Raw genomic sequence first — 55,977 nt, forward strand, 5'->3', positions numbered from 1 at the left:
TACGGTTTGCTGCGCTGCACCTCCTTCCGCTGTGTCTGGCTGCGCCAGACGGTCGCTGCGCTCCCACGCCCGGATCAATCCCTCCGCTCAGCCTTCCGACGTCGCCGGTGATGCAAGATCAAGAGCACGCGAGCTAACGCTCATTGTTGAGTGGTGAAGAGCGGGTATTTGGCTTGGGATTTGTGGTGGGGCTGCCCCTCATCGGAACGCCGCCCGCCCAGCCCTCTCCCGGAGGGAGAGGGAGCCGATTGGTGGGCTGTTCAAAATCTGTGTTCGACTCGAGATTTCTAGTCTGCGCATCACTCACATCCAACACGGTCAGTTCCCTCTCCCTATGGGAGAGGGCTAGGGTGAGGGGCTTTTGATTTTCAGACTGAGCATTTGCCTGTACCACCGCCATCACCAGCAGCCTGGCTCCCACAGGCTGACCGCATTCCAACTGAAACAATGCGATCAAAAATGTGGGAGCTTGCCTGCAAGCGATGGCGCCACCCCAGACACTGCAATAAAAAACGGCCTCCCACTGCGGAGGCCGTTTTTGCATTCATTTCTGCCGGCTTTTCTTGCGCCGAGCCCATTGTCGGGCGACCCACCAGCGCCAATACATCATTACAACGCAGTAGGCGAGCGCGCCGAGCGCCAGTCCGACCACCACCGACCCAAGCAAAAACGGTTGCCACAGCGTCGACAGTTCCCCGCTGATCCATTCCCAGGACAGCTCGTCCGGCAGGTGTCGCGCGGGTACGTCCATCAACCATGCGCCGGCCTGATAGGTGCAGAAGAACACCGCGGGCATGGTGATCGGGTTGGTCAGCCACACCAGGCTGACGGCGATCGGCATGTTTCCGCGTACGAAGATTGCAAGTGCGGCGGCCACCAGCATTTGCGCCGGAATGGGCAGGAATGCGGCAAACAGGCCGACCGCCATCGCTCGGGCGACCGAGTGACGGTTGAGGTGCCAGAGGTTCGGGTCATGCAGCAACTTGCCGAGAAAGCGTAAGGATTTGTGTTCCCTGATGCTCGTCGGGTCGGGCATGTAACGTTTGAATAAGCGCCGGGGCATAAGGCTTCTCGGTCGGTTAAGGCGGCAAGTATGTCTGGATTCTACGAACCGCCCATTCAGACTTTGTGACAATTATTGACGGCGCGGGTGCCCGGCACCCGCTATGCCTAGGTGTGGGACTCTCAAGGACGGGCTGATGCGCACAGGGATGATGGCGCTGGCAGTCGGTTTGCTGGCCCCGGTTTTTATGCCGGCGTTACCGCCGGTCTGGTTGATGCTGTTGATGCCGGTGGTGGCGCTGATGCTGTTGCCGTTTCGCAGTTATCCGTTGGCGTTCGTGCTGTTCGGGTTCGCCTGGTCCAGCGTCGCGGCGCAGTGGGCTCTGGACGATCGTCTGGCGTTGAAGCTTGACGGTGAAACCCGCTGGCTGGAAGGACGCGTCGTCGGGCTGCCGCAAAACAGCGATGGCGTGGTGCGCTTCGAGTTGGCTGACGCGCGGTCGCGGCACGAAAAACTGCCGGCGCGAATGCGCCTGGCCTGGTACGCCGGGCCGGCGGTCAACAGCGGCGAGCGTTGGCGTCTGGCGGTGAAACTGAAACGCCCGGGTGGCTTGCGCAATCCCGATGCCTTCGATTTCGAGGCCTGGCTGCTGGCGCAACGCATCGGCGCGACTGGCACGATCAAGGATGGCCAGCGCCTGAGCGAGGCGCGCTGGGCCTGGCGTGACAGCGTTCGGCAGCGTTTGCTGGGGGTGGATGCGCAAGGCCGCAGCGGCGCGTTGGCCGCGCTGGTGCTGGGCGATGGCTCCGGACTGAGTCGCGAGGACTGGCAGATCCTGCAGGACACCGGCACCGTGCACTTGCTGGTGATTTCCGGCCAGCACATCGGCCTGCTGGCGGCGGTGATGTACCTGCTCGTCGCCGGGCTGGCGCGGTATGGGCTGTGGCCGCTGCGCTGGCCGTGGTTGCCATGGGCCTGTGGCCTGGCCTTTGCGGCGGCGCTGGGCTATGGCCTGCTCGCCGGATTCGATGTGCCGGTGCAGCGGGCCTGCGTGATGGTCGGGCTGGTGCTTTTATGGCGTCTGCGTTTTCGCCATCTCGGGGCATGGTGGCCTCTGTTGCTGGCGTTCAATGGGGTGTTGTTGCTCGACCCGCTGGCCAGTCTGCGTCCGGGTTTCTGGTTGTCGTTCGCGGCTGTGGCAGTGTTGATCTTTACCTTCGGCGGTCGTCTCGGGGCCTGGCACTGGTGGCAGACCTGGACGCGCGCGCAATGCCTGATCGCAATCGGCCTGTGCCCGGTGCTGCTGGCCCTGAATCTGCCGATCAGCGTGAGCGGGCCGTTGGCCAATCTGCTCGCGGTCCCTTGGGTCAGTCTGGTGGTGTTGCCGCCAGCGTTGCTCGGGACGCTGCTGTTGCCAGTGCCGTATGTCGGCGAAGGCTTGCTGTGGCTGGCGGGTGGCTTGATCGATTGGCTGTTTCGCGGGCTCGCGGTGATTGCCGGGCAATGGCCTGCGTGGATTCCCGGCTCGTTACCCAACGTGGTCTGGCTGCTCGGCAGTCTCGGCGCGGTGCTGCTGTTGTTGCCGCGTGGGGTGCCGCTGCGTCCGCTGGGCTGGCCGCTGTTGTTGCTGCTGGCGCTGCCGCCGCGCGAGCGACTGGCGGACGGTATCGCCGATGTCTGGCAACTGGACGTGGGTCAAGGGCTGGCGATCGTGATCCGCACGCGGCATCACACGCTGCTGTACGACGCCGGGCCGCGCTTTGGTGAGTTCGATATCGGTGAACGTGTGGTCTTGCCTGCGTTGCGCAAGTTGCGCGTGGAAAAGCTCGACCTGATGCTGCTCAGCCACGCCGACGCCGATCACGCCGGCGGTGCGCTGGCCGTCTCCCGTGGTTTGCCGATCGAACGCGTGATCAGTGGTGATCCCGAGGGGTTACCTCAACTGCTGAACGCCGCTGCCTGTGAGTCAGAACAGCAATGGCAGTGGGACGGGGTCAGTTTTCAGCTCTGGCAATGGGCAGACGCCCGCAACAGCAATCAGCGCTCTTGCGTGTTGCAGATCGAGGCCAATGGCGAGCGGCTGCTATTGACCGGTGATATCGACAGTCACGCCGAACGGCTCCTGCTCGACGGACCGCTGGCGGTGCCGACCCAATGGCTGCAAGCGCCGCATCACGGCAGCCGCAGTTCATCGTCGATGGCGCTGCTCAAGGCATTGCAGCCGCACTCGGTACTGATCTCTCGCGGCCACGGCAATTCCTTCGGCCATCCCCATCCGACGGTGCTGGCGCGTTACCGCAAACAGCGGCTGCGTATCTACGACAGCGCCGAACACGGCGCCATTCACCTGCAACTGGGAACCTTCCAGTCCGCGCAAACCCTGCGTCACCAGCGGCGGTTCTGGCGGGATCCGCCGGCACTGGCCCGCTGATCGGCGCGTGGGCGGCGGCGGCATTACGGTCGTCGGGGCGGCGGGCCTTAATCGGCAATCGGTATGGTAAAGTGGCGCACTTTTTCGAGGGGACTGTCACTGTGTGGGAATTGGTCAAATCCGGCGGCTGGATGATGTTGCCGATCATTCTGAGTTCCATCGCGGCCATGGCGATTGTCGCCGAGCGCCTGTGGACCCTGCGCGCCAGCCGCGTCACTCCCGAGCATCTGCTGGGCCAGGTCTGGGTCTGGATCAAGGACAAACAGCTCAACAAGGAAAAACTCAAGGAGTTGCGCGCCAACTCGCCGCTGGGTGAAATCCTTGCTGCTGGCCTGGCCAATTCCAAGCATGGTCGCGAGATCATGAAAGAGTGCATCGAAGAGGCCGCCGCCCGTGTCATTCATGAGTTGGAGCGCTACATCAATGCGCTCGGCACCATCGCTGCGATGGCGCCGCTGCTCGGTCTGCTCGGCACCGTGCTGGGCATGATCGACATTTTCAGCGCGTTCACCGGTACCGGCATGACCACCAATGCCTCGGTCCTCGCCGGTGGTATTTCCAAAGCGCTGATCACCACGGCGGCGGGCTTGATGGTCGGTATCCCGGCGGTGTTCTTCCACCGTTTCCTGCAACGCCGCATCGATGAACTGGTGGTCGGCATGGAGCAGGAAGCGATCAAACTGGTGGAAGTGGTGCAGGGCGACCGTGACGTCGACCTGGCCGAGGGCAAAGCGTGAAATTCCGTCGCAAGCCCCGGGAAACCGTGGACATCAACCTCGCGTCGCTGATCGACGTGGTGTTCATCCTGTTGCTGTTTTTTGTGGTGACCACCACGTTCACCCGCGAAACCCAACTGCGCGTCGATCTGCCGGAAGCGGTCAGTGGTTCGCCGGCCGAGGACCAGCAGGTCAAGCAACTGGATATCGCGATCAGCGCCGAAGGTGTGTTTTCGGTGAACAACAAGGTCCTGCCGAAGAACGATCTGGCGACGCTGATGGACGCCATGCAGAAAGAAGCCAACGGCGACACCAGCATGCCGTTGTCGATCAGTGCTGACGGCAAGGCCCAGCACCAATCCGTGATCACCGCCATGGACGCGGCCGGCAAGCTCGGTTTCAGCCATCTGCGCATGACCACGGTCGAGGCGGCGCCCAAATCCTGATGAGCCTGTCCGATCGCTTGCTTGCTGCGTGGTATGCGGGGCACCCGGCCCTGACGCTGTTGCGGCCGCTGGAAATGCTCTACCGCCGGGTGGTGGTCAACAAGCGCCAGCGCTTTCTCGACGGTGAGGGCACGATCTACCAGCCGCCGGTGCCGTTGATCGTGGTCGGCAACATCACTGTGGGCGGTACCGGCAAGACGCCGATGATTCTCTGGCTCATCGAACATTGCCGCCAGCGTGGTTTGCGCGTCGGCGTGGTCAGTCGTGGTTACGGGGCCAAACCTGCGCAACTGCCGTGGCGCGTCGAGGCCGATCAGACGGCCGATATTGCCGGTGATGAACCGCTGCTGATCGTCCAGCGCACCGGCGTGCCGCTGATGATCGATCCTGATCGCAGCGCCGCCGTCAAAGCCCTGCTGTCCAGCGAACCGCTGGACCTGATCCTCTCCGACGACGGCATGCAGCATTACCGCTTGGGGCGGGATCTGGAACTGGTGCTGATCGACGCGGCACGCGGTCTCGGCAATCAACGCTGCCTGCCGGCGGGCCCCCTGCGCGAGCCGGTCGAGCGCCTGCAAAGCGTCGACGGCGTGCTGTACAACGGCGCCAGCGAAGATCGCAAGGACGGTTTTGCCTTTCGCCTGCAACCCACTGCACTGGTCAACCTGCGCAGCGGCGAGCGCCAGCCGCTCGAACATTTTGCGCCCGGTCAGGCGGTGCACGCCGTGGCCGGAATCGGCAATCCGCAACGTTTCTTCAATACGCTCGAAGCGCTAGACTGGCGCGCAATCCCCCATGCGTTTGCCGACCACGCCGAGTACAGCGTGCGAGCCTTGAATTTCACCCCGTCATTGCCGTTGGTGATGACCGAAAAGGACGCGGTGAAGTGCCGCGCTTTTGCTGCTGCCGATTGGTGGTATCTGGCGGTCGATGCGCTGCCGTCGCCGGCCTTCGTGGCCTGGTTCGACACGCAACTGATGCGCCTGTTGCCCGATCGGCTATTGCCTTGACTGTTTATTTATCTGGGAATGCTCATGGACACCAAATTGCTCGACATCCTCGCCTGCCCTGTGTGCAAAGGTCCGCTCAAGCTCAGCGCTGACAAGACCGAACTGATCAGCAAGGGCGCTGGCCTCGCGTACCCGATCCGCGACGGCATCCCGGTGATGCTGGAAAGCGAAGCCCGCACCCTGACCACCGACGAGCGTCTGGATAAATGAGCACTGCCTTCACCGTTGTGATTCCCTCGCGTTTTGCCTCGACACGCCTGCCGGGCAAACCGCTGCTGGATATTGCCGGCAAGCCGATGATCCAGCACGTCTGGGAGCAGGCGAGCAAAAGCAGCGCCACCCGTGTGGTGGTGGCGACTGACGATGCGCGCATCGTCGAGGCCTGCAAGGGCTTTGGCGCCGAAGTGGTGCTGACCCGTGAGGATCACAATTCCGGCACTGATCGTCTGGCCGAAGTCGCCGCGAAGCTGGGCCTCGAGCCCGATGCGATCGTGGTCAACGTGCAGGGCGACGAGCCGCTGATTCCACCCAGTGTGATCGATCAGGTCGCGGCCAATCTTGCCGCCCACACCGAAGCGCGCATGGCCACACTGGCCGAGCCGATCGAAGACGTGGAAACCTTGTTCAACCCGAATGTGGTCAAGGTCGCCAGCGACATCAATGGCCTCGCGCTGACCTTCAGTCGCGCCACCTTGCCATGGGCCCGCGATGCGTTCGCCAAAAGTCGCGAGCAACTGCCGGAAGGCGTGCCTTACCGCCGCCACATCGGTATCTACGCCTACCGCGCCGGGTTCCTCCAGGACTTCGTGAGCTGGGGTCCCTGCTGGCTGGAAAACACCGAATCCCTCGAGCAACTGCGTGCCCTGTGGAATGGCGTGCGCATTCACGTCGCTGACGCGTTGATCGCGCCGCCGACCGGTGTCGACACCGTCGAAGACCTCGAACGCGTTCGTCGCCTGCTGGGGGCCTGATGCGCGTTCTGTTCGTGTGCCTGGGCAACATTTGCCGTTCGCCCACCGCTGAAGGTGTGTTGCGTCACAAGCTGCGAGCAGCGGGGCTGGCGGATCAGGTCGAAGTGGCCTCCGCCGGCACCGGTGACTGGCATGTTGGCAACCCGCCAGACAAGCGCAGCCAGGCTGCAGCCAAAGTGCGCGGCTACGACTTGTCGCTGCAACGTGCGCAGCAGGTCAGCCGCGCCGATTTCGCCAGTTACGACCTGATTCTGGCCATGGACAACAGTAACCTGCGCAACCTCAAGGCGTTGCAGCCGGCCACCGGCAAGGCCGAACTGGATCTGTTCCTGCGCCGCTATGCCGGGCTTGTCGACGAAGTGCCCGATCCGTATTACGACGGCGATCAGGGCTTCGAGCAGGTGCTGGATCTGATCGAAGCAGCCTGTGACCAACTGTTGATCGAAGTGAAGGGGCGCTTATGAGTCTGCCGGTGCAAGCGCAGGTTTCCCTGAAACCGTTCAACAGTTTTGGCGTCGACGTGCGTGCACAACTGTTCGCCGAAGCCCACAGCGACGACGATGTCCGTGAAGCGCTGGCCTATGCCACGGCGCACGACGTGCCGCTGCTGGTGATCGGCGGCGGCAGCAATCTGCTGCTGACCGCTGATATTGCGGCGCTGGTCTTGCGCATGGCGACGCGTGGGATCCGCGTACTCAGCGATGACGGCAGCCGCGTGGTCATCGAAGCTGAGGCCGGCGAACCATGGCATCCGTTTGTTCTGCATACGCTGGCGCTGGGTTTTTCCGGTCTGGAAAACCTCAGCCTGATTCCGGGTACGGTCGGCGCGGCGCCGATGCAAAACATCGGTGCTTACGGCGTTGAGATCAAGGAGGTATTTGCCGGCCTCACTGCGCTGGATCGGCACACCGGCGAGTTGCGCGATTTCAGCCTCGAAGAAAGCAACTTCGCTTACCGTGACAGCCTGTTCAAGCAGCAGCCGGGACGCTGGCTGATTCTACGCGTGCGCTTCAAGCTTGATCGCGGCGCGCAGTTGCATCTGGAATACGGCCCGGTGCGCCAGCGCCTGACCGAACAGGGCATCGAGCAGCCAACGCCGAGCGATGTCAGCCGCGCGATCTGCAGCATCCGCAGCGAAAAACTGCCCGACCCTGCGGTGCTCGGCAATGCCGGCAGCTTCTTCAAGAATCCACTGGTATCCGCGGCGCAAGTCGCGCAGATCAAGCAGCAACATCCGGACGTCGTGGCGTATGCGCAGGCAGACGGGCAAATGAAGCTCGCCGCTGGCTGGCTGATCGAACGCGCCGGCTGGAAAGGTTTTCGCGACGGTGATGCCGGCGTGCACAAGTTGCAGGCGCTGGTGCTGGTCAACTACGGCAACGCTACCGGTCTGCAACTGCTGAGTCTGGCGCAGCGTATCCAGAAAGACATTGCCGAGCGGTTCAATGTCGAGCTGGAAATGGAGCCCAATCGGTATTGAGGCAGCTTCAAGCTGCGAGCTTCAAGCGGCAAGCTACAATCTGTTCAGTGAATCAGCTACTGCTTTTACTTGCAGCTCGTAGCTAAAAGCTCGCAGCTAAATAGCCCTGTTTCAGCAGGGCTTTTTTGTTAATGCTGGGTTAACTTAGTCAGCTAACGATACCAACCATTTGCTCCACCAAAGGCCCGGTGCAGACGTTCTGCTCAGCACAAGAGAGCCTGATTAGCCTGAGTCGATCTGCGCGAACCCACCGCTGATTTTCCGGCGGCAGATTGCTCGACCCGATAACCACGAAAAATATGCGGGCGTGCCCATGATTACCCTGAAACTCAACGGTCAAGACCATTCCCTCGATGTCACCGAAGACATGCCGCTGCTCTGGGCGATTCGCGATGTCGCCGGTTACAACGGTACCAAGTTCGGCTGCGGCATGGGCCTGTGCGGCGCGTGCACCATTCATATCGACGGCGCCCCCGCGCGCAGTTGCATCACCCCGATCGGTTCGGTGATCGGGCAGAACGTCACCACCATCGATAACCTGCACGCCGACCCGATCGGCAAAGTCGTCCAGCAGGCCTGGCTCGACAGCGCGGTGGCGCAATGTGGTTACTGCCAGGGCGGGCAGATCATGTCAGCCACGGCATTGCTCAAGACCAACCCAAACCCGAGCGACGCACAAATCGAAGAAGCCATGGTCGGCAACATTTGTCGCTGCGGTACATATAACCGGATCAAGACTGCGATTCGCCAGGCCTCCACTCACCTGAAGGAGGCCAAGGCATGAGCCGCCTGCCGAACGATTTCGCCCTGAGCAACCTCAGCCGCCGCGGTTTCCTCAAAGGCGTCGGCGCCACCGGTGCGCTGGTGTTGGCCGCGAGTTGGGGCTGGCAGGACGCGCTGGCCGAAGACAAGCCCAAGCAGTTTGGCGCCGACGGCATGCCCAATGGCTGGATCGACGATCCGAAAGTCTATGTGAGCATTGCCGCCGACGGCACTGTCACCGTGGTCTGCAACCGTTCGGAAATGGGCCAGGGCGTGCGCACCAGTCTCACGATGGTCGTCGCCGATGAACTGGAAGCCGACTGGGCGCGAGTCAAGGTGCAGCAGGCGCCGGGTGATGAAGTGCGCTTCGGCAACCAGGACACCGACGGCTCACGCAGCATGCGCCACTGGTACGAGCCGATGCGCCGTTGCGGCGCGGCCGCGCGAACCATGCTCGAGCAGGCTGCGGCGGCGCAGTGGAAAGTGCCGGTCGGTGAATGCCACGCGCAGTTGCATAAAGTCGTGCACAAACCTTCCGGCCGTGAGCAGGGCTATGGCGAACTTGCCGCGGCTGCCAGTGCCTTGGCCGTACCGGCGCGTGACACCCTGCGCCTCAAGCAGCCGGCGGAATTTCGCTACATCGGCAAGGAAGGCAACAAGGCCATCGACGGTGACGACATCGTCAACGGGCGTGCGGTCTACGGTGCCGACGTGCACTTCGACGGCATGCTGTACGCCACCATTGCGCGCCCGGCGGTGTACGGCGGCAAGGTCAAGTCGCTGGATGACAGCGCCGCGCTGAAGGTGCCGGGCGTACTCAAAGTGGTCCGGATCGAACCTCGTCCGTTGCCATCGGAATTCCAGCCATTGGGTGGCGTGGCAGTCGTTGCCAGCAATACCTGGGCGGCAATCAAAGGCCGTGAAGCGCTGAAGATCGAGTGGGACGACGGCCCGAACGCCAGTTATGACTCGATCGCCTATCGCAAGGAGCTGGAAGCGGCGTCGTTGAAGCCCGGCAAAATGGTGCGCAACACCGGCGATATCGACAAGGCGTTGAGCGGCGCGGCCAGCACCCTGGAGGCGTCTTACTACCTGCCGCATCTGGCGCAGGCACCGATGGAACCGATGGTCGCCATTGCGCGTTTCGACAAGGGCGTCTGCGAAGCCTGGGCGCCGAGTCAGGCCCCGCAAGTGACCCGCGAGCGCATCGCCGAACGTCTTGGCGTGCCGTTCGACAACGTCACCTTCAATGTCACCTTGCTTGGCGGCGGTTTCGGTCGCAAGTCGAAGCCGGACTTCGTCGTTGAAGCGGCAATCCTCGCCAAGGAGTTTCCGGGCAAGGCTGTGCGTGTGCAGTGGACGCGCGAAGACGACATCCACAACTCGTATTTCCATACCGTGTCGGCCGAGTACCTCAAGGCCGGCGTCGGCAAGGACGGCATGCCCTCTGGCTGGTTGCACCGCACCGTGGCGCCGAGCATCACCGCATTGTTCGCCCCGGACATGAACCATGAAGCGGCGTTCGAGCTGGGCATGGGCTTCACCAACATGGCCTACGCGATTCCCAACGTGCGTCTGGAAAACCCCGAAGCCAAGGTGCACACGCGGGTGGGCTGGTATCGCTCGGTGTCGAACATTCCCCATGGTTTCGCGATCCAGAGTTTCGTCGACGAACTGGCGCACAAGGCCGGCGAAGACCCGCTGAAGTATCAGATCAAACTGCTCGGCGCCGATCGCCAGATCGACCCGCGCACCTTGAGCGAAGAGTGGAACTACGGCGAGTCCCCCGAGCGCTATCCGATTGACACCGGACGCATGCGCACCGTGCTGGAAACCGCAGCGAAGGCAGCCGGTTGGGGGCGCAAATTGCCCAAGGGCCGCGGTCTTGGTCTGGCGGTGCACTACAGCTTCGTCACTTACGTGGCGGCGGTGATCGAAGTCGAGGTCAAGGACGACGGCACGCTGATCGTGCACAAGGCCGACATTGCCGTGGATTGCGGACCGCAGATCAACCCCGAGCGCATCCGCTCGCAGTTCGAAGGCGCCTGTGTAATGGGCCTGGGCAACGCGGTACTGGGTGAAATCAGCTTCAAGGACGGCAAGGTCCAGCAGGACAATTTCCATATGTATGAAGTGGCGCGCATGTCGTTGGCGCCGAAAGAAGTCGCCGTGCATCTGGTCACGCCGCCGGGCGATGTGCCGTTGGGCGGCGTTGGCGAGCCAGGCGTGCCGCCGATTGCGCCGGCCTTGTGCAACGCGATCTTCGCTGCCACCGGTAAACGCATCCGTAACCTGCCCGTGCGCTATCAGTTGCAGGACTGGCAGAAGGCGCAAGCGTAATGGACAGCGTCGATCTGAATGTCCTGCGCAGCTTGCTTGAATGGCGCCGCGCTGGCCAGCGGGTGGTGCTGTTCAGCGTGGTGCAAACTTGGGGCACCGCCCCGCGGTCGCCGGGTGCCATGCTCGCCTTGCGCGAGGATGGCGTGGTGATCGGTTCGGTGTCGGGCGGTTGCGTCGAGGATGACCTGATCGCCCGCCTGCACGATGGTCGCATCGCCATCGATGGCCCGCCGGTGCAGTTGATTACCTACGGCGTGACGCGTGAGGAGGCGGCGCGTTTCGGTTTGCCGTGCGGCGGTACCTTGCGCCTGACCGAGGAGCGCGTTGGCGATCCGGCGTGGGTCGAAGAGCTGCTCGCCCGTTGCGAAGATCACCAGATCGTCGCCCGCGAACTGAACATCGAAACCGGCGAAGTGACGCTGGCGCCCGCCAGTAAAAGCGATTCGCTGGTATTCGATGGCAAGACGTTGCGAGCCATCTATGGCCCGCGCTGGCGTCTGCTGCTGATCGGCGCCGGGCAGTTGTCGCGCTACGTGGCGGACATGGCACGGTTGCTGGATTTCGAAGTGCTGATCTGCGATCCGCGCACCGAGTTCGTCTATGGTTGGGAAGAACAGCATGGGCGGTTTGTACCGGGCATGCCGGATGACGCGGTGCTGAGCATTCAGACCGATGAGCGCACCGCAATTGTTGCGCTGACCCACGATCCGCGTCTGGATGACATGGCCCTGCTGACGGCGCTGGATTCGCCGGCGTTTTACGTCGGCGCGCTGGGCTCGCGAGTCAACAGTCAGAAACGCCGAGAGAATCTGGCTCAGCTAGGCTTGTCCCAAGCGGCTATTGATCGTTTGCACGGGCCGATCGGTCTGCACATCGGCAGCCATTCGCCGGCCGAGATAGCGTTGTCGCTGCTGGCGGAGATCGTCGCGATCAAGAACGGCGTGGAGTTGAAGCAGAAGAAACCGCTGGAGGGTGCATGAGCCGATCCATCGCAGTGATCGTGTTGGCAGCAGGCGAGGGCAGCCGCTTTCGCCAGGTGGCGGGTGCCGAAAAGGATAAATTGCTGGCTGACTGCACCGGGCGCGATGGTGCGGTGCGCTCGGTGATCGAACAGGTGCTGGTGAACTTGCCGGCAGAACTCGATAAGCGTGTATTGGTCACGACCGAAGCGCGGCCGCAGGCGATGCGCATGGCTCAGGCTTATGGTTGTGACGTTGTTTCGATCGAGTCGACCGGCATGGGCGACAGTATTGCCGCAGGTGTCGCTGCGTGTGCCGATGCGGATGGCTGGTTGATCGTGCTGGGAGATATGCCGTTTATCCTGTCGTCGAGTATCGAGCGGGTGGTTGCGGCGATGGCTGATGATGCGGTGAGTGTGCCCGTGCTGGGTGGTGAGTTTGGCCATCCGGTGGGGTTTGGGCGTTCGTTTGGTGCACAGTTGCAGGCGCTGACCGGTGATCATGGCGCTCGACCGTTGTTTGCGCAGGGACAGGTGGTGGAAGTCGCGGTGGATGATCCAGGCGTGCTTTGGGATGTCGACGTGCCTGAGCCGCTGGGCTTCAAAAGCCCCTCACCCTAACCCTCTCCCAGAGGGAGAGGGGACTGACCGAGGTGTATTTTCGAGATACGCCGACCCGCAATTTCTGAATCGAACTCGAATTTGAAAAGCATGGAGATCGGCTCCCTTTCCCCCTCGCCCCCTTCGGGGGAGAGGGCTGGGGTGAGGGGGTACGATTCAGAGCCCACCACAAATGCCACAGGCATAAAAAAGCCCCGCCAGGCTTACACCGGGCGGGGCTTTTTAACGGCTTGGGAAATTACACGAAAGGTTTAGGCTCGTGCTCTTTTTCCTCGGCCTCTTCGCGTTGCTCGACCGCGTCCTGTACGGAACGCGGTGCCTCGGCGATTGCTGCTTCAACCGATGCTTCCTCGGCAACCGGGGCAGGTGCTGCCTCGATCACTTCGGTAGCAGCGGCGGGTTCGGCAACCACTGGCGCCGCAGTGGCGGCCAGTTCGGCTTCCTTCTGCAGACGCTCGGCTTCACGCTTGCGACGACGCACTTCACGCGGATCGTTCGGTGCACGACCGTTTGGCGTCAGAGCGCTGACCGGAGCCGGTGCTTCAACCACCGTGGCTGGCGCTTCGACGACGGCAGGGGCCTCGACAACCGGCGCTTCAACCACTGGCGCCGGGGCCGGCTCGGCGGCCGCGACGACTGGCTCGGAAACCATCGCCTCTGCAACTTCTGCTTCAGCGACTGGCGCTGGCGCTTCGGTCTTCGCAGGCTCGGCAGTCCAGTTGAAAGCAGTCTGCTCTTCGCGAACTTCACGCACGCTTTCGGTTACGGTTTCAGCGACGGTTTCAGTTGCTGGTTCACTGATTGCAACTGGCGCTTCAACAGCAGCTTCTGGTTCAGCGGGTACTTCAACCTGAGGCTGAGCTTCGCGGACCGGGGCCACTTCGATTTCCGGCGAGGCAGTCACCTCCACCGGGGTGTTGGCTTCGACAACCGGCGCTTCGACTGGAACAGTTTCCAGTGTGGCAGCGGTGGCGCGTTCGGCTTGCTCGTGCGCCTGTGCTTCGGCCGGAGCGCTGATCGCGCTGCTGGCAACGGCGGCGGTGACGGCCAGGCCGGCAGCCAGATCGGCAGTGCTTGGCTCGCCAGCGTTTTCGCCGGATTCGGATTCTTCCGAACCTTCGATCACGTTGCCGTTGGCATCACGCTGACGCTCACGACGGTTGCTGCGACGACGCTGACCGCGCGAGCGACGACGTGGACGGTCGCCTTCGGCGCTGTCCTGACCGTCTTCCGGCAGTTGCTCTTCGTTGCTGATCACTTCTTCTTCGGCGACGGCAGCAGCGGCCTGTTCGGCACGTGGCTGGCGCTCTTCACGCGGCGGACGCGGTGCGCGTTCTTCGCGTGGCTGGCGGGCCGGACGCTCTTCAGTAGTGACGGCGGCGGCAGCGGCTACCGCTGGAATGGCGTCCAGTGGCTCACGCAGTTCACGTACGCGTTCTTCACGCTCGCCGCGAGGCTTGCGGTCTTCACGCGGCGCACGCGGGGCACGTTCTTCACGCGGTGCACGTGGCGCGCGTTCTTCACGGGCGGCCGGCGCTTCGCTGCGAGCTTCGCGAGGCTCGCGTACTTCACGGGCTTCACGTGGCTGACGCTCTTCACGCGGTTCACGTGGGGCGCGTTCTTCACGCGGTGCACGCTCTTCGCGCGGCTTGCGTTCTTCATCGCGGCGACCGTTACGGTTGCGGCTCTGCTGACGACCGTTGCGACGCTCTTCATTGCGCGCCGGACGTTCGGCAGCCGGTTTTTCCACGGCGACCGGAGCGGCAGGCTCTTCCTTGGTGGCGAACAGGCTGACCAGCGATTTCACCAGGCCCTTGAACAGGCTTGGCTCTGGCGCGGCCACCGGGGCCGGAGCAGGGGCGGCTGGAGCGACTTCGGTTGGCACCGGCGCGTTGGCGCGGGCCGGGGCCGTCTTGACCGCGGCTTCCTGGCGAACCAGAGTGCGGGTCGCAGCGGCTGGCTGGACTTCTTCGACTTCGGCAGCGGCGGCAGCGATTTCGTAGCTGGACTGGTTGGTCGCGGCTTCGGGGTTGTCGTCACGCAGACGCTGGACTTCGAAGTGCGGCGTTTCCAGGTGATCGTTCGGCAGAATGACGATACGGGCACGGGTACGCAGTTCGATCTTGGTGATCGAGTTGCGTTTTTCGTTGAGCAGGAACGCAGCGACCGGGATCGGCACCTGGGCACGGACTTCGGCGGTGCGGTCTTTCAGGGCTTCTTCTTCGATCAGGCGCAGGATCGCCAGCGACAGCGATTCAACGTCACGGATGATGCCGGTACCGTTGCAACGCGGGCAGACAATGCCGCTGCTTTCGCCCAGCGATGGACGCAGGCGCTGACGGGACATTTCCAGCAGGCCGAAGCGCGAGATGCGGCCGATCTGCACGCGGGCACGGTCGGCTTCCAGGCATTCGCGGACTTTCTCTTCCACGGCGCGCTGGTTCTTGGCCGGGGTCATGTCGATGAAGTCGATGACGATCAGGCCGCCGATATCGCGCAGGCGCAACTGACGGGCGATTTCTTCGGCGGCTTCAAGGTTGGTCTGCAGGGCGGTTTCTTCGATGTCGCTGCCTTTGGTGGCGCGCGCCGAGTTGATGTCGATGGACACCAGAGCTTCGGTCGGATCGATGACGATGGAGCCGCCGGAAGGCAGTTCGACGACGCGCTGGAAGGCGGTCTCGATCTGGCTTTCGATCTGGAAACGGTTGAACAGCGGGACGCTGTCTTCGTACAGCTTGATCTTGCTGGCGTACTGCGGCATCACCTGGCGGATGAAGGTCAGGGCTTCGTCCTGGGCTTCAACGCTGTCGATCAGCACTTCGCCGATGTCCTGGCGCAGGTAGTCGCGGATGGCGCGGATGATCACGTTGCTTTCCTGATAGATCAGGAACGGCGCGGAGCGATCCAGCGAGGCTTCTTTGATGGCGGTCCACAGTTGCAGCAGGTAATCGAGGTCCCACTGCATTTCTTCGCTGCTGCGGCCAAGGCCGGCAGTGCGCACGATCAGACCCATGTCGGCCGGTGCAACCAGGCCGTTCAGCGCTTCACGCAGTTCGTTGCGCTCTTCGCCTTCGATGCGACGGGAGATGCCGCCGGCACGCGGGTTGTTCGGCATCAGTACGAGGTAACGACCGGCCAGGCTGATGAAGGTGGTCAGGGCTGCGCCCTTGTTGCCACGTTCTTCTTTTTCGACCTGAACGATGACTTCCTGGCCTTCGCTCAGGACGTCCTTGATGTTGACGCGGCCTTCGGGGGCTTTCTTGAAGTATTCGCGGGAGATTTCTTTGAGGGGCAGGAAGCCGTGGCGCTCGGAGCCGAAATCGACAAAGGCAGCCTCAAGGCTTGGTTCGATGCGAGTAATCCGGCCTTTATAGATATTGGCCTTCTTCTGCTCGCGTGCACCGGATTCGATGTCCAGGTCGTAGAGGCGCTGGCCATCTACCAGTGCAACACGCAACTCTTCGGGTTGAGTTGCGTTAATCAGCATTCTTTTCATGTAGTACCGTCGGTTTCCGGGCTGCCGGAAACGGCGTTCGGCACACACGACTTCTCACGGTCGGTGTCAGGTGCGTCGGGAGTGGTTGGCCATTCCCGTGTCCAGCGATGTCAGGCCAATTGGGCCGATACCGCGACGTACGCGTCCTGCTTGCTGTGGCTACTTAAGCACTCAGTCAGGAGGAGGAATCAACCAGCGGCTGTGGACGAGATGAAGCGTCTTGATAAAGCTTGTTGCTACACAGTCCGGCGGTTGTGCATCTCCACCCTACACGTATCCCTGATAATTCGGGTGCTGCCGCGCGCAGAATCCGCAGCGGGTTGGCATTTACCGTGAGCTCCGAAAGGGGAGGTCACGCATCATGGCTAATTCAGGCGATGTTTCCGAAGCGCTCGCTCGGGGTCATTCGCAGCTGACTGCACTTTGTGAACTGGCCTCGAATATTTGCCTGCCGGGCGATTGGAAACGCTGCTCGGCGGTGTGATTCAGGCCTCATGTCACCTGCGCTCGTTACAACTGCAAACTCCACCGTTACGTAGCGAAAGCCCCGTAGGACGGCCTCGCGCCCTGGTGAATTGCGTTGGTCAGGGCCGGTCTTTGACCGTGATTCCTCTGTCCAGGCCGCTTTTGGCGGCGTTCGCGACTATAGCAGCAATGATTAAGTGCTTCAATTCCATAAAAATTGTTATCATCCGCGGCATGACAACTACTGCCCCTTCGACTCCAGGCGTTCAACTGCTTGAAGTCTCGCCGGAGTATGCCGGCCAACGAATCGACAATTTCCTCCTCGCCCGGCTCAAAGGCGTGCCCAAGACCTTGATTTACCGCATTTTGCGCAAAGGCGAAGTGCGTGTGAACAAAGGCCGGATCAAGCCCGAATACAAGCTGCAGGCCGGCGATATCGTGCGCGTGCCGCCGGTGCGCGTGCCTGAGCGCGATGAGCCGGTGCCGCTGGCCCAGGGGCTGCTGCAGCGTCTCGAGGCCTCGATCGTCTACGAAGACAAGGCGCTGATCGTGATCAACAAGCCCGCGGGCATTGCTGTTCACGGTGGCAGCGGCTTGAATTTTGGCGTGATCGAAGCCTTTCGTCAGTTGCGTCCCGACGTGAAAGAGCTGGAGCTGGTTCACCGTCTCGACCGTGACACGTCTGGCCTGCTGATGATTGCCAAGAAGCGCAGCATGCTGCGTCACCTGCACGAAAAACTGCGTGGCGACGGCGTCGACAAGCGCTACATGGCGCTGGTTCGCGGTAACTGGGCCACTTCAATCAAGCAGGTCAGTGCGCCGTTGCTCAAGAGCAATCTGCGCTCCGGCGAGCGCATGGTCGAAGTCAACGATGAAGGCAAGGAAGCCCTGACCGTGTTCAAGGTGCTGCGCCGCTTCGGTGATTTCGCCACCATGGTCGAGGCCAAGCCGGTCACCGGTCGTACGCACCAGATTCGCGTGCATACCTTGCACGCCGGGCATTGCATTGCCGGCGACAGCAAGTACGGCGACGACGATTTCACCAGGGAAATTCGCGATCTGGGCGGCAAGCGCCTGTTCCTGCACGCCTACATGCTGACCGTGCCGCTGCCCGATGGCGGCAAGCTGACCTTGCAGGCCCCGGTCGATGAGATGTGGGCCAAGACTGTGGAGCGCCTGAGTGCAGCACCCTGATTACAAACTGTTGATTTTCGACTGGGACGGCACGCTGGCCGATTCCATTCACCGGATTGTGGAGGCCATGCACTCTGCATCCGGGCGTTCCGGCTTCGAGCTGCGCGATGATTTCGCAGTCAAGGGCATCATCGGTCTGGGTTTGCCAGAGGCGATTCGCACCTTGTACCCGGAGATCAGCGATGCCGAAATGACCGCGTTTCGCGAGTACTACGCCGATCACTACATTGCTGCCGAAGCCGTGCCTTCGCCGTTGTTCGAGGGTGTCATCGAATCGATGGCGTCGTTTCGCGAGCAGGGTTATCACCTGGCGGTAGCGACCGGCAAGAACCGCCGCGGGCTCGATCGCGTGCTCAAGGCCAATGGCTGGGAAGATTATTTCGATATCACCCGCGCCGCCGATGAAACCGCCAGCAAACCGCACCCTCTGATGTTGGAGCAGATCCTCGCACATTGCGGTGTGCGGGCTGAGCAGGCGCTGATGGTGGGGGATTCGTCCTTCGATCTGCTGATGGCGCGCAACGCGGGAATGGGCTCGGTAGCCGTCAGTTATGGCGCGCAGTCGATCGAATCGTTGCAACAGTTCGAGCCGCTGCTGTCGATCGACCGGTTTTCTGAATTGCATGCCTGGCTGGGACAGCAGGCTTAATACGTTTTTGGGGTGATGGCATGACCGACGAATGGAAAGCACCGGCCAAGGCAAGTGCCGACGACGGTGACGCGAAAAGCTGGAAGCTGCTGGAAAAAACCTTGCTCGCGGGCGTGCAGGAACAACGTCGCTCGCGGCGCTGGGGGATTTTCTTCAAGCTGCTGACGTTTGTTTATCTGTTTGTTGCATTGCTGCTGTTCACGCCGCTGATGGATATGGAAAAGAGCGCCACGCGCGGCCCGAACTACACGGCACTGATCGAAATTGACGGCGTGATCGCGGATAAAGAACCCGCGAGTGCCGACAATATCGTCGGTAGCCTGCGCGCGGCATTCGAGGACAAGAAGGTCAAGGGCGTGATCCTGCGCATCAACAGTCCTGGCGGCAGTCCGGTGCAGTCGGGTTATGTCTATGACGAAATCAAGCGGCTGCGCGGTCTGCATCCAGAGATCAAGTTGTATGCGGTGATTTCCGATCTCGGTGCTTCCGGGGCCTACTACATCGCCAGCGCGGCCGATCAGATCTACGCCGACAAGGCCAGTCTGGTCGGTTCGATTGGTGTAACGGCAGCCGGTTACGGCTTTGTCGGTACCATGGAAAAGCTCGGCGTCGAGCGTCGCACCTACACGTCGGGCGAGCACAAGGCGTTTCTTGATCCGTTCCAGCCGCAGAAGCCTGAAGAAACGGCGTTCTGGCAGAGTGTGCTGGACACCACGCACAAGCAGTTCATCAACAGCGTCAAGCAGGGTCGTGGCGATCGCCTGAAGGACAAAGAGCATCCGGAACTGTTCTCCGGTCTGGTCTGGTCAGGCGAGCAAGCGCTGCCGCTGGGTCTGATCGACGGTCTGGGCAGTGCCAGTTCGGTGGCGCGTGACGTGATTGGCGAGAAGGAGTTGGTGGACTTCACCGTCCAGGAATCGCCGTTCGATCGCTTCTCGAAAAAGCTCGGCGCCAGTGTGGCCGAGCAGTTGGCGATGTGGATGGGATTCCACGGACCATCGTTGCGATAAGCCTTCGCTGTAGAAAAAAAACCGGCCTTCAATGGCCGGTTTTTTTCTGGGTCAGGGAATCTGCACGCCTTCGGCCAGCAGCATGTCGATCAGGCGAATCAGCGGCAGGCCGATCAGGCTGGTGGCGTCCGGGCCTTCGGTGGACTGGAACAGGCTCACGCCGAGGCCTTCGGCCTTGAAGCTGCCGGCGCAGTCGTAAGGCTGTTCGAGGCGCAGATAGCGCTCGATGCGCGCTGGTTCGAGTTGGCGCATGTGCACGGTGAACGGCACGCAGTCGACCTGGCAATGGCCGGTCTGGCTGTTGAGCAGGGCCAGGCCGGTCAGAAAGGTCACGCGACTGCCGCTCGCGGCGAGCAGTTGCTCGCGAGCCTTCTCGAAGGTGTGCGGCTTGCCGATGATCTGCTCGCCGAGTACGGCAACCTGGTCCGAGCCGATAATCAGATGGTCCGGATGGCTGTCGGCCAATGCCCGGGCTTTTTCCTCGGCGAGGCGTTTGACCAGGTCGATGGCTCGCTCGCCGGGACGGTGGCTTTCGTCGATGTCCGGCGAGCTGCAGACGAACGGCAGGTGCAGGCGAGCGAGCAATTCGCGTCGATAGGTCGAGCTTGAAGCAAGTAATAAAGGCAGCATGGGCGTCTCCTCAGGCAGGTGCGGATTCTAGCGGAGGCACGCAAGTGACGGACAGGGCACAATTTCCTTTGACATGGGTGGGTGCATCCCTATAATGCTGCGCCTATGTTGAATGACCCGATTCCACCTCACGTTGACCCGCGCAAATTGGCTGACCGTGGCACCACCCTTCAAGGTGAACTGCTGCTGGCCGATTTGAAGAGACTCTGCGACCCGCTTTCCGACGATGTCGGTACGGTGCAGGCCAAATTCGTTTTTGAACGAGATGAACGTAAATCTGTGGTGATCCACAGCTTTATCGACACCGAAGTCAAAATGGTTTGCCAGCGTTGTCTTGAGCTGGTCACCCTGCCGATCCACAGCGAGTGCAGTTACGCCGTGGTGAAGGAGGGTGCGAATACCCAGTCGTTGCCGAAAGGTTATGACGTGCTGGAACTGGGCGAAGATCCATTGGATCTGCAGTCACTGATCGAGGAGGAGCTTTTGCTCGCCTTGCCCATTGTGCCTGCTCATCATCCGGAAGAATGCCAGCAGCCGGCGGGAGCAGATGAGCCCGAACCGAGCGAGGACGAGGTAACGCGGTCCAACCCGTTCAGTGTATTGGCGCAGTTAAAGCGTGACCCAAACGTTTAGGAGTTAATCAATTATGGCTGTTCAGCAGAACAAAAAATCCCGCTCTGCCCGTGACATGCGCCGTTCGCACGACGCTCTCGAGGCTAGCACCCTGTCTGTAGAAAAAACCACCGGTGAAGTTCACCTGCGTCACCACGTATCGCCAGAAGGCGTGTACCGTGGCCGTAAAGTGATCGACAAGGGCGCTGACGAGTAATCACTTGTCTGCTCAAGTCATCGCGATTGACGCAATGGGCGGGGACTTCGGTCCCCGCAGCATTGTTCAGGCCAGCCTTGCTTGCCTGTCTGCTACGCCCTCGCTGCACCTGACCCTCGTCGGTCAACCTTCCCTTCTTGAAGAACTGATCAACGGCCAATCGGCTGCCGATCGCGCGCGCCTGACGATTGTACCGGCCAGCGAAGTCATCACCATGGACGAAAAGCCGACCCAGGCGCTGCGTGGCAAACCGGACTCGTCGATGCGTGTCGCCCTCGAATTGTTGCGTGACGGCAAGGTTCAGGCCTGTGTCAGCGCCGGCAATACAGGTGCGTTGATGGCGTTGTCGCGGTTCGTGCTGAAGACCTTGCCGGGCATTGATCGTCCGGCAATGGTCGCCGCGATCCCGACGCAGACTGGCTATTGTCAGTTGCTTGATCTGGGCGCCAACGTCGATTGCAGCGCCGAACATCTGTTGCAGTTCGCCGTAATGGGCTCGGTGGCGGCGCAGACGCTGGGCATTCATCGCCCGCGCGTGGCCTTGCTGAACATCGGTACCGAAGACATCAAGGGCAATCAGCAGGTCAAGCTGGCGGCGACGCTGTTACAGGCGGCGCGTGGCATCAACTACACCGGTTTCATCGAAGGCGACGGTTTGTACCGTGGCGAGGCGGATGTGGTGGTGTGCGACGGTTTCGTCGGCAACATTCTGCTCAAATCCAGCGAAGGCCTGGCGACGATGATCGCTGCGCGCATCGAAGCGTTGTTCAAGAAGAATCTTGCCTCGCGGGCGGTAGGAGCGCTGGCGCTGCCGCTGATGAAGCGCTTGCAGGCCGATCTGGCGCCGGCGCGACATAATGGCGCAAGCTTTCTCGGCTTGCAGGGCATCGTGGTGAAAAGTCACGGATCGGCCGGCGTTCAGGGCTTTCAGAGCGCGATTTCCCGTGCACTGATCGAGATCCAGGAGAACTTGCCCCAGCGTCTCCACGGTCGTCTGGAGGACCTGTTGTCTTAGGCGTTTTCGTCGGACAATGCTTAAATGTGACCGCCCGGTTCAAAGGGCCATCCAAACTGTCAGTTTCTGGCGTCCCGAGCGGGGCGTTATTTTCCGACGACAAGATCATTAGGGGCTTGTTACATGTCTGCTTCCCTCGCATTCGTCTTTCCAGGACAGGGTTCGCAGTCCCTCGGCATGCTGGCCGAGCTGGGCGCGCAACATCCGCTGATCCTCGAAACCTTTCAAGAAGCCTCTGCTGCGCTGGGCTATGACCTGTGGGCGTTGACCCAGCAGGGCCCGGAAGAGCTGCTCAATCAAACCGACAAGACCCAACCGGCCATTCTGACCGCCTCGATCGCCTTGTGGCGCCTGTGGCTGGCGGAAGGTGGTGCGCGTCCGGCATTCGTTGCCGGTCACAGCCTGGGTGAATACAGCGCGCTGGTCGCTGCCGGCAGCCTGACTCTGGCTGATGCGGTCAAGCTCGTTGAGCGCCGCGGTCAGCTGATGCAGGAAGCGGTTCCGGCCGGGCAGGGCGGCATGGCCGCCATTCTCGGTCTGGAAGATGCTGACGTGCTGGCCGCCTGCGCCGAAGCGGCGCAAGGTGAGGTCGTCAGCGCAGTCAACTTCAACTCGCCTGGCCAAGTGGTGATTGCCGGTGCCAAGGCTGCCGTCGAACGTGCCATTGAAGGCTGCAAGGCCCGTGGTGCCAAGCGCGCCATGCCGCTGCCGGTGAGCGTGCCGTCGCACTGCGAACTGATGCGCCCGGCCGCCGAGCGCTTTGCCGAGTCCATCGCCGCCATCGACTGGCAGGCGCCGCAGATCCCGGTCGTACAGAACGTCAGTGCACAAGTGCCGGCCGACCTGGAAACCCTCAAACGCGATCTGCTCGAACAGCTCTACAAGCCAGTGCGCTGGGTCGAGTCGGTGCAGACGCTGGCCGCCAAAGGCGCGACCGATCTGGTCGAATGCGGTCCGGGCAAGGTCCTGGCCGGTCTGAACAAGCGTTGCGCCGAAGGCGTTGCGACTTCTAACCTCAATACCCCAGATGCCTTCGCTGCCGCTCGCGCAGCGCAGGCCTGAATCAGGAGAAACTTGCATGAGTCTGCAAGGTAAAGTTGCACTGGTCACCGGTGCAAGCCGCGGTATCGGCCAGGCCATCGCGCTGGAACTGGGTCGTCAGGGCGCTATCGTTGTCGGTACCGCGACCTCCGCGTCGGGCGCCGAGCGCATTGCCGCGACCCTGAAGGAAAACGGTATCCAGGGCACCGGTTTCGAACTCAACGTCACCAGCGACGAATCAGTCAGCGCGGTACTGGCGGGCATTCAGGAGCAGTTCGGTGCGCCGGTGGCGATTCTGGTCAATAATGCCGGCATCACCCGCGATAACCTGATGATGCGCATGAAAGACGATGAATGGTACGACGTGATCGATACCAACCTGAACAGTCTGTATCGCCTGTCCAAAGGCGTTCTGCGCGGCATGACCAAGGCGCGTTGGGGTCGAATTATCAGTATTGGCTCGGTGGTGGGTGCCATGGGCAACGCCGGCCAAGTAAACTATGCAGCCGCCAAGGCCGGTCTGGAAGGTTTCAGCCGGGCGATGGCGCGTGAAGTCGGTTCGCGTTCCATTACGGTCAACTCGGTGACCCCAGGGTTCATCGACACCGATATGACCCGCGAGCTGCCTGAAGCACAGCGTGAAGCCTTGCAGACGCAGATTCCGCTGGGTCGTTTGGGGCAAGCTCAAGAGATCGCGTCCGTGGTCGCTTTTCTTGCATCCGACGGTGCGGCATACGTCACTGGGGCTACAATCCCGGTGAACGGTGGGATGTACATGTGAGTAAAATGTGACGGATTGCTTCAAAAAAATGTCATACGAGCTGTCTAAAATCCGTTATAAAGCTGCAATCTATTTATAGGCAGAGGGCTGCAGGGTTTGAGGAGTGAAGCTTTCAGTTGAAAAACTGAAAAGTCTTTCTATACACTTACCCACTGGCCAGCTGCCTGAATTTGTCCATTAGGAGTGAAAACAAGGTATGAGCACCATCGAAGAGCGCGTCAAGAAAATCGTTGCCGAGCAACTGGGTGTTAAAGAAGACGAAGTGGTCAACACCGCTTCCTTCGTAGAAGACCTGGGTGCCGACTCCCTTGACACCGTTGAGCTGGTGATGGCTCTGGAAGAGGAATTCGAGACCGAAATCCCTGACGAAGAAGCTGAGAAGATCACTACTGTACAAGCTGCAATCGACTACGTTACCAGCCACCAGGCGTAATAGTTTGTAATCGTTGCTTGCTGTCATGGAAAAACCGCACTGCCATCATGGCGTGCGGTTTTTTCTTTAGGCCTGATGCAAAATCGTCATTTGAAAAAGGAGAGTGCTGTGTCGCGTAGACGCGTCGTAGTCACCGGTATGGGTATGTTGTCGCCACTGGGCACGGATGTGCCGAGCAGTTGGCAGGGCATTCTGGCTGGCCGCAGTGGCATTGGTCTGATCGAACACACCGACCTTTCTGCCTATTCGACCCGCTTTGGCGGTTCGGTCAAAGGCTTCAATGTCGAGGAATACCTGTCGGTCAAGGAAGCGCGCAAGCTCGACCTGTTCATTCAGTACGGCCTCGCCGCAGGCTTTCAAGCTGTGCGCAACGCCGGGCTGGAAGTCACCGACGCGAACCGTGAGCGCATCGGCGTTGCCATGGGTTCGGGGATCGGCGGTCTGACCAACATCGAAGAAACCAGTCGTACCCTGCATGAGACCGGCCCACGACGAATTTCGCCGTTCTTCGTGCCAGGCTCGATCATCAATATGATTTCCGGTTTCCTGTCCATCCATCTCGGAGCACAGGGACCTAACTACGCCATCGCCACCGCATGCACCACCGGTACGCACTGCATCGGCATGGCGGCGCGCAACATCATGTACGACGAAGCCGATGTGATGATTGCCGGCGGGGCCGAAATGGCCGCGTGCGGTCTGGGCATGGGCGGCTTCGGCGCGTCCCGTGCGCTGTCGACCCGCAACGACGAACCGACCCGTGCCAGCCGTCCGTGGGACAAGGGCCGTGATGGTTTCGTGCTGTCTGACGGTGCCGGTGCGCTGGTGCTCGAAGAACTCGAGCACGCCAAGGCGCGCGGTGCGACCATCTATGCCGAGCTGATCGGTTTCGGCACCAGCGGCGATGCCTTCCACATGACTTCGCCACCGGCCGATGGCGCCGGCGCTGCACGCTGCATCACCAATGCACTGCGCGACGCGAAGATCAATGTCGATCAGGTGCAATACATCAACGCCCACGGCACCTCGACCCCGGCCGGCGACCTTGCCGAAGCCAATGCGATCAAGTCGGTGTTCGGCGATCACGCCTACAAACTGTCGGTCAGCTCGACCAAGTCGATGACCGGTCACTTGTTGGGTGCAGCGGGCGCGGTCGAGGCGATCTTCAGCGTGCTGGCAATCAACAGCCAGGTGGCGCCGCCGACCATCAACCTCGATGAGCCGGACGAAGGCTGCGACCTCGATTTCGTGCCACACACTGCGCGCACCATGGACATCGATGTCGTGCTGTCGAACTCCTTCGGTTTTGGCGGCACCAACGGCACCCTGGCGTTCCGCCGGTTCGCAGGCTGATGGACTGCTGGGTCGACGGTCAACCGGCTGACAGTCTGTCGCTGAAAGATCGCGGCCTGGCTTACGGCGATGGCCTGTTCGAGACCATCGCGGTACGTGGCGGCCGGCCGATTCTGCTGGCGCGGCACCTGACGCGTCTGGCCGAAGGCTGTGCGCGTCTTGCCATCGTCGCTGATATCGAACTGATCGGCGACGAGCTGCTGCGCTATGCGGCAGCTATGGGTGAGGGCGTGCTCAAACTCATCCTCACCCGTGGCGACGGTCAGCGCGGTTATGCGCCCGATCCGACGGCATCAGGCCGCCGCATTCTGCAAGGCAATCCTCCCGCTGCTTATCCCGCTGCCAACGCTGAGCACGGCATACGCCTGTTTCCCTGCAATACGCGCTTGTCCAGGCAGCCGCTGCTGGCCGGGCTCAAACACCTCAATCGACTCGAACAGGTACTCGCCCGCGCCGAATGGCAGGACAGCGAGCACGCCGAAGGCTTGATGCTCGACCGTACCGGGCGCGTTATTGAAGGTGTGTTCAGCAACCTGTTCATCGTGCGCGACGGCGTGTTGATAACTCCGGATTTGAAACGCTGTGGCGTGGCCGGTGTGATGCGTGCGGAAATTTTGTTTCAGGCCGAGTCATTGGCCATCCCCAGCCAAATCACTGATATCAGCCTGGAACAGCTGCAATGGGCCGATGAAGTGTTTGTCTGCAACAGCGTGTATGGCGTGTGGCCGGTACGCGCCTACGCTGCACTGAGCTGGCCGGCTGGCCCGCTCACCCGTAAACTGCAAACCCTTGCCCGCGCCCTATTGGATGCCTGATTTGTGAGACGTAAACTTTTGCTGCTGCTGGAAACCGGACTGGTTCTGGCAGGGCTGCTGTTGGGCGCCAGCGCCTGGAAGATTCACAGTGCGCTGGAGCAGCCACTGAACATCACCCAGGAAGAATTGCTGGATGTGCCGAAAGGCTCGACGCCGACCCGTACATTCCTTTCTCTCGAAACCGATGGTGTCATCAAGGACGCGTTCTGGCTTCGCGTGTACTGGCGCTTCAACCTCGCCGGCACGCCCATCCACAGCGGCGAATACCGCATGCAGCCGGGCATGACCGTCAACGGTCTGATCGACTCGTGGAAGCGCGGCGATGTAGTGCAATACAGCCTGACGCTGGTCGAGGGCTGGAATTTCCATCAAGTGCGCGCTGCATTGGCCAAGGACGAGAAGCTCGAACAGACCCTGAGCGGTCTGAGCGACAGCGACGTCATGGCGAAGATTGGCCATAAAGGCTTGTTCCCGGAAGGACGCTTCTTCCCTGACACCTACCGCTTCGTGCGCGGCATGTCCGATGCCGAGCTGCTGAAAAAGGCCTTTGCTCGTCTAGACGAAGTGCTGGCTAGCGAGTGGGAAAAACGTTCGACCGATGTGCCTTACAAAGAGCCGTATCAGGCGCTGATCATGGCTTCGCTGGTCGAGAAGGAAACCGGCGTACCGCAGGAGCGCGGGCAGATTGCCGGGGTCTTCGTGCGCCGCCTGGCGCTGGGCATGCAACTGCAGACCGACCCGACGGTGATTTACGGCCTGGGTGAGCGCTACACCGGCAAGCTGACACGCGCGCACCTGAAAGAACCGACGCCGTACAACACCTATGTGATTCCTGGCCTGCCGCCAACACCGATTGCGATGGTCGGACGTGAAGCCATTCATGCCGCGCTGAATCCGGTGGAAGGCACCAGCCTGTATTTCGTCGCCCGTGGTGACGGCAGCCACGTGTTCTCCGATGATCTGGATGCGCACAACAATGCGGTGCGCGAGTATCAGCTCAAGCGCCGTGCCGATTACCGCTCCAGCCCGGCGCCGGCAACAGCGCCGGAAACCCCGGCAAGCGAGGAAGCGATTCCGCCAGCCTCGCCCAATCCTGCCCCGGAGACACTGCCACAGGTTGCGCCGCAGGAGCCTGCGCCGGCACCGGATGCCGCTACCCCCGAAAACGCGCAATGACTTTGATTAAGGACTGCCTGTGACTGGCTTGTTTATTACCCTCGAAGGCCCGGAAGGTGCCGGCAAAAGCACCAACCGCGAATACCTCGCCGAGCGCCTGCGCGCCGCCGGTATCGAGGTTGTGCTGACCCGTGAGCCGGGTGGCACGCCACTGGCGGAGCGGATTCGCGACGTGCTGCTGGCCCCGGCCGACGAAGTCATGAACCCCGATACCGAACTGTTGCTGGTCTTCGCCGCGCGTGCGCAGCATCTGGCCGAGGTGATCCGCCCCGCGTTGGCTCGTGGCGCGGTGGTCCTTTGCGATCGTTTCACCGACTCGACATACGCCTATCAGGGCGGTGGTCGCGGCTTGTCGCTGGAACGCATCGCCACGCTGGAAAGCTTCGTGCAGGGCGATCTGCGTCCGGACCTGACGCTGATCTTCGACCTGCCGGTGGAAATCGGCCTGGCGCGCGCCAGCGCTCGTGGCCGGCTGGATCGTTTCGAGCTCGAAGGGCGGGCCTTTTTCGAGGCGGTGCGCAGTGCGTTCCTCAAGCGTGCCGAAGCCGATCCTGCGCGCTATGTACGGATCGACGCCGGTCAGCCACTGAGCAAGGTGCAACAATCGCTGGATACCCTGATTCCGAATCTGGTGGAGCTGAGCCGTGGCTGAGGCCTATCCGTGGCAGGACAGCCTCTGGCAGCAATTGGCCGGGCGTAGCCAGCACGCTCACGCGTATCTGCTGCACGGCCCGGCCGGGATCGGCAAGCGGGCTTTGGCTGAGCGTCTGATGGCCAGCCTGCTGTGTCAGCGTCCGACGCCGGAAGCTTGCGGCGAATGCAAATCCTGTCTTTTGCTCAAGGCCGGCAGCCACCCGGACAACTACATTCTCGAACCGGAAGAAGCCGACAAGGCCATCAAGGTCGACCAGGTACGCGATCTGGTCAGTTTCGTCGTGCAGACCGCGCAACTGGGCGGGCGCAAAGTGGTGCTGATCGAACCGGTCGAGTCGATGAACATCAACGCCGCCAACGCCTTGCTCAAGAGTCTTGAAGAGCCGTCCGGCGATACCGTGCTGCTGCTGGTCAGCCACCAGACCAGCCGTTTGCTGCCAACGATCAAGAGCCGCTGCGTGCAGCAGGCCTGTCCGTTGCCGGGTGAGGCGATGAGTCTGAAGTGGCTGGCGCAAGCGTTGCCGGAGTGTTCCGAAGACGAGCGTGTCGAACTGTTGACGCTGGCTGCCGGTTCGCCGCTGATGGCGGTCAGCCTGCAAGCCCAAGGCGTTCGTGAGCAGCGCGCGCAAGTGGTTGAAGGCGTAAAAAAGTTGCTCAAGGGCCAGCAGTCGCCGACGCAATTGGCCGAAGAATGGAAAAACATTCCGATGCTGCGTCTGTTCGACTGGTTCTGCGACTGGTCGAGCCTGATTCTGCGCTATCAACTGACTCAGGACGAGGCCGGCCTCGGTCTGCCTGACATGCGCAAGGTCGTGCAGTACCTGGCGCAGAAAAGTGCGCAGGGTAAAGTCCTCGATATTCAGGACTGGATTCTCGCCCAACGGCAGAAGGTGCTGAGCAAGGCCAATCTCAATCCGGCGTTGCTGCTCGAAGCATTGTTGGTGCAATGGGCGGGATTGCCTGGTCAAAGATAGAGATGTGTACCTAGACTCTGAAGATCAGCAGTGGAGGTGAACATGCTTGAACCGATCAGCCCCGGCCCGCGCAACGGCATCCTGTCCCTGACGATCAAGGACAAATCCGTGCTGTATGCCGCCTACATGCCATTCATCAAGAACGGTGGCTTGTTCATCCCGACCAACAAGAGCTACCGGTTGGGCGACGAGGTGTTCATGCTGCTCAACCTGATGGACGAGGCGGAGAAGATCCCGGTTGCCGGCAAGGTCGCCTGGATCACTCCCAAAGGTGCGCAAGGCAATCGTGCCGCCGGTGTCGGCGTGCAGTTTAACGATGGCGACGACACCGCGCGCAGTCGCATCGAAACCCATCTGGCCGGAGCGTTGAAGTCCGACCGTCCCACCCACACGATGTAAGTTGCCGTTTTTATGCTCGTAGATTCTCATTGTCACCTTGATCGCCTTGACCTCGCCGCCCATGACGGCTCGCTGGATGCTGCGCTCGATGCAGCTCGCGGGCGCGGCGTCGGACACTTTCTGTGCATCGGCGTCAGCGCCGACAACGCCGCCGACGTCAAAGCCCTCGCCGAACGCTACAGCGATGTCGATTGCTCGGTCGGCGTGCACCCGCTCGACGTCCAGCCCGGCGCGGCGCCGGCGCTCGACTGGCTGCTGCACGAGCTCGATCACCCGAAAGTGGTGGCAATCGGCGAAACCGGTCTCGACTACCATTACGAACCGGAAGCTGCCGAGCTGCAGCAGGCGTCGTTCCGCCTGCACTTGCAAGCCGCGCAACAGACCGGCAAACCGGTGATCATTCACACCCGCGGTGCCCGAGCCGATACGCTTGAGCTGCTGCGCGAAGCGGCATTGCCCCAGGCCGGTGTGCTGCACTGTTTCACCGAAGACTGGGACATGGCTAAAGCCGCGCTGGACATGGGTTATTACATTTCCCTGTCGGGCATCGTCACCTTCCGCAATGCCGACGCCTTGCGCGATGTCGCCAGCAAAGTGCCGGCGGATCGCTTGCTGGTGGAGACCGATTCGCCGTATCTGGCGCCGATCCCTTATCGCGGCAAGCCCAACCTGCCGCAGTATGTGCGCGAGGTGGCGGAATTTCTGGCGATGCTGCGCGGCGAGAACTATGAGCGCTTTGCCGAGCAGACCACCGAGAACTTCAAGCGTCTGTTCCCTTTGGCGAGTGTTAGATCTGCCCCGTAGCGGCTGGCCAAATCGCAGGCAAAAAAAACCCGGGTTCTGGGGGGTGAATCCGGGTTAAGACCATTAGGAGTAAAACAAAGGCACGCGGTCCGTTGGTACCTTTACCGGCGCGACACTTGGGGGAGATGTCGCCCGACAGTTCAAGTATTGATCAGTCTGGCGTGCAGTCCAGTAAGCCGGTCGGGGTTTTTAAACAAATTTGGAATACGTTTGCTTCAGTTGAGTTCTCATTGCCCCTGAAACGTTCGCAAAATGAACGGTAAACACAGAGATGGTCGATGATCCGTGCATTTTTGCGCAATTTAGGCATAATACGCGGCTTCGTATTTTGACCCTTCAGACCTTTTCTTATGCACAAAGAACCTCGTAAGGTCCGTGAGTTTCGTCGCCGCGAGCAGGAAATTCTCGATACCGCGCTCAAGCTGTTCCTCGAACAAGGTGAAGACAGTGTCACCGTCGAGATGATTGCGGATGCCGTGGGTATCGGCAAAGGCACGATCTACAAGCACTTCAAATCCAAGGCCGAGATCTATCTGCGCCTGATGCTCGATTACGAGCGCGATTTGAACGAGCTGCTGCATTCGGCTGATGTCGACAAGGACAAGGAAGCGCTGTCGCGCGCCTACTTCGAATTCCGCATGCGTGACCCGCAGCGCTATCGCCTGTTCGACCGTCTCGAAGAGAAGGTCGTCAAAGGCAATCAGGTCCCGGAAATGGTCGAGGAGCTGCACAAGATCCGTGCCTCGAACTTCGAACGCCTGACCCTGCTGATCAAGGGTCGCATCAGCGAAGGCAAGCTTGAAGACGTGCCGCCGTACTTCCATTACTGCGCGGCCTGGGCGCTGGTGCACGGCGCTGTTGCGCTGTACCACTCGCCGTTCTGGAGCAATGTGCTGGAAGATCAGGAAGGCTTCTTCCAGTTCCTGATGGACATCGGCGTGCGCATGGGCAACAAGCGCAAGCGCGACCCGGAAACGCCAAGCAGCTGAGCCATTCAGCAGCCTTATTGCGCCGTGAATTCGTTACATGTCGCAATACCGCAGGAATATACTCAGGCATAGGGCTTGCTAAAACTTGAATTCTAAGTCAAGTTTTAGCCGCTCGATTTTCCATCGCCGGAGTGATCATGATCGTTGACCGTCAAGGCAGGCGTTTTCGCAATTTGCGTATCAGCCTGACTTCCGCCTGCAATTACGCCTGTACCTACTGCGTGCCCAACGGCAAGCGGCTGGTGGCGGCGCAGGATGAACTGTCGGCCGAAGCCATGGCCCGCGGCGTGGCGTATCTGATCGAAGCGGCGGGCATTGAGCGCTTGCGCATCACCGGCGGCGAGCCGCTGGTCAGTCCCAAACTCGAATCGTTCATGAGCGCCGTCGGCAAGATGGGCCTGGACGACATCAGCCTGACCACCAACGGTCAGCTCCTGGCGAAAAAACTCCCCTTGCTCATTGATGCCGGCCTGCGCCGCATTAACGTCTCCCTCGATACCCTCAACCCGGCAGCGTTTCGCAGTATCGCCCGTGGCGGTGATCTGGCCAGCGTACTCGATGGCATGCAACAAGCTGCCGCGGCGGGCATGAAGATCAAGGTCAACATGGTGCCGTTGCGCGGGCAAAACCTCGATCAGGTGATGCCGCTGCTCGATTACTGCCTGGAACGTGGATTCGAGTTGCGTTTCATCGAGCTGATGCGCATGGGCCATCTGGCCAAGGACTCCAATGCGTTCCTGCAGCAGTTTGTCAGTCTCGAGCAACTGCTTAGCCTGATCGGCGAGCGCTACGAATATGCGCAGACCGACGCGCCGATCGATGCCACGGCGGTTCGTTATGCGATTCCCGGTCTGGGTAACTTTGGCGTGATCGCCAACGAAAGCGTGCCGTTCTGCCGGACCTGCTCGCGCCTGCGCCTGTCCTCGACGGGTTGGCTGCATGGCTGCCTGTCGTCGAGCAACCGCCACTATGTCGGTGATCTGCTCGACAAGCCGCGCCATGAGGCACTGCCGGCATTGCAACGCTTGCTGATCAAGGCGTTGGGGGACAAGCAGGAGGTGGCATTTTCCGGTGGTGCGACGGTCATGAAGATTATCGGCGGCTGACTGTCCTCATCGCCAGCGGGCTGGTTCCCACAGTGTTTTGCGCAATCCTGCAAGAGCCAGCCCGCTGGCGATGCGATCTACAAGTCAGCAATTTCCAGAGCTGGCGCAAAAGCTGCATTCAACGGCCATTCGCCGGTTTTCCGTCACCGGCCTTTGGAGGAATAGGATGCGTAGCCTGGTTTTGCTGCTGGCCGTTTTGGCGCTTGGCGGCTGTATGACTGTCAGCGATATGGCCGAAGGCACTCGCTACCAGATGAGTGATGCCGGTTTGCTGGACCACAGCGACAGCCGTCGCGTGAACAATTTCCGCATTCAGCCGGACTCGTTCATCTACATCGCTCAGGGCGCTTTTGCACCGCCGGGCGGTTCCTATCCGCGGCCTAACGTGGTCGCCGAAGAAGCCTTCAAGGGGTTCGTCGAATACTTCCCGATGGTCCGCCGCGCCCGCGCTCCCGAAGGCCTTGACCAAGCCATGGGCGAAGCTCGCGATGCCGGCGCGCATTACTTGCTGTACACGCGTTTCGCCAAGGCTGACGACCGTATCGGCAACTCCGATGAATGGCTCGATCAGGAAGCGGTCGACCGACTCGGTATCGACGGCGGGGTGATTCAGATCATGTTGATCGAGACCAGCACCCAGTATTTGATTGATACTGCACGGATCAAGAGTCGTGGCGGTTTACTGACGTTCCACGACAACAAGCCTGAAGACCTGATCGGCCCGCCACTGGCGCAATACGCACGCAGTCTGCTGGGGATCGGCAACCAATAACCGAAGGAGGACGCCATGAGTGGACCGCAAAAAGCCAATGACCTGTTGGGACAGATCCCAAAAACCAAAGGCCTGCCGCCGGTGCACTTGTGGAACCCGGACTTCTGCGGCGACATCGACATGCGCATCGCCCGCGACGGCACCTGGTATTACCTGGGCACGCCGATCGGGCGCAAGCCGATGGTCAAGCTGTTCTCGACGATCATCCGCCGCGACGGCGACGATTATTTCCTGATCACACCGGTCGAGAAGGTCGGCATCAAGGTCGACGACGCGCCGTTCGTGGCAATCGCCGTTGAGGTGGCAGGCGAGGGTGAAGCGCAAGTGCTGCGCTTCACCACCAACGTCGATGAAACCACCGAGGCCGGGCCCGAGCATCCGCTGCGTGTCGAGATTGATCCGACGACACAGGAACCCGCGCCTTATGTGCATGTGCGCACTAATCTTGAAGCGCTGATCCACCGCAACGTGTTCTACGAGTTGGTGGAATTGGCTGTCAGCCGTGAAATCGATGGCGAGCGCTGGCTGGGCGTGTGGAGCGGCGGCGAGTTCTTCCGAATCGGTCCCGAACCTTAAAACCCGTACCCCCTGTAGGAGTGAGCCTGCTCGCGATAGCGGTGAGACCGTCGACAGTGCGTTGACTGATACACCGCTATCGCGAGCAGGCTCACTCCTACATGGGTTTTGTATTCCAGCTGAAAATCTCGTTGACTGTTATTCGTATGATGATTAGCGTAAGCACCCATCGCGAACCGCTTTGAGGTGTTCATGTCCAGCAGCTTTCATGCGTCGACCGTTGACTGGCTGGGTAGCTGGATCGCCGCGGGCCAGGTGCGGCCGGGGCAGACCATCAAGGTCGAGGCGGATCTGGGCGAACAGCTCGGGGTCAGCCGCACGGTGATTCGCGAAGCGATCAAAACCCTCGTCGCCAAAGGCATGCTCGAAGTCGGGCCGAAAGTCGGCACGCGAGTCTTGCCGGTGCGGCGCTGGAACCTGTTCGACCCGCAAGTGGTCGGCTGGCTGTCGCGCAACGGTTTGCCGGAAAACTTCGTCGACGACCTGCTCGATCTGCGCCGCACCATCGAACCGATGGCGGTGCGCTGGGCCTGTGAACGCGCAACCCCGGAACAGATCGAAGCAGTGAAACTGGCCTATCACGCACTTGAACGCGCAGTCGACAGCGGCATCGATTACAACCGCGCCGATCAGGCCTTCCACGAATGCATTCTTGCCGCCAGCCACAATCAATTTATCGAACAGATGGTCCCGGCCCTCGGCGCGTTGCTCGCGGTATCGTTCGAAGTGTCTGCTGCCGACCCGGATGAACTGCGTCGCACGTTACCGATTCACAAGGACATGGCCGATGCCATCGCCGCCCGCGATTCAACGCGCGGGGTGTGGGCCTGCATGACCCTGATCGACAACGCCGATCTGGCGATAAAGCGGTTTTACCCGAAAGTCATGGCCGATAAAAAAGCCAGCTGACCACACAGATCCCTGTAGGAGTGAGCCTGCTCGCGATGAGGCCCGTCAGTTGATATCAACGTCACTGATGCACCGCGATCGCGAGCAGGCTCACTCCTACAGAAAACAACAATAATGGAGCCCTCAAATGCAGTGGACCGCCCTGACCGAACACCGCGCCCAGCTCGGTGAAGGTCCTTTCTGGGACGCGCCGACCCAGGCGCTGTACTGGGTAGATATCGCCGGCAAACAGGTGCTGCGTCTGATTGGCCAGAACGTGCAGATCTGGCAGATGCCCGAGCATGTGTCCGCGTTCATTCCGTGCAACAACGGCGATGCGCTGGTGACCCTGAGCAGTGGCGTCTATCGCCTCGACCTCGATTCGCCGGGCCTCGAACCGAAGCTGACGCTGTTCTGTGTCGCCGACCCGCAACCCGGCAACCGGCCCAACGAGGCGCGCTGCGATGCACGGGGCCGGTTATGGCTTGGCACCATGCAGAACAACATCGGCGAGCAGGGTGAAGACCTGCCGATTGTGCGCCGCTCCGGGGGGTTGTTCCGGGTCGATCCGGATCAACGCGTGACGCCGTTGCTGCTCAATCTGGGCATACCCAATACCCTGCTGTGGAGCGACGACGGCACGAAACTGCTGTTCGGCGACAGCCTCGACAGCGCGCTCAATCAATATTTCATCCGCACCGACGGCAGTCTCGACGATGCGCAGGTTTTTTATATATCCGATCAGCACGGCGGCCCGGACGGCTCGGCGATGGACGCTGAAGGTTACATATGGAATGCGCGCTGGGACGGCAGCTGTCTTCTGCGTCTGACGCCCGAAGGTGCGGTCGATCGCAAGATCGATTTGCCGATCAGCCGTCCGACCAGTTGCGTATTCGGCGGTGCGGACCTGAAAACTCTGTACATCACCAGTGCCAAGAGCCCGCAAAACCATCCGCTGGACGGCGCGGTGCTGTCGATGCGTGTCGATGTTGCAGGAAAGCTCTGTACGCGTTTTGCCGGTTAGATCTCATAATATGGGATGCGAAATTATATATTGAGATTATTTGGCGGTCGGGTTTATAGTCGGCTCCAGCAGTAACACGCACTCACACTTAAAAAGAACAAAACAGGTGAAGTGATGCAGCGAATATCCATCGCACTCCAGCGCGGAGTCCGTTTCTCGCCACGGCTTGAAGTCGTGGCGCGTACTTGCCTGTTCAATTCTTCAGGTCTTGCAAACCGGACATCGGTCGATGCCCGGTTTTTTTGCGCTTGCGAAAAAGGGGTCTGACCGTGGCTGAAGCGCTTACTCTGCCGCCGGTGCCCGCGCCACCTCAAGGAGAACGTCTGCGCGGCAAAGTCGTGTTGCTGACCGGCGCCGCCCAAGGCATCGGCGAAGCCATCGTCGCTGCGTTCGCCTGCCAACAGGCAAAACTGCTGATCAGCGACATCCAGGCGGAAAAAGTCGAAAACGTCGCCGCGCACTGGCGCGCCCGGGGTTATGACGTGCAAGCCATGCAGGCCGATGTTTCGCGTCAGACAGATCTGAATGCCATGGCCAAACGCGCCGTTGAGCTGCACGGGCGTATCGACGTGCTGGTCAACTGTGCCGGGGTCAATGTGTTCCGCGATCCGTTGCAGATGACCGAAGAGGACTGGCGCCGTTGCTTCGCCATTGATCTGGACGGCGCCTGGTACGGCTGCAAAGCGGTACTGCCGCAGATGCTTGAACAGGGCGTGGGCAGCATCATCAATATCGCCTCGACTCATTCCAGCCACATCATTCCCGGCTGCTTCCCGTATCCCGTAGCCAAACACGGTTTGCTCGGCCTGACTCGCGCGCTGGGCATCGAATACGCGCCCAAAGGCATTCGGGTCAACGCCATCGCCCCGGGCTACATCGAAACGCAACTGAACGTCGACTACTGGAACGGTTTCGCCGACCCGCACGCCGAGCGCCAACGCGCGTTCGACCTGCACCCGCCGAAACGCATCGGCCAGCCGTTGGAAGTGGCGATGACGGCGGTGTTTCTCGCCAGCGACGAAGCGCCGTTTATCAACGCTTCGTGTATCACCATCGATGGTGGGCGCTCGGTGATGTACCACGACTGAACAAACGGATTCGCAGCGCTGAACTACGCTTGCAATCCAATCATCATACGATATGACTATTTTCAACACGCTCCACTGAGAACACGCTTCAACGCTTTTCAACCTTGCTCAAAAAAAATAACAAGGAGTCATCTGATGAAACGTCGATTCGGGATTCGTACCCTGTGCAGCACTGCCCTGGCGGTCACTGCGTTCAGCCTGAGCGGTGCGCTGCTCGCTGCCGACGCGGTGAAGATCGGTTTTCTGGTCAAGCAGGCCGAAGAACCGTGGTTCCAGACCGAGTGGGCCTTCGCCGAGAAAGCCGCCAAGGACAAAGGCTTTGAACTGATCAAGATCGCCGTACCCGATGGCGAGAAAACCCTCTCGGCCATCGACAGCCTCGCCGCCAATGGCGCCAAGGGCTTCGTGATCTGCCCGCCGGACGTGTCCCTCGGCCCGGCGATCATGGCTAAAGCCAAAATCAATGATCTGAAGGTCATTGCTGTCGACGACCGTTTCGTCGACGCCAACGGCAAATTCATGGAAGACGTGCCGTACCTCGGCATGGCTGCGTTCGAAGTCGGCCAGAAGCAGGGTGCCGCCATGGCCGCCGAAGCGAAGAAGCGTAACTGGGACTGGAAAGACACCTACGCGGTGGTCAACACCTACAACGAACTCGATACCGGCAAGAAGCGCACCGATGGTTCGGTCGATGCCCTGAAGAAGGCTGGCATGCCGGAAGATCACATCCTCTTCGCCGCCCTGAAAACCCTCGACGTACCGGGCAGCATGGACGCCACCAACTCGGCGCTGGTCAAGCTGCCAAGCGCGGCGAAAAACCTGATCATCGGCGGCATGAACGACAACACCGTGCTGGGCGGCGTGCGCGCCACTGAAGCGGCCGGTTTCGCCGCAACCAATGTAATCGGCATCGGCATCAACGGCACCGACGCCATCGGCGAACTGAAAAAGCCTAACAGCGGCTTCTTCGGTTCGATGCTGCCAAGCCCGCACATCGAAGGCTACAAGACCGCCGAGATGATGTACGAGTGGATCACCGCCGGCAAAGAACCACCGAAGTACACCGCCATGGATGACGTCACCCTGATCACCCGCGAAAACTTCAAGCAAGAGCTGGAAAAAATCGGCCTGTGGAACTGACGCAGCGACGGCCCGGGCAGCCGGGCCGTTTATCGGTGTGAAGAGGTGGCTTTATGCACGCGCAAGTACAGACACAAGAACAACACAGCGCCAGCGGCAGCCTGCGTTTCAACGGGATTGGCAAAACCTTTCCCGGCGTGAAGGCGCTGGACGGCATCAGTTTCGTCGCTCATCCCGGCCAGGTTCATGCGCTGATGGGCGAGAACGGCGCTGGCAAATCGACCCTGCTGAAAATCCTCGGTGGCGCTTACATCCCGAGCAGCGGCGAGCTGCAGATCGGCGAGCAGACCATGGCGTTCAAATCGACCGCCGACAGCATTGGCAGCGGTGTCGCGGTGATTCACCAGGAACTGCATCTGGTCCCGGAAATGACCGTCGCCGAAAACCTGTTTCTCGGGCATTTACCGGCCAGTTTCGGTTTGATCAATCGCGGCGAGCTGCGCCAGAAAGCCTTGAATTGCCTCAAAGGCCTGGCCGATGAAATCGACCCGCAGACCAAGGTCGGGCGCCTGTCGCTCGGCCAGCGCCAGTTGGTGGAAATCGCCAAAGCCTTGTCGCGCGGTGCGCATGTGATTGCCTTCGACGAACCGACCAGCAGCCTTTCGGCGCGGGAAATCGACCGTTTGATGGCGATCATCGGCCGCCTGCGCGACGAGGGCAAAGTGGTGCTCTACGTGTCCCATCGCATGGAAGAAGTGTTCCGTATCTGCGACGCCGTCACGGTGTTCAAGGACGGTCGCTACGTACGCACCTTCGACGACATGAGCCAGCTGACCCACGATCAACTGGTGACCTGCATGGTCGGGCGTGACATTCAGGACATCTACGATTATCGCCACCGCCCGCGCGGCGCCGTGGCGTTGAAAGTCGACGGCCTGCTCGGCCCGGGCCTGCGCGAGCCGATCAGTTTCGAAGCGCACAAAGGCGAAATCCTCGGCCTGTTCGGGCTGGTCGGGGCAGGGCGCACCGAGCTGTTTCGGCTGCTCAGCGGCCTGGAGCGCAACACCGCTGGACGTCTGGAATTGCGCGGGCACGAACTGAAGCTGCGCTCGCCGCGCGACGCGATTGCCGCCGGCATTCTGCTGTGCCCGGAGGACCGCAAGAAGGAAGGCATTATTCCGCTGGCGAGCGTCGCCGAGAACATCAACATCAGTGCCCGTGGCGCGCATTCGAGCCTCGGCTGCCTGATTCGCGGGCTGTGGGAGAAGGGCAACGCCGACAAGCAGATCAAGGCGTTGAAAGTGAAAACGCCGCATGCCGGCCAGCAGATCAAATTCCTCTCTGGCGGCAATCAGCAGAAGGCCATTCTCGGTCGCTGGCTGTCGATGCCGATGAAAGTCCTGCTGCTCGACGAACCGACCCGCGGCATCGATATCGGTGCCAAAGCGGAGATTTACCAGATCATCCATAACCTCGCCGCCGACGGTATTTCGGTGATCGTGGTGTCCAGCGACCTGATGGAAGTGATGGGGATTTCCGACCGCATTCTGGTGCTGTGCGAAGGCGCCCTGCGCGGTGAAGTCAACCGCGACCAGGCCAATGAATCCAACCTGCTGCAACTGGCTTTGCCGCGCCACCGCGCTGACGGCGTGGCGAACTGAGAGGTGACTATGATGACAACCCAAAACGAAACCCTGCCGACCGAGCGCAAACCGCTGGACATGCGTCGCTTCCTCGACGACTGGGTCATGCTGCTGGCGGCGATCGGCATTTTCATTGCCTGTACGCTGCTGATCGACAACTTCCTCTCGCCGCTGAACATGCGCGGTCTCGGGCTGGCGATTTCCACCACCGGCATTGCCGCGTGCACCATGTTGTATTGCCTGGCGTCAGGGCATTTCGACCTGTCGGTCGGCTCGGTGATTGCCTGCGCCGGTGTGGTCGCGGCGGTGGTGATGCGTGACACCAACAGTGTGTTTCTCGGTGTCAGCGCGGCGCTGGCGATGGGCCTGATCGTTGGCCTGATCAACGGCATCGTGATCGCCAAATTGCGCGTCAACGCGTTGATCACCACGCTGGCGACCATGCAGATCGTCCGTGGCCTGGCCTACATTTTTGCCAACGGCAAAGCGGTCGGCGTATCGCAGGAATCGTTCTTCGTCTTCGGTAACGGCCAGTTGTTCGGTGTGCCGGTGCCAATCCTGATCACCATCGTCTGCTTCCTGTTTTTCGGCTGGCTGCTGAACTACACCACCTACGGGCGCAACACCATGGCCATCGGTGGCAACCAGGAAGCGGCGCTGCTGGCGGGCGTCAACGTTGACCGGACCAAGATCATCATCTTCGCCGTGCACGGTTTGATCGGTGCGCTGGCCGGGGTGATTCTGGCGTCGCGGATGACCTCCGGGCAGCCAATGATCGGCCAGGGTTTCGAGCTGACAGTGATCTCGGCCTGCGTGCTGGGCGGCGTGTCGCTGAGCGGCGGCATCGGCATGATCCGCCATGTGATTGCCGGGGTGTTGATTCTGGCGATCATCGAGAATGCGATGAACCTGAAGAACATCGACACGTTTTATCAGTATGTGATTCGTGGTTCGATTCTGTTGCTGGCCGTGGTGATTGACCGCCTGAAGCAACGCTAAGGTCAAAAGCCCCTCACCCCAGCCCTCTCCCAAGGGGAGAGGGAGCCGACCGAGGTGTCTCGCGTTCTGCATCGACCTGAAAAGACCGGGTCGACTATGGATTCACTTAAGCGCTTTCGGGTCGGCAAAGCGCTCCAATATCCCCCATTCAGTCCCCTCTCCCTCAGGGAGAGGGCTAGGGTGAGGGGCTGTTGATTTTGCTTTTGATTTTGCTCACGCCACCGGTCACCTCCCACAAATATCCCTTGCCCGCCACGCTCCGTTTCGGTTATCAATTTGTACATGATTAGACAGGTACGATTCGACAAGAAACAACGGGTGGTCGACGAGCTCGTCCGGCGCATCGAAAGCGGCCTCATGGAGGACGGCTTTCTGTTGCCCGGCGAGCATCAGTTGGCTCAGGAATTCCAGGTCAGCCGCGGCACGCTGCGCGAGGCGCTAGCCGAGCTGAAACGGCGCAATTACATCGCCACGCAAAGCGGCGTCGGCTCGATCGTCACGTTTGACGGCGTTGCGCTCGACCAGCGCAGTGGCTGGGCGCAGGCGCTGGCCGACAGCGGGGCGCTGATCAACACTGAGGTGCTGCGCCTTGAAGCTGTGACCCGGCCCGATCTGCTGGTGCGTTTCGGCACCGACCAGTTCATCACCCTTGACCGTCGTCGGCGCGCTACCGACGGTACCCTGGTGTCCCTCGAACGCTCATTGATGCCGGCCAATGGCGGCCTGGAAAGCCTGCCGCGCGTAGGCCTGATCGACAACTCGCTGACCATCACCCTGGCCGCGTATGGCTATATCGGCGAGCGCGGCGATCAATGGATCGGCGCCGAACCGCTGAATGCCGAAGATGCCGAACTGCTCGGTCGACCGGTCGGTACGGTTTTCCTCAAAGCCCTGCGCACCACCTACGATCGCCAGAACCGTTTCATGGAGCAGGTCGAAAGCCTGCTCGACCCGGTGCATTTTCGTCTGCACCTGCAATTCGGAGAATCGAAATGACCCCGCTCAACCGTGCCCTTGGCGCTTTTTATGGTCTGGCCCTCGGTGATGCGCTGGGCATGCCGACGCAATCGCTCGATCGCGAAACGATCAAGGCGCGTTTCGGCCAGATCACCGATCTGCAGGATGCCGGGCCGCTGCAACCGATCGCCGCGAACATGCCCAAAGGCTCGATTACCGATGACACCGAACAGGCGATTCTGGTCGGTCAGTTGCTGGTCGAAGGCAAGGGCCACATCGAGCCGGCGATCCTCGCGCAGCGCCTGATCGAGTGGGAAGCCGAGATGCAGGCCAAGGGCTCGCAGGATCTGCTCGGACCGTCGACCAAGCGTGCGATTGAAATGATTCTCGCCGGCCATTCGCCGGAAGAGGCCGGGCGCTACGGCACCACCAACGGCGCGGCGATGCGCATCACCCCAGTCGGGATCGCCGCCGATGTGGCGGATCGCGAACGGTTTATCGCGGCCGTGGTGCAGGCCTGCCAGGTCACCCACAACACCACGCTGGGAATTTCCAGCGCGGCGGCGGTGGCGGCGGTGGTGTCTGCCGGGGTCAATGGCCTGGATCTGGGCGAGGCGTTGAACCTTGGTCAGCAGATCGCCCAGCAGGCAGAAACCCACGGGCATTGGGTGGCTGGTGGTCGTATCGGCTCGCGCATCAGTTGGGCGCGCAGCATCAGCGTCGACAGCGACAAGGCATTGCTGGCGGATCTGCTCTACGACGTGATTGGGACTTCGGTGGCTTCGCAGGAATCGGTGGTGGTCTCCTTCGCTTTGGCGCAGCAGGTGGCCATCGGCGAGATGAACCCGTTCGAGGCGCTGTGCATGGCGGCCAGCCTCGGTGGCGATACCGACACCATCGCGGCGATTCTCGGCGCGATGCTCGGGGCCTGCCTGGGGCTTGAGTGCTGGCCTGATCCAATGATCGAAACAGTGAAAACTGTTAATCAGTTGCAGCTTGAGCCGTTGGTGCAGGGGCTGTTGGGCTTGCGCTGAATGGGCTGGCGCCATCGCTGGCAAGCCAGCTCCCACAGGGAAAGTGCACATCTTAAGGTTCACTCTCCCACAGGGAAAGTGCACATCTCAAGGTTCACTCCGTACCTGTGGGAGCTGGCTTGCCAGCGATAGGCGCACCAGAATTTTTGCATCATTCACCCGCAATGGATCGCTCAGACAGGCCTCGGAAGGCCGATTGTCTTGTCGTTTTGCATCATTGCCACAACCACAAAAAAGGCAAACAGGAGCACGTTCATGAGTTCATCGACCGCCGGGCAGAGCGCCGGGCAACTGGAAACCCGCGGCATCGAGCCGGTGCCCGAAGCCGAGTGCAACGGCCATCCGCTGCAGTTGTTCTGGGTGTGGTTCGCCGCCAACATTTCCATTCTCGGCCTGCCCTTGGGCGCCACGCTGGTGGCGTTTCGGGGGCTGGCGATCTGGCAGGCGATCATCGTCGCGATCCTCGGCGCCGCCGGTTCGTTTGCGGTGGTCGGGATCATTTCGATTGCCGGTCGACGTGGCCGCGCGCCCAGTCTGACCCTGTCACGAGCGATCTTCGGCGTACGCGGCAATATCGGCCCGACGCTGGTGTCGCTGATGTCGCGACTGGGCTGGGAAACGGTCAACACCACCACTGCTGCGTTCGTGCTGTTGTCGCTGTGTTCGATCCTGTTCGGCTCGCCGGTCGAGGCAAAAAGTGCGCCGCTGCTGACGCTGATCTTCATCGCGATTTTCGTCCTCCTGACCCTGGCGGTGTCCGGCCTGGGTCATGCGACGTTGCTGGTCATTCAGAAGTGGGCGACTTACGTGTTCGGCGCGCTGAACATCCTGGTCGGCGGCTTCCTCTGCGCGACCATCGACTGGAGCGCCGTGTTCAACGCCACGCCGGCACCGCTGAGCGCGATGATCATCGGCATCGGCACCATGGCCGCTGGCACCGGGATTGGTTGGGCCAACGCTGGCGCCGATATGTCGCGCTATCAACACCGCAGCGTCAAAGCCGTGCGACTGGTCGCTTCCGCAGCGTTCGGCGCGGGTATTCCACTGGTTCTGCTGATCACCCTCGGCGGCTTGCTGTCGGTGGGCAACAACGATCTGGCGTCGGCCACTGACCCGATCGTGGCGATCCGCGACATGCTGCCGACCTGGATGGCCGTGCCGTACCTGATCACCGCGTTCGGCGGTCTGCTGCTGTCGAACAATCTGTCGGTGTACTCCGCCGGCCTGACCACGCTGACCCTCGGCCTCAAGGTCAAACGTGTTTACGCGGTGGTAGTCGATATCGTCGCGATCTTCGCCGGTTCGATTTATTTCATGCTGATCGCCGACAGCTTCTACGGCCCATTCATTACCTTCATTTCCCTGCTGGCGGTGCCGATCACGGCCTGGGTCGGGATCTTCGTGGTCGATCTGATTCATCGTCATTACTACAGCCCCAAAGATCTGCTCGACGTCAGCCCGAGCAGCGCCTACTGGTACCACGGCGGTATCGAATGGCGCGCGTTTGGTGCCTGGGCGATTGCCATCGTGCTGGGTTTCAGCTTCACCACCATCGGCACCACCGCTGAAAACGTCTGGTTCAAAGGTTTCCTGTCCGACTCGTGGCTGGGCCATAACGGCCTCGGCTGGATCGTGACCTTCGTCGTTGCCGGCGGCCTTTACCTTGTACTGGGCGGGGCCAAAGATCGCCGCGCCGCGCAACCCGAGAATGCTCATGCCTAAGATGTTGCACACCGGCCAGGTCATCATCGACCTGGTCATGGCCGTGGAAAAACTCCCGCAGGTTGGCGGCGATGTGTTGGCGCAGTCGGCGGGATTCGAAGCGGGCGGCGGGTTCAACGTGATGGCGGCCGCGGTGCGCAACGGCCTGCCGGTGGTTTATCTGGGGCGTCACGGCACGGGGCGTTTCGGTGATCTGGCGCGGCAGGCGATGCAGGCTGAAGGCATCTGCATCGGTATTGCTGAACCTGCTGAACGCGACACCGGTTTGTGCGTGGCCCTCACCGATGCCTCGGCCGAGCGCAGTTTCATTTCCTATATCGGTGCCGAAGGCGAGGTGACCGCCGAGGACCTGAACAGCGTTGCCGCCGATGCGGGTGACTATGTGTACCTCAGCGGTTACAGCCTGCTTCACCCAGGCAAGGCGCACGCGTTGCTCGACTGGACGCTGGCCTTGCCGAAGGGCATCAACGTGGTGTTCGATCCGGGGCCGTTGGTCGAATCGCCGGATTCGCCGTTGATGCAGGCGTTGCTGCCGCGCATCGATGTGTGGACCAGCAACAGTGTCGAGGCATTGCGATTCACTGGAGTCGATGAGATTGGTATCGCGATGGATCGCCTTGCGGAACTGCTGCCGGAAACTGTGCTGATGGTGGTGCGCGACGGGCCGCAGGGTTGCTGGATTCAGCAGCGTGGCGAGCGTCGACAGGTGCCAGGGTTTGCTGTCAAAGCAGTGGACAGCAATGGCGCTGGTGATGCGCATGCGGGGGTGTTTGTTGCTGGGTTGGCAAAAGGGTTGGAGGCACCGGAAGCGGCGCGGCGGGCGAATGCGGCGGCGGCACTGGCGGTGACTTGCTGGGGGCCGGCGACATCGCCGGGGGCGGTTGAGGTGGATGCTTTCATCCGCGAGTCCTGAGGCGACTGATACATCGCAATCGCTGGCAAGCCAGCTCCCACAGGGTCTTCGGGGGTAAGTGCAATAGTGCAACCACCCGACAAATCTGTGGGAGCTGGCTTGCCAGCGATGAGGCCATTAGACTCAACCAGCCTTGCGCAACGCCTCAATCAATTCTTGCTTGCGCATCGACGAGCGTCCCGGAATATTCTTCGCCCGGGCCTCTTTCATCAAACTGTCGACGGTCTGCGCATCCTTCGAAGTCTCGCTATTACGCGAATGCCCCTTGCGACTGGCCACTGCTCGGCGCGATGACTCTTTGCGGTCTACCGACTTGGCGCTCGCCGGTTTTTTGCGCCCGGAGCCGCCGGACTTTTCCCCGCCACCCGATTGCTTGTTCACGGTCGCCCAGGCGCGGGCTTCGGCTTCATCTGTCGACACGCCCTTTTTCTCATAGCTGTCTTCGATGTGCTCGGCCTTGCGCTTCTGTTCACTGGTGTATTTGTCTTTGCTTCCACGAGGCATGGGATTTCTCCTCCAGTGTGCAGTTTCAGCCGCTCGCCGCACCGGCCGCGAGCGACTTCGCAATTACTGCTGATCAAGTTTGCGTGCAGCTTCAACGCCCGCAGCGCTGAGCTTGATCGGCAGGTTCAACTCATGCTCGCCCGCTTCGCTGCAGGTCACATGACCGTGATGAATCAAGCCGCGCTCCTGCAGGGCGGCGAGGGCGCTGGCCACGACTTTCTCGCCCCGGTAATTGTCCAGCACTTCCTTGCCCAAGCCGTTGGGATGCGCGTGCAACAGGCGGGTGAGGACTTCTTTTTCCAGGTCTTTGTCGACGTTCATGGTTACCTCTTCATGGGAGTGAATAGGGCGCTCGCGTCGGCGAACTGCTACTGACCGGCACCTTCGGAACCCGAACCACCGGTGGTGGTTTTCGAGCCGACGCCGGGGCCGGCGTTATCGGGCGCGGCGGGGGAATCAGGCGTGTTCATGCCGCCCTGACGGCCCGGATCGCTGCCCTGCGTGCGCGGGTCGGTGCCGGTGGCCGGTGGCTGATTGATCAACGGCACGCCGGAGCCATCGGTATTCATGCCGGGAGCACTGTTGATGGCGGGGGCGCGAGGCGGGGTCGGATCGGTAGGGCCAGTGCCCGCTGCCGTGGACGAGGCGGCGAATACCGCAGGGCAAAGCAGGGCGCTGAAGACGAAAGCGGTCAACCTTGACGGGATCATAGGGCTTCTCCAGTGATTGGAATCCTTACCCTTGGTTGGTCCGCCGCACGTCGGGATTGGTGCCTGAGGATCGACGAACGGTTTGTTTCGTCATGGTGTGTTTACCAATGGGTCGATGCCGATTTCTTCCTTGAACTGCTCCATGAAACCCTTCAAGCGCTGATGGCGAATCTGTGCCAGGCGCTGGCCGGTGGCGGTCTGGAAACCCTCGGCGAGGTGCAGCAGTTTGGTCTGGAAATGGTCGAGGCAAAAGCGTGTGTCGTCGTAGTCACGGTGTTGCGCCTCGGGGTCTTGCGAATCGTAAAGCGCCGCGCCCATGCGCCCGGCGACATAGAAAGTGCGCGCGACACCGAGCATGCCCAGCGAGTCGAGACGGTCGGCGTCCTGGACGATTTTCGCTTCGAGGGTCAACGGGGTGATGTCGGCGGAGAAGCTGTGGGCTTCGATGGCGTGGGCGACCTGAGTGATTTTTTCGCTGGGCCAGTTCATCGCTTCCAGGACGGATGAAGCCTTGTCCGCTGCCAGACGCGAAGCCTGAGCGCGCAGCGGCGAGTTTTTCTCGACGGATACGCAATCGTGCAGCAGCACTGCGGCGAGCAAGACATCGAGCTCACCGCCTTCCGTTTCATGCAGTGTGCGTGCGTTGTGCCAGACCCGCTGCAGGTGGGCGAGGTCGTGCGCGCCGTCGTCTGAGGGCTGTAGAGCATGAGGAAGCAACGCTGAGGCCAGTGCCTGCATGGGCGTGAAATATTCAACGGTCATAAACATCCTTTCAGATTGTCGCAAAACCTGTGGGAGAGCCTGCTCGCGAAGGCATTCTGTCAGTTGACCCAAGGACTGACTGAAAGGACGCCTTCGCGAGCAGGCTCGTTCCTACAGGTGACACAGTGTTCGGCAAATCAGGCAAGTTAACCCGTTTTGCCATGTGACGAGCGCCGCCGCGCGCCTTAGTATGGCGCTTTAATTTGCACACAAGGCCCGTCCATGACGATCGAAATCCGCCCGGCGACCCCCAGCGATGCACCGCAGATCCTTACCTTCATCACCGAGCTCGCCGATTTCGAAAAGGCCCGCCACGAAGTCATTGCCAGCGTTGCCGACATCGAACGCAGCCTGTTCGGCGAAGGCGCCACCGCCCACGGCCTGATCTGTCTGCGCGATGGCTTGCCAATCGGTTTCGCGGTGTTCTTCTTCAGCTATTCGACCTGGCTGGGCAGCAACTGCCTGTACCTCGAAGACCTCTACATCACCCCTGAACAACGCGGCGGCGGCGCCGGTAAAACCCTGCTGCGCCACCTCGCCAAAATCGCCTGCGCCAACGACTGCGGCCGTTTCGAATGGAGCGTGCTGGAATGGAATACCCCGGCCATCGAGTTCTACAAATCCCTCGGCGCGCAGCCGCAGGAAGAGTGGGTGCGGTATCGCATGGATGGCAAAGTCCTGCGCGAGTTCGCCGAGGGTCATTGATCCGTTACTGAAGATCGCAACATCGATCAGCGATGTTGCGATCTTTTTTTGTTTTCGTCTCACTATATGGGATTGATATTTATATATTGAGATTTCCCCGCGCCCGGGTTTATAGTCCATCGCACTCACTGCCAAAAAACAGAACAGGTGAAGCGATGCAGGCGCAATTGATCGCGCTCGATTGGGGGACGACCTCATTACGTGCTTACAAACTCGCGGCAGACGGTGTGGTGTTGGAACAGCGTGCGCTGTCGTCCGGGATCATGCAGTTGCCCAAGACGCCGCGGATCATCCACGGACATGAATGTGCCGATGGTTTTGAACTGGCGTTTGATCAGGCCTGTGGCGACTGGCTCGATGCGCAGCCGGATCTGCCGGTGATCGCTTGCGGCATGGTCGGCAGCGCACAGGGCTGGCGCGAAGCGGCCTACTGCGAAACGCCGGCGGACGTCGCCAATCTCGGAAAATCCCTACAAACAGTCGTCAGTCTGCGCGGCACCCCAGTGCATATCGTGCCGGGGGTGATTCAGCGTTCGCGTCTCCCGAATGTGATGCGTGGCGAGGAAACCCAAGTGCTGGGTGTCCTCCAGCAGCTGCCGGCCGAGGCGGGCGCTGATCTGCTGATCGGCTTGCCGGGCAGTCATTCCAAGTGGGTCGAAGTGGTCGATGGTTGCATCACGCATTTCGACACGTTCATGACTGGCGAGGTGTTCGCGGTGCTCAGCGAGCACAGCATTCTCGGCCGCACCCAACAACCCAGCGCCACCTTCGAGGCGCAGGCGTTCGACCGCGGCGTGCAGGTCGCGTTGTCGGCGGACGGTGAACTCGGCGTGCTTTCGACCTTGTTCAGTGCGCGCACGCTGGGCCTGACCGGTGTACTCAGCCCGACCCTGCAAGCGGATTACCTGTCCGGGCTGATGATCGGTCATGAGTTGGCCGCGCTCGCCGCGGTGCAGCGTCAACGCCGCAACAATCCGAATCTTCCTTCGATCGTGCTGATCGGCAACGGCCAACTCTGCGCGCGTTACAGCCGTGCACTGGACGCCTGCGGGTTCGCCCGGGTGACGCTGGCCGAGCAGGCCACCGAACGTGGCCTTTGGCAACTGGCGCGTGCCGCCGGACTGATCGATTCCTCATCCCGTTAACCTGACTGGAGGCCTGACATGCTCAAGCAAGCACTGGCGCAAAACGGTCTGATCGCAATCCTGCGTGGCCTGCAACCGCAGGACGCCGCGGCTGTGGGAGAAGTCCTGTATGCCGCCGGATTTCGCGTCATCGAAGTACCGCTCAATTCCCCTTCGCCGTACGAAAGTATCGCCACCCTGCGCAAGACCTTGCCCGCCGATTGCCTGATCGGTGCTGGCACGGTGTTGACTGCGCAACAAGTGCAACAAGTGAAGGATGCCGGCGGCCAGGTGATCGTCATGCCGCACAGCGATGCCAAGGTCCTGCGCGCGGCGAAAGCGGCCGGGCTGTATCTGTCACCGGGCGTCGCCACGCCGACCGAAGCCTTCGCGGCGCTGGAGGAGGGCGCGGACATTCTCAAGCTGTTCCCGGCCGAGCAGATGAGCCCGGCAGTCGTCAAAGCCTGGCTCGCGGTATTGCCGGCGGGCACGGTGCTGGCGCCAGTCGGCGGCATCACGCCGGACAACATGCAGGCGTTCCTCGATGCCGGCGTGAAAGGCTTCGGCCTCGGTTCCGGGCTGTTCAAACCGGGCATGACACCAGAGCAAGTGGCGGTCAATGCCAAGGCCTATGTGGCCGCATGGAAAGCGCTTCGTTAAGACTTTTCCGGCGCTGCGTGCGCTGCATCTAATAAAAGCTGCATTTACAAAAGAGAGCAGAGATGAAAATCACCAAACTCACGACCTTCATCGTCCCGCCGCGCTGGTGCTTCCTCAAGGTCGAAACCGATGAGGGCGTGACCGGTTGGGGCGAACCCGTGGTCGAAGGCCGGGCGCACACGGTTGCCGCTGCCGTAGAAGAATTGTCCGACTACCTGATCGGCAAAGACCCACGCAACATCGAAGACATCTGGACGGTGCTGTATCGCGGTGGCTTCTACCGCGGCGGTGCGATTCACATGAGCGCGCTGGCCGGCATCGACCAGGCACTGTGGGACATCAAGGGCAAGGCCCTCGGCGTGTCGGTCAGTGATCTGCTCGGTGGCCAGGTGCGCGACAAGATTCGTGTGTATTCGTGGATCGGTGGCGACCGCCCGGCCGACACGGCGCGTGCGGCGAAAGAGGCGGTGAGCCGTGGTTTCACCGCGGTGAAAATGAACGGCACCGAGGAGCTGCAATTTCTCGACACCTTCGAAAAAGTCGATCTGGCCCTGGCCAACGTCGCCGCCGTGCGTGATGCGGTCGGGCCGAACGTCGGCATTGGCGTCGACTTCCATGGCCGCGTACACAAGCCGATGGCCAAGGTCCTGATGAAGGAACTCGACCCGTACAAACTGATGTTTATCGAAGAGCCGGTGCTCAGCGAAAACTACGAAGCGTTGAAAGAACTGGCGCCGCTGACCAGTACGCCGATCGCCCTCGGCGAGCGGCTGTTTTCGCGCTGGGACTTTAAACGCGTGTTGAGCGAAGGCTACGTCGACATCATCCAGCCGGATGCTTCCCACGCGGGCGGCATCACCGAAACCCGCAAGATCGCCAACATGGCCGAAGCCTACGACGTGGCGCTGGCGCTGCATTGCCCGCTGGGGCCGATTGCACTGGCGGCGTGTTTGCAACTCGACGCGGCTTGTTACAACGCGTTTATCCAGGAGCAGAGCCTGGGCATCCATTACAACGAGAGCAACGACTTGCTCGACTACGTGAAGGACCCACGCGTGTTCGACTACGACAAAGGCTTCGTGAAGATTCCGAACGGCCCGGGGCTGGGCATCGAGATCAACGAAGAGTACGTGATCGAGCGCGCGGCGGTCGGCCACCGCTGGCGCAACCCGATCTGGCGCCATGCCGATGGCAGCTTTGCCGAGTGGTGAGTCATTCCTGACACACCACAAAACCCTGTGGGAGCTGGCTTGCCAGCGATGACGTCAGCACATCCAACATTGATGTGACAGACACACCGCTATCGCTGGCAAGCCAGCTCCCACAGGGTGCAGTGCAAGGGCCTCAGGCCGACCTCAATAAACATAAAAAGAGGCTCTCCTCATGCAATCGCACACCCTCACCGGGCAGGCGTCTTTAGTCACGCCCAGCCGCAAGCGATTTTTCATCATGGTGTTGCTGTTCATCACCGTGGTCATCAACTACCTCGACCGCAGCAACCTGTCGATTGCCGCGCCAGCGCTGACCAGCGAGCTGGGCATCGATCCGGTGCATGTCGGGCTGATCTTTTCCGCGTTCGGCTGGACCTACGCCGCCATGCAGATCCCCGGCGGCTGGCTGGTCGATCGCGTACCCCCGCGGATTCTCTACAGTGTCGCGCTGCTGCTGTGGTCGGTGGCCACGGTGATGCTCGGTTTCGTCAGCAGTTTCATCGCCCTGTTCGTCCTGCGCATGGCGGTTGGCGCGCTGGAAGCGCCGGCGTATCCGATCAACAGCCGCGTGGTCACCACCTGGTTTCCCGAGCGCGAGCGCGCCACGGCGATCGGTTTCTACACGTCCGGGCAGTTCGTCGGTCTGGCCTTCCTGACGCCGGTGCTGGCGTGGCTGCAACACGCGTTCGGCTGGCACATGGTGTTCGTGGCGACCGGTGCGGTCGGCATTCTCTGGGCGCTGATCTGGTACGCGGTGTATCGCGAGCCGCGCGATTTCAAAGGCACCAATGAAGCAGAAATCGAGCTGATTCGCGAGGGCGGCGGGCTGGTCGATATCCAGGCGGAAACGGCCAAAGTCAAAGCCAGGTTCAGCTGGACCGATCTGGGCATTGTCCTGAGCAAGCGCAAGTTGTGGGGCATTTACCTCGGCCAGTTCTGCCTGAACTCGACGTTGTGGTTCTTCCTGACCTGGTTCCCGACTTACCTGGTGAAGTATCGCGGCATGGACTTCATCAAGTCCGGCCTGCTGGCGTCGCTGCCGTTTCTGGCCGCGTTCGTTGGTGTGCTGTGCTCGGGGTTCTTTTCCGACTGGCTGATCCGCCGCGGTTACACCGTCGGATTCGCGCGCAAGTTGCCGATCATCAGCGGGCTGCTGATCTCCACAGCGATCATCGGCGCGAACTTCGTTGAGTCGACGCCTTTGGTAATTGCCTTTCTCGCTCTGGCGTTTTTCGGCAACGGGCTGGCATCGATCACCTGGTCGCTGGTCTCGACGCTGGCCCCGGCACGCCTGCTCGGCCTGACGGGCGGGGTGTTCAACTTCATCGGCAACCTGTCGGCGATTGCCACGCCGATCGTGATCGGCTTCCTCGCCAGCGGCGATTCGTTTGCTCCGGCGATCACCTACATCGCCGTGCTCGCGCTGATCGGTGCGTTGTCCTACGTGCTGCTGGTGGGCAAGGTCGAACGTATCGAGTTGTAGTGGTCTGCGTCGGGCGACCATAATGCCGCCCGTTCCCTCGCTCAACGGTAAAAAAGGCTGGATATGCAGGAAGACGCCCCGGAAAAAACCAAGGACGCCGCGCCCACCGGCACCCAGACGCTGTTGCGCGGCCTCGGTGTGGTGCAAGCGGTGGCCAGTGGCGCCCGCGATCTCAAGGAGATCGCCCGGCTGATCGGCACCACGCGCAGCACCACCCATCGTCTGGCCAGTTGCCTGGTCGACGAGCGCTACCTGCGCGTGGTGCCGCAAATCGGTTATCTGCTCGGGCCGAAGCTGATCGAACTGGGTTTTCAGGCTCGCGAAGAACTGCCACTGGTGACCCTGGCTGGGCCGTATCTGGACGAGTTGTCGTCGTTGACCGGTGATACCGTGCACTTGGGGATTCGTGAAGGCGATGAGGTGCTGTACCTGCTGAAGAATCCGGGGCGCAACGGCCCGGAAATGCGCTCGCGGGTCGGCCATCGCATGCCGCTGGCGCGCACCGGCATCGGCAAGGCGTTGATGCTCGATGATTCGCCGAAAGATTGGCAACGTCTGTACGACATCAGTCTGCCGGCAGGTGGGAAAAGTCAGTTCTGGCCGCAGCATCCCCAGCAGTCGTGGGAACAGCTCGAACAGCGCATGAGCGAGTACGTGGCCGGTGGCTACGCCTTCGATCTGGAAGACAACGAACCGTCGATCCGCTGTGTGGCGGCGCCGATTCGCGATGCGAGCAAAGGCATTGTTGCGGCGATCAGCATCGCCAGCACCGTGCCCTATATGCCGCTGGAGAAAATGGCCGAGCTGATTCCCCTGATCAAAGGGGTCACAGCCCGGCTGTCGGCCGAACTAGGGCTTAAGGTTTAAGCCTTGAGCGTCGCCATGTCGATGACGAATCGGTACTTCACGTCGCCGGCAATCATCCGCGCGTAAGCCTCGTTGATCTGGCGGATGTCGAGCATTTCGATGTCGCAGGTGATGTTGTGTTCGGCGCAGAAATCCAGCACCTCCTGGGTTTCCGCGACACCACCGATCAACGAGCCGGCCAACACGCGACGCCCCAGCACCAGTTTGGCCGCGTGCACCGGCGGATCAATCGGTTCGATCAGGCCGACCAGAATGTGCACGCCGTCAAAGCGCAGGGTGTCGAGGTACGGGTTGAGATCATGTTGCACCGGAATGGTGTCGAGCAGGAAATCGAAGTAACCGGCCGCGGCTTTCATTTGCTCGGCGTCGGTGGAAACGATCACGTGATCGGCGCCCTGACGCCGACCTTCTTCGGCCTTGCTCGCCGAGCGGGTGAACAGCGTCACTTCCGCGCCCATGGCCTTGGCGAACTTGATGCCCATGTGGCCGAGGCCGCCCATGCCGAGAATCCCGACCTTGTCGCCGGCCTTCACGCCGTAGTGCTTGAGTGGCGAGTAAGTGGTGATGCCGGCGCAGAGAATCGGCGCGGCGCTGGCCAAGGCCAGTTTTTCCGGAATGCGCACGACGAAGTGCTCGCTGACCACGATGCTGTCGGAATAACCGCCCATGGTATTGCTGCCATCGACCCGGTCCGGGGTGGCGTAAGTCATGGTCGGGCCTTCGAGGCAATATTGCTCGAGGTTCGACTGGCAGGCTTCGCAGGTGCGGCAAGAGTCGACCATGCAGCCGACGCCGACCAGATCGCCGACTTTGTGCCGGGTGACATTCGCACCGATCGCGGTGACTTTTCCGACGATCTCGTGGCCGGGCATCAACGGGTAAACCGCGATGCCCCACTCGTTGCGTGCCTGGTGAATGTCGGAGTGGCAGACGCCGCAATACAGAATCTCGATGGCAACGTCGTCAGCACGCGGGCTGCGGCGTTCGAATTTCATCGGGGCGAGGGGAGTGGTGGCTGATTGGGCGGCATAACCGATCGCGGTGTACATGGCAAACCTCGCAGAAGCAGGAACAAGTGAGGCGGCGAATTCTGGGCGCCGAATGCTCGTGCGGCCATGACGAATTCTCCGGGTCTCATGCCTAATTCTCCGGCATGCGGGTTTGGGCGATCGCATTGGCAAACGGATCTGCGATGATGCTTTCATCCCTTATTGCGTGTTTTTTTGTGAAGAACGATTCGATGCAACTGACCCGTCATCTTGATGCCAACGCGCGGCTGGTTTCGCTGATCGAACCGCTGGCGCTGCGCGATGGTTACAGCCAGACCGGCTTGCCTGGCGTACAAATATTGCGCGCCAGTTGCGATGTCGCCCGTGGCCCACACATTTATGAGCCGAGCCTGATGATCATCGCCCAGGGCAGCAAACTGGCGTTTCTCGGGCCACGAACCATGGAATATGGTGCCGGGCATTACCTGATCCAGGCGCTGCCGGTGCCGTTCGAGTGCGAGACGTTCGCCTTGCCGGATGCGCCGCTGCTTGGCGTCTCGGTGGCGATCGATCGGGTGCTGCTCGGCGAGCTGGTGCTGGCGATGGGCCTGGCACCAGGGCGGCACATTCCGGCGCAGACGCCGGAGTCGATGACCTCAGTGGTGCTCGACGATGGCATGCGCGGTTGCGTCGAGCGCTTGCTCAGTTGTTTGCACGATCCGCTGGATTGCCAGATTCTCGGCCCGGCGCGGGTGCGTGAGTTGCTGTTCGTCGCCTTGCGCGGGCCGCAGGCGGATGTGCTGCGGGCATTGGTCGAACAACAGGGGCAATTTGCGCGAGTGGCGGCGTCGATCAGTCATCTGCATGCGCATTACACCGAGCCGCTGAACGTCGAGACCCTGGCCAGTTGCGCGAACATGAGCGTGTCGACCTTTCATGAGCATTTCAAACGCAGCACGCTGCTGTCGCCGGTGCAGTATCTGAAGCGTTTACGCTTGTTGAAGGCGCAGACGTTACTGGTGGCCGAAGGGCTGGGCGTGGCGCAGGTGGCGCATCGGGTCGGGTATCAGAGCACGTCGCAGTTCAGTCGTGAGTACAAGCGCTATTTCGAGCGTAGTCCGGGGGATGAGCGCGCTGCCTGAGCCTGCGCTGTTCCTTGTAGGAGTGAGCCTGCTCGCGATAGCGGTCTGTCAGTCGACATTGTCGGCACAGACATACCGCTATCGCGAGCAGGCTCACTCCTACAGGGGGCGGTATTGTTGCGTGAATTGCGGGCAACAAAAAGGCCCCCGTTCAGGGAGCCTTGTTGTTCAGCGATACGACTTACATATTCGGGTAAGTCGGGCCGCCGGCGCCTTCCGGCGCGACCCAGGTGATGTTCTGCGCAGGGTCCTTGATGTCACAGGTCTTGCAGTGCACGCAGTTCTGGGCGTTGATCTGGAAGCGCTTCTCGCCGTCCTCTTTGGTCACCACTTCGTATACGCCGGCCGGGCAGTAGCGCTGCGCCGGTTCGTCGTAGAGCGGCAGGTTCTTGCTGATCGGAATGCTCGGATCAGTCAGCTTCAAGTGGCACGGCTGTTCTTCTTCGTGGTTGGTACCAGAGATGAACACCGAGCTGAGTTTGTCGAAGCTGAGTTTGCCGTCGGGTTTCGGGTAATCGATCTTCTTGCAGTCGGCGGCGAGCTTGAGGCAGGCGTAATCCGGCTTGGTGTCAC

58 protein-coding genes (1 of these 58 only partly in view) are annotated in these 55,977 nt (G+C 61.2%); 49 read left to right on the forward strand and 9 right to left on the reverse strand.

The window, feature by feature from the left end; translation table 11 throughout:
* Positions 1-544: 544 nt before the first annotated feature.
* Positions 545-1,063 carry a DUF2062 domain-containing protein gene (locus ACYYKW_RS05915; RefSeq protein WP_093099384.1) on the reverse strand — a complete coding sequence of 173 codons (519 nt, stop codon included), beginning with the start codon at positions 1,061-1,063 and terminating at the stop codon, positions 545-547.
* Between the two features lie 136 nt (positions 1,064-1,199).
* Between ACYYKW_RS05915 and ACYYKW_RS05920 the strand changes: the two genes are divergently transcribed.
* From ACYYKW_RS05920 to ACYYKW_RS05975, 12 genes are all read left to right on the forward strand, one after another.
* A complete protein-coding gene (locus ACYYKW_RS05920; RefSeq protein WP_464989652.1) occupies positions 1,200-3,434 on the forward strand; it encodes a DNA internalization-related competence protein ComEC/Rec2 in 2,235 nt (744 codons plus the stop codon).
* A gap of 101 nt (positions 3,435-3,535) precedes the next feature.
* Positions 3,536-4,171 (forward strand): MotA/TolQ/ExbB proton channel family protein, encoded by a 636-nt coding sequence (locus tag ACYYKW_RS05925; RefSeq protein ID WP_167359904.1) that lies wholly within the window; start codon positions 3,536-3,538, stop codon positions 4,169-4,171.
* Positions 4,168-4,596 carry an ExbD/TolR family protein gene (locus ACYYKW_RS05930; RefSeq protein WP_090285229.1) on the forward strand — a complete coding sequence of 143 codons (429 nt, stop codon included), beginning with the start codon at positions 4,168-4,170 and terminating at the stop codon, positions 4,594-4,596. The genes ACYYKW_RS05925 and ACYYKW_RS05930 overlap by 4 nt, the downstream gene beginning before the upstream one ends.
* Positions 4,596-5,606: a tetraacyldisaccharide 4'-kinase gene (gene lpxK, locus ACYYKW_RS05935; protein ID WP_464989653.1), complete on the forward strand. Its 1,011-nt coding sequence runs from the start codon at positions 4,596-4,598 to the stop codon at positions 5,604-5,606. The genes ACYYKW_RS05930 and lpxK overlap by 1 nt, the downstream gene beginning before the upstream one ends.
* Positions 5,607-5,630: 24 nt before the next feature.
* Positions 5,631-5,816, forward strand: a complete 186-nt coding sequence (locus ACYYKW_RS05940; protein ID WP_003179363.1) for a Trm112 family protein — start codon at positions 5,631-5,633, stop codon at positions 5,814-5,816.
* Positions 5,813-6,577, forward strand: coding sequence for a 3-deoxy-manno-octulosonate cytidylyltransferase (gene kdsB, locus ACYYKW_RS05945; RefSeq protein WP_464989654.1), 765 nt, complete (start codon positions 5,813-5,815; stop codon positions 6,575-6,577). The genes ACYYKW_RS05940 and kdsB overlap by 4 nt, the downstream gene beginning before the upstream one ends.
* Positions 6,577-7,041 carry a low molecular weight protein-tyrosine-phosphatase gene (locus ACYYKW_RS05950; RefSeq protein ID WP_093099392.1) on the forward strand — a complete coding sequence of 155 codons (465 nt, stop codon included), beginning with the start codon at positions 6,577-6,579 and terminating at the stop codon, positions 7,039-7,041. The genes kdsB and ACYYKW_RS05950 overlap by 1 nt, the downstream gene beginning before the upstream one ends.
* On the forward strand, positions 7,038-8,057 hold the full coding sequence (gene murB, locus ACYYKW_RS05955; RefSeq protein ID WP_464989655.1) for a UDP-N-acetylmuramate dehydrogenase: 1,020 nt from the start codon (positions 7,038-7,040) through the stop codon (positions 8,055-8,057). The genes ACYYKW_RS05950 and murB overlap by 4 nt, the downstream gene beginning before the upstream one ends.
* A 313-nt stretch (positions 8,058-8,370) precedes the next feature.
* Positions 8,371-8,841: a (2Fe-2S)-binding protein gene (locus ACYYKW_RS05960; protein WP_208940195.1), complete on the forward strand. Its 471-nt coding sequence runs from the start codon at positions 8,371-8,373 to the stop codon at positions 8,839-8,841.
* Complete coding sequence (locus ACYYKW_RS05965) at positions 8,838-11,159, forward strand: xanthine dehydrogenase family protein molybdopterin-binding subunit (RefSeq protein ID WP_464989656.1); 2,322 nt, start codon at positions 8,838-8,840, stop codon at positions 11,157-11,159. Before ACYYKW_RS05960 ends, ACYYKW_RS05965 begins: the two co-directional genes overlap by 4 nt.
* Complete coding sequence (locus tag ACYYKW_RS05970) at positions 11,159-12,139, forward strand: XdhC family protein (RefSeq protein ID WP_464989657.1); 981 nt, start codon at positions 11,159-11,161, stop codon at positions 12,137-12,139. The genes ACYYKW_RS05965 and ACYYKW_RS05970 overlap by 1 nt, the downstream gene beginning before the upstream one ends.
* Complete coding sequence (locus ACYYKW_RS05975; protein WP_464989658.1) at positions 12,136-12,738, forward strand: nucleotidyltransferase family protein; 603 nt, start codon at positions 12,136-12,138, stop codon at positions 12,736-12,738. Before ACYYKW_RS05970 ends, ACYYKW_RS05975 begins: the two co-directional genes overlap by 4 nt.
* Positions 12,739-12,976: 238 nt before the next feature.
* Here the strand turns inward: ACYYKW_RS05975 and rne are convergent, their stop codons facing one another.
* Positions 12,977-16,234 carry a ribonuclease E gene (gene rne, locus ACYYKW_RS05980; protein WP_464989659.1) on the reverse strand — a complete coding sequence of 1,086 codons (3,258 nt, stop codon included), beginning with the start codon at positions 16,232-16,234 and terminating at the stop codon, positions 12,977-12,979.
* A gap of 699 nt (positions 16,235-16,933) precedes the next feature.
* Between rne and rluC the strand changes: the two genes are divergently transcribed.
* From rluC to sppA, 3 genes are read left to right on the forward strand one after another with little or no spacing between them, the layout of a single operon-like run.
* Positions 16,934-17,893 (forward strand): 23S rRNA pseudouridine(955/2504/2580) synthase RluC, encoded by a 960-nt coding sequence (gene rluC / locus ACYYKW_RS05985; RefSeq protein ID WP_336356345.1) that lies wholly within the window; start codon positions 16,934-16,936, stop codon positions 17,891-17,893.
* Positions 17,880-18,542: an HAD-IA family hydrolase gene (locus ACYYKW_RS05990; RefSeq protein ID WP_093099409.1), complete on the forward strand. Its 663-nt coding sequence runs from the start codon at positions 17,880-17,882 to the stop codon at positions 18,540-18,542. The genes rluC and ACYYKW_RS05990 overlap by 14 nt, the downstream gene beginning before the upstream one ends.
* A 20-nt stretch (positions 18,543-18,562) precedes the next feature.
* Complete coding sequence (gene sppA / locus ACYYKW_RS05995; RefSeq protein WP_093099410.1) at positions 18,563-19,552, forward strand: signal peptide peptidase SppA; 990 nt, start codon at positions 18,563-18,565, stop codon at positions 19,550-19,552.
* A gap of 51 nt (positions 19,553-19,603) precedes the next feature.
* Here sppA and ACYYKW_RS06000 read toward each other — a convergent pair whose 3' ends face one another.
* Positions 19,604-20,182 (reverse strand): Maf family protein, encoded by a 579-nt coding sequence (locus tag ACYYKW_RS06000; protein WP_336356346.1) that lies wholly within the window; start codon positions 20,180-20,182, stop codon positions 19,604-19,606.
* Between the two features lie 105 nt (positions 20,183-20,287).
* Here ACYYKW_RS06000 and ACYYKW_RS06005 point away from each other — a divergent pair, with 105 nt between their 5' ends.
* The 27 genes from ACYYKW_RS06005 (at position 20,288) to ACYYKW_RS06135 (ending at position 45,247) form a co-directional block, all read left to right on the forward strand.
* Positions 20,288-20,815, forward strand: coding sequence for a YceD family protein (locus tag ACYYKW_RS06005; protein ID WP_003204262.1), 528 nt, complete (start codon positions 20,288-20,290; stop codon positions 20,813-20,815).
* Between the two features lie 13 nt (positions 20,816-20,828).
* Complete coding sequence (gene rpmF, locus ACYYKW_RS06010) at positions 20,829-21,011, forward strand: 50S ribosomal protein L32 (protein ID WP_003179396.1); 183 nt, start codon at positions 20,829-20,831, stop codon at positions 21,009-21,011.
* Positions 21,012-21,015: 4 nt separating this feature from the next.
* Entirely contained in the window at positions 21,016-22,026 is a 1,011-nt protein-coding gene (gene plsX, locus ACYYKW_RS06015; protein WP_093099412.1) for a phosphate acyltransferase PlsX, read from the forward strand.
* A 123-nt stretch (positions 22,027-22,149) separates the two neighbouring features.
* Positions 22,150-23,088, forward strand: coding sequence for an ACP S-malonyltransferase (fabD, locus tag ACYYKW_RS06020; protein WP_090285200.1), 939 nt, complete (start codon positions 22,150-22,152; stop codon positions 23,086-23,088).
* Between the two features lie 16 nt (positions 23,089-23,104).
* On the forward strand, positions 23,105-23,848 hold the full coding sequence (gene fabG / locus ACYYKW_RS06025; protein ID WP_090285198.1) for a 3-oxoacyl-ACP reductase FabG: 744 nt from the start codon (positions 23,105-23,107) through the stop codon (positions 23,846-23,848).
* A gap of 196 nt (positions 23,849-24,044) precedes the next feature.
* Entirely contained in the window at positions 24,045-24,281 is a 237-nt protein-coding gene (acpP, locus tag ACYYKW_RS06030) for an acyl carrier protein (protein WP_005892238.1), read from the forward strand.
* A 108-nt stretch (positions 24,282-24,389) separates the two neighbouring features.
* Positions 24,390-25,634, forward strand: coding sequence for a beta-ketoacyl-ACP synthase II (fabF, locus tag ACYYKW_RS06035; RefSeq protein WP_093099413.1), 1,245 nt, complete (start codon positions 24,390-24,392; stop codon positions 25,632-25,634).
* A complete protein-coding gene (gene pabC, locus ACYYKW_RS06040) occupies positions 25,634-26,449 on the forward strand; it encodes an aminodeoxychorismate lyase (RefSeq protein ID WP_093099415.1) in 816 nt (271 codons plus the stop codon). The genes fabF and pabC overlap by 1 nt, the downstream gene beginning before the upstream one ends.
* Positions 26,450-26,452: 3 nt before the next feature.
* Positions 26,453-27,625 (forward strand): endolytic transglycosylase MltG, encoded by a 1,173-nt coding sequence (gene mltG / locus ACYYKW_RS06045; protein ID WP_093099418.1) that lies wholly within the window; start codon positions 26,453-26,455, stop codon positions 27,623-27,625.
* A gap of 19 nt (positions 27,626-27,644) precedes the next feature.
* Complete coding sequence (tmk, locus tag ACYYKW_RS06050) at positions 27,645-28,277, forward strand: dTMP kinase (RefSeq protein ID WP_090285190.1); 633 nt, start codon at positions 27,645-27,647, stop codon at positions 28,275-28,277.
* The gene (locus ACYYKW_RS06055) at positions 28,270-29,253 is read left to right on the forward strand and encodes a DNA polymerase III subunit delta' (protein ID WP_090285188.1); all 984 of its coding nucleotides are present in this window, start codon (positions 28,270-28,272) and stop codon (positions 29,251-29,253) included. The genes tmk and ACYYKW_RS06055 overlap by 8 nt, the downstream gene beginning before the upstream one ends.
* A 42-nt stretch (positions 29,254-29,295) precedes the next feature.
* Positions 29,296-29,652 carry a PilZ domain-containing protein gene (locus ACYYKW_RS06060; protein WP_090285187.1) on the forward strand — a complete coding sequence of 119 codons (357 nt, stop codon included), beginning with the start codon at positions 29,296-29,298 and terminating at the stop codon, positions 29,650-29,652.
* Positions 29,653-29,664: 12 nt separating this feature from the next.
* Positions 29,665-30,456, forward strand: a complete 792-nt coding sequence (locus ACYYKW_RS06065) for a TatD family hydrolase (RefSeq protein WP_336356352.1) — start codon at positions 29,665-29,667, stop codon at positions 30,454-30,456.
* A gap of 350 nt (positions 30,457-30,806) precedes the next feature.
* Positions 30,807-31,445, forward strand: coding sequence for a TetR/AcrR family transcriptional regulator (locus ACYYKW_RS06070; protein ID WP_090285183.1), 639 nt, complete (start codon positions 30,807-30,809; stop codon positions 31,443-31,445).
* Positions 31,446-31,582: 137 nt separating this feature from the next.
* A complete protein-coding gene (locus ACYYKW_RS06075) occupies positions 31,583-32,551 on the forward strand; it encodes a GTP 3',8-cyclase MoaA (protein ID WP_093099427.1) in 969 nt (322 codons plus the stop codon).
* Positions 32,552-32,717: 166 nt separating this feature from the next.
* Complete coding sequence (locus ACYYKW_RS06080; RefSeq protein WP_090285180.1) at positions 32,718-33,323, forward strand: DUF4823 domain-containing protein; 606 nt, start codon at positions 32,718-32,720, stop codon at positions 33,321-33,323.
* A gap of 15 nt (positions 33,324-33,338) precedes the next feature.
* Positions 33,339-33,899 (forward strand): DUF1285 domain-containing protein, encoded by a 561-nt coding sequence (locus ACYYKW_RS06085; protein WP_464989660.1) that lies wholly within the window; start codon positions 33,339-33,341, stop codon positions 33,897-33,899.
* 192 nt (positions 33,900-34,091) lie between these two features.
* Positions 34,092-34,808: a FadR/GntR family transcriptional regulator gene (locus tag ACYYKW_RS06090; protein ID WP_090285176.1), complete on the forward strand. Its 717-nt coding sequence runs from the start codon at positions 34,092-34,094 to the stop codon at positions 34,806-34,808.
* Between the two features lie 127 nt (positions 34,809-34,935).
* Positions 34,936-35,811 carry an SMP-30/gluconolactonase/LRE family protein gene (locus tag ACYYKW_RS06095; protein WP_464989661.1) on the forward strand — a complete coding sequence of 292 codons (876 nt, stop codon included), beginning with the start codon at positions 34,936-34,938 and terminating at the stop codon, positions 35,809-35,811.
* A gap of 269 nt (positions 35,812-36,080) precedes the next feature.
* Positions 36,081-36,899, forward strand: a complete 819-nt coding sequence (locus tag ACYYKW_RS06100) for an SDR family oxidoreductase (protein ID WP_093099434.1) — start codon at positions 36,081-36,083, stop codon at positions 36,897-36,899.
* 135 nt (positions 36,900-37,034) lie between these two features.
* On the forward strand, positions 37,035-38,039 hold the full coding sequence (locus ACYYKW_RS06105; RefSeq protein ID WP_090285169.1) for a substrate-binding domain-containing protein: 1,005 nt from the start codon (positions 37,035-37,037) through the stop codon (positions 38,037-38,039).
* A 53-nt stretch (positions 38,040-38,092) separates the two neighbouring features.
* Positions 38,093-39,640 carry an L-arabinose ABC transporter ATP-binding protein AraG gene (gene araG, locus ACYYKW_RS06110; protein WP_093099436.1) on the forward strand — a complete coding sequence of 516 codons (1,548 nt, stop codon included), beginning with the start codon at positions 38,093-38,095 and terminating at the stop codon, positions 39,638-39,640.
* A gap of 12 nt (positions 39,641-39,652) precedes the next feature.
* Entirely contained in the window at positions 39,653-40,621 is a 969-nt protein-coding gene (gene araH / locus ACYYKW_RS06115) for an L-arabinose ABC transporter permease AraH (protein ID WP_093106558.1), read from the forward strand.
* 282 nt (positions 40,622-40,903) lie between these two features.
* Complete coding sequence (locus ACYYKW_RS06120; RefSeq protein ID WP_016770970.1) at positions 40,904-41,617, forward strand: GntR family transcriptional regulator; 714 nt, start codon at positions 40,904-40,906, stop codon at positions 41,615-41,617.
* A complete protein-coding gene (locus ACYYKW_RS06125) occupies positions 41,614-42,612 on the forward strand; it encodes an ADP-ribosylglycohydrolase family protein (RefSeq protein ID WP_464989662.1) in 999 nt (332 codons plus the stop codon). Before ACYYKW_RS06120 ends, ACYYKW_RS06125 begins: the two co-directional genes overlap by 4 nt.
* Before the next feature lie 255 nt (positions 42,613-42,867).
* Entirely contained in the window at positions 42,868-44,334 is a 1,467-nt protein-coding gene (locus tag ACYYKW_RS06130) for a purine-cytosine permease family protein (RefSeq protein ID WP_258448392.1), read from the forward strand.
* Positions 44,327-45,247, forward strand: coding sequence for a PfkB family carbohydrate kinase (locus ACYYKW_RS06135; protein ID WP_464989663.1), 921 nt, complete (start codon positions 44,327-44,329; stop codon positions 45,245-45,247). Before ACYYKW_RS06130 ends, ACYYKW_RS06135 begins: the two co-directional genes overlap by 8 nt.
* Positions 45,248-45,370: 123 nt before the next feature.
* Here ACYYKW_RS06135 and ACYYKW_RS06140 read toward each other — a convergent pair whose 3' ends face one another.
* The 4 genes from ACYYKW_RS06140 to ACYYKW_RS06155 all read right to left on the reverse strand — a co-directional run bounded on the left by ACYYKW_RS06140 (position 45,371) and on the right by ACYYKW_RS06155 (position 47,223).
* The gene (locus ACYYKW_RS06140) at positions 45,371-45,751 is read right to left on the reverse strand and encodes a Rho termination factor N-terminal domain-containing protein (RefSeq protein ID WP_464989664.1); all 381 of its coding nucleotides are present in this window, start codon (positions 45,749-45,751) and stop codon (positions 45,371-45,373) included.
* 63 nt (positions 45,752-45,814) lie between these two features.
* The gene (locus ACYYKW_RS06145; RefSeq protein WP_336356362.1) at positions 45,815-46,072 is read right to left on the reverse strand and encodes a hypothetical protein; all 258 of its coding nucleotides are present in this window, start codon (positions 46,070-46,072) and stop codon (positions 45,815-45,817) included.
* Between the two features lie 47 nt (positions 46,073-46,119).
* A complete protein-coding gene (locus ACYYKW_RS06150; RefSeq protein WP_093099449.1) occupies positions 46,120-46,461 on the reverse strand; it encodes a hypothetical protein in 342 nt (113 codons plus the stop codon).
* Positions 46,462-46,551: 90 nt separating this feature from the next.
* Complete coding sequence (locus ACYYKW_RS06155) at positions 46,552-47,223, reverse strand: HD domain-containing protein (RefSeq protein WP_464989665.1); 672 nt, start codon at positions 47,221-47,223, stop codon at positions 46,552-46,554.
* A gap of 222 nt (positions 47,224-47,445) precedes the next feature.
* On the opposite strand from ACYYKW_RS06155, the gene ACYYKW_RS06160 reads away from it, so the two are divergent.
* The 6 genes from ACYYKW_RS06160 to ACYYKW_RS06185 all read left to right on the forward strand — a co-directional run bounded on the left by ACYYKW_RS06160 (position 47,446) and on the right by ACYYKW_RS06185 (position 53,273).
* Complete coding sequence (locus ACYYKW_RS06160; RefSeq protein ID WP_090285151.1) at positions 47,446-47,928, forward strand: GNAT family N-acetyltransferase; 483 nt, start codon at positions 47,446-47,448, stop codon at positions 47,926-47,928.
* Positions 47,929-48,083: 155 nt separating this feature from the next.
* Positions 48,084-49,073, forward strand: coding sequence for a 2-dehydro-3-deoxygalactonokinase (locus tag ACYYKW_RS06165; RefSeq protein WP_464989666.1), 990 nt, complete (start codon positions 48,084-48,086; stop codon positions 49,071-49,073).
* A gap of 18 nt (positions 49,074-49,091) precedes the next feature.
* Positions 49,092-49,712: a 2-dehydro-3-deoxy-6-phosphogalactonate aldolase gene (locus tag ACYYKW_RS06170; RefSeq protein WP_093099455.1), complete on the forward strand. Its 621-nt coding sequence runs from the start codon at positions 49,092-49,094 to the stop codon at positions 49,710-49,712.
* Between the two features lie 62 nt (positions 49,713-49,774).
* The gene (gene dgoD / locus ACYYKW_RS06175) at positions 49,775-50,923 is read left to right on the forward strand and encodes a galactonate dehydratase (RefSeq protein ID WP_007908327.1); all 1,149 of its coding nucleotides are present in this window, start codon (positions 49,775-49,777) and stop codon (positions 50,921-50,923) included.
* Between the two features lie 172 nt (positions 50,924-51,095).
* Positions 51,096-52,406, forward strand: coding sequence for an MFS transporter (locus ACYYKW_RS06180; protein ID WP_336356366.1), 1,311 nt, complete (start codon positions 51,096-51,098; stop codon positions 52,404-52,406).
* 63 nt (positions 52,407-52,469) lie between these two features.
* Positions 52,470-53,273, forward strand: a complete 804-nt coding sequence (locus ACYYKW_RS06185) for an IclR family transcriptional regulator (protein ID WP_090285143.1) — start codon at positions 52,470-52,472, stop codon at positions 53,271-53,273.
* On the opposite strand, the gene ACYYKW_RS06190 is transcribed toward ACYYKW_RS06185, so the two are convergent.
* Complete coding sequence (locus ACYYKW_RS06190) at positions 53,270-54,322, reverse strand: NAD(P)-dependent alcohol dehydrogenase (protein WP_093099459.1); 1,053 nt, start codon at positions 54,320-54,322, stop codon at positions 53,270-53,272. The two genes, ACYYKW_RS06185 and ACYYKW_RS06190, sit on opposite strands and share 4 nt — an antisense overlap.
* A 191-nt stretch (positions 54,323-54,513) precedes the next feature.
* Between ACYYKW_RS06190 and ACYYKW_RS06195 the strand changes: the two genes are divergently transcribed.
* A complete protein-coding gene (locus ACYYKW_RS06195) occupies positions 54,514-55,404 on the forward strand; it encodes an AraC family transcriptional regulator (RefSeq protein ID WP_464989667.1) in 891 nt (296 codons plus the stop codon).
* Positions 55,405-55,585: 181 nt separating this feature from the next.
* On the opposite strand, the gene ACYYKW_RS06200 is transcribed toward ACYYKW_RS06195, so the two are convergent.
* Positions 55,586-55,977, reverse strand: the 3' end of a protein-coding gene (locus ACYYKW_RS06200; protein WP_090285139.1) for an electron transfer flavoprotein-ubiquinone oxidoreductase. The gene runs 1,273 nt beyond the window's last position; only the last 392 of its 1,665 coding nucleotides appear in the window; its start codon lies off the right edge, out of view; its stop codon occupies positions 55,586-55,588.

It is taken from the genome of Pseudomonas sp. 15C (genome assembly GCF_055484735.1).

Bases quoted from the DNA above. Each gene is read 5' to 3' on its own strand.
- ACYYKW_RS05915 (WP_093099384.1), bottom strand. From the start codon at position 1,063: ATGCCCCGGCGCTTATTCAAACGTTACATGCCCGACCCGACGAGCATC.
- ACYYKW_RS05920 (WP_464989652.1), top strand. From the start codon at position 1,200: ATGCGCACAGGGATGATGGCGCTGGCAGTCGGTTTGCTGGCCCCGGTT.
- lpxK (WP_464989653.1), top strand. From the start codon at position 4,596: ATGAGCCTGTCCGATCGCTTGCTTGCTGCGTGGTATGCGGGGCACCCG.
- ACYYKW_RS05940 (WP_003179363.1), top strand. From the start codon at position 5,631: ATGGACACCAAATTGCTCGACATCCTCGCCTGCCCTGTGTGCAAAGGT.
- kdsB (WP_464989654.1), top strand. From the start codon at position 5,813: ATGAGCACTGCCTTCACCGTTGTGATTCCCTCGCGTTTTGCCTCGACA.
- ACYYKW_RS05950 (WP_093099392.1), top strand. From the start codon at position 6,577: ATGCGCGTTCTGTTCGTGTGCCTGGGCAACATTTGCCGTTCGCCCACC.
- murB (WP_464989655.1), top strand. From the start codon at position 7,038: ATGAGTCTGCCGGTGCAAGCGCAGGTTTCCCTGAAACCGTTCAACAGT.
- ACYYKW_RS05960 (WP_208940195.1), top strand. From the start codon at position 8,371: ATGATTACCCTGAAACTCAACGGTCAAGACCATTCCCTCGATGTCACC.
- ACYYKW_RS05965 (WP_464989656.1), top strand. From the start codon at position 8,838: ATGAGCCGCCTGCCGAACGATTTCGCCCTGAGCAACCTCAGCCGCCGC.
- ACYYKW_RS05970 (WP_464989657.1), top strand. From the start codon at position 11,159: ATGGACAGCGTCGATCTGAATGTCCTGCGCAGCTTGCTTGAATGGCGC.
- ACYYKW_RS05975 (WP_464989658.1), top strand. From the start codon at position 12,136: ATGAGCCGATCCATCGCAGTGATCGTGTTGGCAGCAGGCGAGGGCAGC.
- rne (WP_464989659.1), bottom strand. From the start codon at position 16,234: ATGAAAAGAATGCTGATTAACGCAACTCAACCCGAAGAGTTGCGTGTT.
- rluC (WP_336356345.1), top strand. From the start codon at position 16,934: ATGACAACTACTGCCCCTTCGACTCCAGGCGTTCAACTGCTTGAAGTC.
- sppA (WP_093099410.1), top strand. From the start codon at position 18,563: ATGACCGACGAATGGAAAGCACCGGCCAAGGCAAGTGCCGACGACGGT.
- ACYYKW_RS06000 (WP_336356346.1), bottom strand. From the start codon at position 20,182: ATGCTGCCTTTATTACTTGCTTCAAGCTCGACCTATCGACGCGAATTG.
- ACYYKW_RS06005 (WP_003204262.1), top strand. From the start codon at position 20,288: ATGTTGAATGACCCGATTCCACCTCACGTTGACCCGCGCAAATTGGCT.
- rpmF (WP_003179396.1), top strand. From the start codon at position 20,829: ATGGCTGTTCAGCAGAACAAAAAATCCCGCTCTGCCCGTGACATGCGC.
- fabD (WP_090285200.1), top strand. From the start codon at position 22,150: ATGTCTGCTTCCCTCGCATTCGTCTTTCCAGGACAGGGTTCGCAGTCC.
- fabG (WP_090285198.1), top strand. From the start codon at position 23,105: ATGAGTCTGCAAGGTAAAGTTGCACTGGTCACCGGTGCAAGCCGCGGT.
- acpP (WP_005892238.1), top strand. From the start codon at position 24,045: ATGAGCACCATCGAAGAGCGCGTCAAGAAAATCGTTGCCGAGCAACTG.
- pabC (WP_093099415.1), top strand. From the start codon at position 25,634: ATGGACTGCTGGGTCGACGGTCAACCGGCTGACAGTCTGTCGCTGAAA.
- ACYYKW_RS06060 (WP_090285187.1), top strand. From the start codon at position 29,296: ATGCTTGAACCGATCAGCCCCGGCCCGCGCAACGGCATCCTGTCCCTG.
- ACYYKW_RS06065 (WP_336356352.1), top strand. From the start codon at position 29,665: ATGCTCGTAGATTCTCATTGTCACCTTGATCGCCTTGACCTCGCCGCC.
- ACYYKW_RS06070 (WP_090285183.1), top strand. From the start codon at position 30,807: ATGCACAAAGAACCTCGTAAGGTCCGTGAGTTTCGTCGCCGCGAGCAG.
- ACYYKW_RS06075 (WP_093099427.1), top strand. From the start codon at position 31,583: ATGATCGTTGACCGTCAAGGCAGGCGTTTTCGCAATTTGCGTATCAGC.
- ACYYKW_RS06080 (WP_090285180.1), top strand. From the start codon at position 32,718: ATGCGTAGCCTGGTTTTGCTGCTGGCCGTTTTGGCGCTTGGCGGCTGT.
- ACYYKW_RS06085 (WP_464989660.1), top strand. From the start codon at position 33,339: ATGAGTGGACCGCAAAAAGCCAATGACCTGTTGGGACAGATCCCAAAA.
- ACYYKW_RS06090 (WP_090285176.1), top strand. From the start codon at position 34,092: ATGTCCAGCAGCTTTCATGCGTCGACCGTTGACTGGCTGGGTAGCTGG.
- ACYYKW_RS06095 (WP_464989661.1), top strand. From the start codon at position 34,936: ATGCAGTGGACCGCCCTGACCGAACACCGCGCCCAGCTCGGTGAAGGT.
- ACYYKW_RS06105 (WP_090285169.1), top strand. From the start codon at position 37,035: ATGAAACGTCGATTCGGGATTCGTACCCTGTGCAGCACTGCCCTGGCG.
- araG (WP_093099436.1), top strand. From the start codon at position 38,093: ATGCACGCGCAAGTACAGACACAAGAACAACACAGCGCCAGCGGCAGC.
- araH (WP_093106558.1), top strand. From the start codon at position 39,653: ATGACAACCCAAAACGAAACCCTGCCGACCGAGCGCAAACCGCTGGAC.
- ACYYKW_RS06120 (WP_016770970.1), top strand. From the start codon at position 40,904: ATGATTAGACAGGTACGATTCGACAAGAAACAACGGGTGGTCGACGAG.
- ACYYKW_RS06125 (WP_464989662.1), top strand. From the start codon at position 41,614: ATGACCCCGCTCAACCGTGCCCTTGGCGCTTTTTATGGTCTGGCCCTC.
- ACYYKW_RS06130 (WP_258448392.1), top strand. From the start codon at position 42,868: ATGAGTTCATCGACCGCCGGGCAGAGCGCCGGGCAACTGGAAACCCGC.
- ACYYKW_RS06135 (WP_464989663.1), top strand. From the start codon at position 44,327: ATGCCTAAGATGTTGCACACCGGCCAGGTCATCATCGACCTGGTCATG.
- ACYYKW_RS06140 (WP_464989664.1), bottom strand. From the start codon at position 45,751: ATGCCTCGTGGAAGCAAAGACAAATACACCAGTGAACAGAAGCGCAAG.
- ACYYKW_RS06145 (WP_336356362.1), bottom strand. From the start codon at position 46,072: ATGAACGTCGACAAAGACCTGGAAAAAGAAGTCCTCACCCGCCTGTTG.
- ACYYKW_RS06150 (WP_093099449.1), bottom strand. From the start codon at position 46,461: ATGATCCCGTCAAGGTTGACCGCTTTCGTCTTCAGCGCCCTGCTTTGC.
- ACYYKW_RS06155 (WP_464989665.1), bottom strand. From the start codon at position 47,223: ATGACCGTTGAATATTTCACGCCCATGCAGGCACTGGCCTCAGCGTTG.
- ACYYKW_RS06160 (WP_090285151.1), top strand. From the start codon at position 47,446: ATGACGATCGAAATCCGCCCGGCGACCCCCAGCGATGCACCGCAGATC.
- ACYYKW_RS06165 (WP_464989666.1), top strand. From the start codon at position 48,084: ATGCAGGCGCAATTGATCGCGCTCGATTGGGGGACGACCTCATTACGT.
- ACYYKW_RS06170 (WP_093099455.1), top strand. From the start codon at position 49,092: ATGCTCAAGCAAGCACTGGCGCAAAACGGTCTGATCGCAATCCTGCGT.
- dgoD (WP_007908327.1), top strand. From the start codon at position 49,775: ATGAAAATCACCAAACTCACGACCTTCATCGTCCCGCCGCGCTGGTGC.
- ACYYKW_RS06180 (WP_336356366.1), top strand. From the start codon at position 51,096: ATGCAATCGCACACCCTCACCGGGCAGGCGTCTTTAGTCACGCCCAGC.
- ACYYKW_RS06185 (WP_090285143.1), top strand. From the start codon at position 52,470: ATGCAGGAAGACGCCCCGGAAAAAACCAAGGACGCCGCGCCCACCGGC.
- ACYYKW_RS06190 (WP_093099459.1), bottom strand. From the start codon at position 54,322: ATGTACACCGCGATCGGTTATGCCGCCCAATCAGCCACCACTCCCCTC.
- ACYYKW_RS06195 (WP_464989667.1), top strand. From the start codon at position 54,514: ATGCAACTGACCCGTCATCTTGATGCCAACGCGCGGCTGGTTTCGCTG.